The following is a 57,671-nucleotide window of genomic DNA, read 5'->3' as shown; positions in this document are numbered from 1 at the left end:
AACTTCATAATCTTAGCGACTTTAAAGATACCAAATAAAATTTGAATAATCCCTGTTAGAATTGTTGCAGCTAATAAATACTCCACTCCATGATCTCTTACTAGTGGCACCATTAATAATGCCATAGCACCGGTAGCAGCTGAGATCATACCTGGACGACCACCTACAAAGGCAATAATAACTGCTACACAAAATGAAGCATATAACCCAACCATTGGGTCAACACCTGCAATAATGGAAAAGGCAATTGCTTCAGGAATTAACGCTAATGCTACTACGATTCCAGATAGAATATCCCCACGCACATTACCGAACCATTGTTGTTTTAAACTTTGCATGATAATCTCCTTTTCTTTTAAAATTCTTAGATTATCATAACACTTTTATTCCCAAAAAGTAACCCTTTTGAGACATTTGAGGAGAGATAAGAATGATTTATGGTTACAAACGCCCAATTTATAACGACAAACAATGTGAAAATCAATTAATAACTGATTCTATAATTTTTGATAAAATCTTTGAAGAATCTCACGGATTTTCGAGAAAACGCTTGCAACTTGAGGAATTATTCATGTATTTACAACAAGGAGATAAAATCTTTGTACAAAGGTTCTTTGTGCTTGCTGATTCTATTCGGCATCTAATGGAAGTTTTAAATATGTGTGAAAAAAAAGGAGTCATTATTTATTTTATAAAAGAAAAGGTGAATAGTTGTGACCTATTATCATGTTCGTTACAAGAATTACTTCATCGGATAATTGAGTTTCAACAGGATGTAGCGCGACATTCTACATTAATTGGAATGAGACGTGCAATAGAGAATGGAAAAACCATAGGAAGACCTAAAAAAAAAGATGAGAATTAAGAGAAGCTATTTCCATGGAACAGTAAATGCACTGGATTATTAAATTGATTAAAAAAAGAATTATGAATTATGAATTATCAAAGGTTATAAAATAAATTAATACTATAACCATCATAGCTATATCTAGTAAAAGGTAAGCTATAATCCTTTATCCTAGATGTTTTTCCATAATGGTGTCCAATTGTTGAATAGTATTACTCATACTTTTATTAACTTATTTAAGTTTTAATCGACTCTATTGTAAAAGAACAACTTTATTTCTATATACTTTTATAAAAATAAAAAAGAAGAACGATTACCTAAATTTTGTAATCGCCCGTTAAAATTTATAGTTGTTCAATTTTTAATGCAATTTAAAATATCACTAGCTAGCATATTAGCCCCAGGTAAACCTTTCAAATATTTTAAATCTCCATTAGAGGACCAATCTATCACTTTTAGATTCACTAATATACTTGCAATTTTTGCTGAGTCTGGTTGTTGGGATTTAACTAAATAGTTATCATTAATTATTTTGTTACCAGCAATTGCTAATCCGTATAAGCATGTAATATGAGTTAGTTTGAATAATTTATAATCGTCCCATTCTTCAGGGAAAATCTCTTTAATTAGATTGAAATAAAAAAGTGCTAAGTTAAGTTTCTTTTCCTTAGATAAACTATCAAGTTCGGACTTCTTTGTTAGATACTTTACGATGTTATATAAATTTTGGAGAGTTATATTTTTTTCTTTTGTTCTTTTTCCAATTAAAGTTCCTTTACTGAAAAACGGACTTTCCGGTTTTAGTATTAAATTAGTTGCAATCCAACTAATTTCATCATTATCTCTATTAAGATAGCGACTTAAAGATGTTCCTATTCCTTTTGCCTTTGTATTTATTACATCAAATAATTTAATCTCTTCATCCTCATCCAAATAGTGGAATGCTAAAAATGGTACATTTAATGTGCTTTCTGTCTCTTTTATATATTCCTTTATACCAGCTAACCTATGTTGTCCATCCATTAAAGTTGCTTTTCTCTTACAAATTAGTCTTCCGTAATTTGGACGGTTATTATCATATGCATGAAATTCCCACTGTCCTGCAGCATTCAATAGGATCGGGGTATAAAGTGCATCTTCTCCTTGAGATAAATAATTAGCAAAATCTTTACATCTTTTTTTATCGATAGGTCGTTGATAACCTTTCCCTGAAGGATCATTAAATTGTTTTGAATATGAAAAATTAACTGCTACTTGTGATGAAACAAACCCTTGATAGGATACTCTTCCTCTCATTTTCGATTGTATTACATTTTCTATTGCTATATTTGAAGTTAAGACATTACTCATAGTAAATAATTTCTCCTTATTAATAATTTGATACACGAAAATTATATAACTTATAAGTACATAAATCAATAAAAGTTATAATATATGTATCTGTAATGATTTGGAAACCTCACATAGGCTTAAAGTGAGGTGATATAATGGATAATCTAGTAAAGTTAGTTGGATTAAATATTAAAGAGATTAGAAAAATTAAGAAAATGACTCAAGAAGAATTGGCGGAAAAGAGTGGCCTTCAAACTTCATACTTAGCAGGTGTTGAAAGAGGAGACAGGAATATTACTCTACAAACGCTAGAAAAGATTGTATTAGGTCTTGAAGTGTCTCCATCATATATTTTTAATTTTGAACGATTAGATACTAACGAAAGACATTTTGAGAAAGAGGAATTGTCCTTATTATTATTTAATTTAATTGAAAATAAAAATGAAGGTGAAATTCGTTTATTACTGAACATAGGAAAGGAGATATTTAGTACTTATGGACATAAATAAGAAACAAGTTGTTTCTTATTTTCTTTTTATTATATATATAGGATATAAAAGAAAAAATGTACGGATTTTTCAATGATTATCTTGACCTTTTACTCACAGATACTCAACATAAAGAAAATTCAAACTTAATACTTGAGTTAATTAAAAAAGTAATTGTACAATTAATAAACAATAATAAATGCCCAATTTGGGCATTTTTTTTATAATAATGTATAAATTGGTTTATATAATTTTATTATTTTACCCAAGAAAAATGGGCGAAATGTAAATAATGTTATAAGGATAGGGTTTTTTGAATTTTACCCATTATTAAATGGATATATAACTTAGGATACCATCAAGACAGAATATTGAAAAATGGATTAATGGAACACCTGATTCCTTTCAATTTATCGTGAAGGCCTATCAAGGGATGACGGGGCATTTAAGAGATGATAATCCTTATGAAACACGCAGTGAGATGTTTGAGGCATTTAAGCAAAGTGTGAGTGGTTTTCAAGATGGAAATAAATTGGCGATGATTTTAGTACAATTTCCACCTTGGTTTGATTGCTCGGTGAAAAATGTAAACTATATCCGTTATGTCAAACAACAGCTTGAAGAATTCCCGATTGCCATCGAGTTTCGTAATAGTACCTGGTATAGCGAGGATCGAAAGGCAGAGACTATCCGCTTTTTGAAAGAGCAGGGATTCATACACACGGTTTGTGATGAGCCTCAAGCTGGAGTAGGATCAGTACCCTTTGTGGTAGAAGCCACTCATGAAAAAGCCCTTGTACGAATACATGGGCGTAATGTATATGGATGGCGGAATTCAGGCTCGACGGAAAATTGGCGTGAGGTTCGGTTTTTGTATGATTATAATGAAGAAGAATTAACCGATATGGCAAATAAAATAAGAAATCTAGAGAAGCTTTGCAAGGAGGTTTTCGTCCTTTTCAATAATAATTCAGGCCACCATGCTGCAGATAATGCAAAGACTTTACAAAAAATGTTGGAGCTTGAATTTGATGGACTTTCACCAAAGCAGCTCGATTTCTTTGAAGGAGAGTTTTGATGGAGTATTTCCTACTAGCAATCATTGCTCTAAGCTCAGGAATAGTAGGCTCCCTGGTAGGTCTGGGTGGGGGCGTAATCTTAATTCCTGCAACATTATTCATAGGCATCAATCTTGGATTTTTCCCGGAAATTACGCCACAGAAGGTTGTTGGACTGTCTGTAGTGATGATGATTTTCACAGGACTTTCTTCAACACTATCCTATATGAAGAATAAGCAGGTTGATTTTAAAAGCGGGTTTATCTTTTTTATTGGCAGTATACCCGGAACGATGTTTGGTGCATGGTTAAATAAAGGCTTAGATTTACCCTCTTTTAATTTGTTTTTCGGGTTATTTTTAGTGTTTTTATCAATATTATTGTTTGTCCGTGATAAATTAAAGCCGATACAATGGTTTGTTCAACATGGAAAACAGACAAACTTTACGGATAAAGAGGGTAAGGAATTTGTTTATGGCTATCCTATTTGGTTTGCTATTTTGTTTACCTTTGTAGTTGGTACAGTGTCTGGATTATTTGGGATTGGAGGCGGCTCCTTACTTGTACCCGCAATGGTATTATTATTCCTATTCCCGCCACATGTAGCAGTAGCAACATCAATGTTTATGGTGTTTTTATCATCTATCGTCAACTCGGCCAGTCATATTTATTTAGGGAATGTGCCTTGGATTTATACAATCCCGGTTATAATTGGAGCGTATGTTGGAGCTAAGGTCGGTGCAGGTCTCAATAAAAGAATGCAGTCGAAAACCATTGTCTTCGTGCTACAAATCGTCATGCTCTTAATAGGTATCAGGTCAATTATTGACGGATTATTTAACTAGATAGTTAGCAATTATTAAAATCATAAGGAGGTGATCCATTTGCTTGAGACGATTCATATATTTCATACCAATGATATACATAGCCACTTTGAATATTGGCAAAGAATGCACAACTATATTAAAACCCAGCGCCAAGAATTTTCTAAGCTCGGGGAAACGAGCTTTTTATTTGATATTGGAGATCATATTGACCGTTCTAATATTTATACTGAAGCCACTCTAGGTAAGGGTAATGTCCAATTATTAAATGAAGCGCAATATGATGCTGTCACAATTGGGAATAACGAGGGAATTACTTTAGCTTTTGAAGAATTACACGAGCTCTATAATGAAGCGAATTTTGACGTAATCGTAGGGAATATTGAGCCAATGAGCGGTCCTAATCCGAAATGGCTAAAGCCATATACCATCTTACAAACTAAATATGGTACAAAGATTGGGGTCATTGGAGCAACTGCTATTTTTGAAGTGTTTTATAAGGAATTAAATTGGCATATTACTGAGCCTCGAGAGGTTTTAATATACTTCGCAAATCAGCTGAGAGATCAGGTAGATATTCTTGTATGCTTATCCCATCTTGGAATCACGGAGGATGAGCTTTTAGCAAATGAGTGTCCAAGTATTGATGTTATTTTTGGATCACATACACATCATCTATTTGAAGAAGGAAAGGTAGTAAACAACGTATTGCTAACGGGCTGTGGCAAATTTGGGATGTATACTGGTCATTTAACTCTCCAATTTGACCATACTACTAGAAATTTAGTGAAGAAAAAAGAAATGGTAATTGAAAATGCCATCCTGCCTGAAGCAGATGGTGAAGCATTATTTTTAGCGAATCTGACCGAGCAAGGGAAGAAGCTATTACAAACACCAATTTTCCAAACAAGTAAAAACTATAATAAGGAATGGTTTCACTATTCACAGCTATCCGAGCTGTTTGCAAAGGCTGTCCTTGATTTTACTGATGCTGATTGTACAATGTTTAATGCCGGAATTTTACTGGATAGCTTAAAAAAAGGAATTATTACCAATTATGATATTCACAAAATTTTACCTCATCCGATAAATATATGTGTCATTGAATTGTCTGGAGTAGAACTGAAAGAAGTATACTTACAAGCTCAAAATGAACAATGGCCGCTTTTAGAACTAAAAGGTCTTGGCTTTAGAGGTTCTATATTTGGGAAAATGCTTACTTATGAATTTACTATGAATAAGCAAAGAGAGCTGCTAGTGAATGGTAAGGTTGTTGATTTAAATCAATATTATAAGCTTGCAACTTTAGATATGTTTACTTTTGGGTATTTCTTTCCAAGCTTTAAATATGCTAAGAAAAAGTACTATTTGCCATTATTTTTAAGAGATATTTTAATTGAATATGGTAAAAAGATAGTTTAATTCATTATAATTATCGTAAGGATGTATTTCTAACACAGGAATTGAGGTAAAATTGAATGCGTTTAATATCAATCAATGTGCTTAAAACAGGAATGATGATCGGTAGGCCGATTTGGAATGAGGCTGGGCTTCCTTTAATAAGAAAGGATGTTGTAGTTACAGATAGCCTCATTAGTAGATTAAAACAATTAGGCATTCAATATGTATATATTGACGATAAAATTTCAGAAGGCATTGAAATCGAAGAAACAGTCCCTTTAGCTGTTAGAAAAAAAGCGGTCAAACAAATCACGGCCGCTTTCCAGAAAATAAAGGGTTTAGATAATAAATCTGCAACACTTGTTATAGATAAACAAACAAAAGAAATTGGTAATCTGGTAGACGATATACTCAGCTCTATTTTAAATGCTGAAGAGATTTTAATGATTCTATCGGATACTATGCTATATGACGAGTATATTTTCCAGCATTCGTTTCAGGTGACTCTCTATTCACTTGCAATAGCAAAGGAAATGGGCTATTCACAAAGCGACTTAAGAACAATCGGGATAGGCGCCATCTTGCATGATGTAGGTAAAATGGTGACACCATCAGACATTTTGTTCAAACCAGGACGTTTAACAGACGAAGAATTTGAAACAATGAAACAGCATGCTCGTTCAGGATTTGATATTTTAAGGAATTTACATACTGTATCCCTACTTGTCGCTCATTGTGCCTTCCAGCATCATGAACGAATCGATGGTAGTGGATACCCACGCGCTTTAGTCGACTATGAAATACATCCATTTGCAAAAATTATTGCAGTGGCTGATGTATTTGATGCAGTTACATCGAACCGTGTTTATCGGGAGAAAATGGTGCCATCTCAGGGGATTGCCATTATCGAGGCTGGTAGAGGAACAATGTTTGATGCAAAAGTTGTGGATGCTTTGAAGAAAAGTGTTGTTCACTATCCAAATGGAACAATTTTACTCTTGTCAGATGGCAGACGCGGCGTTGTGGCCAAGCAAAACGACCAAAATGCAGCATTACCTTGCTTACGTATTTTTGAGGAAAATAATCAATTATTAAAAACAACGTATCAACTGGATTTGACACAAGAGACGAATGTGAAAATTGAAAAAGTTGATACAGAATATATTTTTGAAACTGAATAGTTATCTTCTCCTGTTCATAAATTGAAGCAGGAGGAGATTTTTTTGTTTTCTCGAAAACCAAATAGAATGATGTTTGCTAAAAAGAAGTCAGGGAAAATACTTAAACTGTCTAATAGAATTACCTTATTCATTATAGTTTTTGTAATCGGGATTACGGCATTCTTATACATATTAAATGCTCGCTTAATGCCTACATATGTTGATTATGCGCAAGTGCAAACGACTAAAATTGCTGCACATGTAGTTAGTAAAGCGATTAATTCGAGAACATCCAGCGTACTAGATGTAAATGAAATTATAGAAGATTTACCCTCAGAATCGGATTATATGGTTACAACAAAATTTAACACAGAGATTATTAACCAGGTTCGAGCTGAAACAACTGCTTTAGTTAAAGAGCATTTGGAGCTAGCTGAACAAGGAGATCTGTCGAAATTACCTGATTTAGAAAATGTCGAATATGATGTAAGGGAAATTCAAAAAGGGGATGGGATTGTCTTTTTCGTTCCAATTGCCCAAGCCCTTAACCTCCCTTTACTAGGAAATTTAGGTCCGAGAGTTCCAATTCGCTTTCACATCATTGGAAATGTTGCAAGTGACGTGGCAACATCCATTACAGAATTTGGTATCAACAATGCAAAGGTCGAGGTTAACATTCATTTGCAGGTAAATGTTCAAATTATTATCCCATTTGCGAGTCAGAAGTCGACAGTGGAGCAAACAATTCCAGTTGCAATTGGTCTAGTGCGTGGTCAAGTCCCACATATTTATACGAATGGTGGAGATGGAGCACAGCCTTCGATTGAGGTTCCAATCCCATCGAATTAGAATTTTGAATAATTTAAAAGGCATTTATATCTAAACTTGACGAAAGTTAGTTGTTATAACTTGTAATAATATGTTACATTGACATCAGTATGTTTAATTTTTTATAGAGTAGATAAGAAAGTGTAGAACTTTCCTAACTGCAAAAGTTCAACTAAGGCTTATTGTTCTAGATGGTCTTTTCGATAAGCTAAGTTATTGATAGGGGCGAAAATAGTAATGACAAGTAAACCTGTTAACGAGAAAGAGCAAATCTTACGAAAACCCGAATGGTTAAAAATAAAATTAAATACGAACGATGAATATAAAGGCTTAAAGAAGTTGATGCGTGAGAAAAACCTGCACACAGTTTGTGAGGAAGCACGTTGTCCGAATATCCATGAGTGCTGGGGTGAACGCAGAACGGCTACAATGATGATTTTAGGTGATGTATGTACACGTGCATGTCGTTTTTGTGCTGTTAAAACAGGTCTACCAAACGAATTGGATCTAGCAGAGCCAGAACGTGTTGCTGATTCTGTTGAAATTATGAATTTAAAACACGTTGTAATTACAATGGTTGCTCGTGATGATTTAAAGGATGGCGGAGCAGGCGTACTAGCTGAAACAGTTCGTGCAATTCGCCGTAAAACACCACAAACATCTGTAGAAGTATTACCTTCTGATTTAGGTGGGCTAGAAGAAAACCTAAAATTATTAATGGATGCAAAACCAGATATTTTAAACCATAATATCGAAACAGTAAGACGACTAACGCCAAGAGTTCGTGCCCGTGCAAAATACGATCGTTCACTTGAATTCTTAAGAAAAGCTAAAGAAATGCAGCCTGACATTCCAACAAAATCTTCTCTAATGATTGGCTTAGGAGAAGAATGGGATGAAATCTTAGAGGTAATGGACGACCTAAGAGCTAACGATGTAGATATTATGACAATCGGTCAATACCTACAGCCTTCGAAAAAGCATTTACCGGTTAAAAAATACTATACACCGATTGAATTTGGAAAACTTCGTAAAATTGCGATGGAGAAAGGCTTCAAGCATTGTCAAGCTGGGCCATTAGTGCGTAGTAGCTATCATGCAGATGAGCAGGTAAACGAAGCAACAAAAGCTAGACAATTACAAGCTGAAGAAATATAAAAAATACTGCCAACTTTTTGTGGATTTAAAGATAGGGGGAGTTTCGATGATTATTGCAGAAGGATACACTTATGAAATTATCGAAAATGTCCGAGAGGGTTTCAAAGAGGATGCTTTCTTAGCTAGATATTCAGATATCCTAACGAAGTACGATTATATCGTGGGAGATTGGGGATACGGTCAGCTCCGTTTGAAGGGTTTCTTTGAAGACAAAAATCAAAAAGCAACCTTTGATACGAGAATCAGTACTTTCGAAGATTACTTATATGAGTATTGTAATTTTGGCTGTGCCTACTTTATTTTAAGAAAAACAGGAAAAGCCCCAAGGCAATTAGAATCGACATCTAATGCTGCTACTGAAGCAGCTCAAGAAGTTCCCGAGGAAGTTGAAAGCTGATTTTAGTAATCTAAGCTTCAAGCTAAAATGTACCACCGTGAGTGAAATTGACTCGCGGTGGTTTTCTTGTGCGCCCGGCATGCGCATGAACTATAGGGTGTAAGTCCCGAACCCCGAAGACAGAAGTAGAGGTTAGCCAAGAGCAAGGGTGTCCGTGGCGACGCGGAATCTGAAGGAAGCTGGAGGCAAAACACCGGTCCGAGGAACACGAATCTCATACAAGGCTAGTTACGACTGGATGAGTTTGCAAGACAAAACAAAGTCCTTTCTGTCGAAGGTCATACCTAGTAAATGAGGCGGATAGATGGTGTGAAAGTGCATGTGCTTACCCGGGGAGGTCTGATGGAAACATGAAGTACCCTTCATAACCTACTTGGTGACAAGTAGCTGAATCATCAGAAGTCAGCAGAGGTCATAGTACGATTGGGTCTAGAACCAGTCGGAAGGACTGAACAATTAAGAGAGATTAGCCCTTGGCTTTCCATCTAGAATGAATGAGCACAGAAAACAGAGAAACCTCACGCTTAGAAAGTAGTGGTGAATCCCACGAGGGTATTTGCGGAGGGTGGAGTTCAGATGGGCATAAGAAGATAAGCTAATCACGGAAAGGAACGAAATGGTGATGTTGAATCAAATTCTTGAACGGCAAAATATGATACAAGCGCTAAAGCGAGTTGAAGCGAATAAAGGAAGCCATGGAGTAGACATGATGCCCGTACAAACCTTACGACAGCACATGCTCGAAAATTGGGAAACCATTAAATCGCAGATTTTGAATGGAACCTATGAACCGCAACCAGTACGTCGAGTCGAAATCCCGAAACCAGATGGTGGTGTGCGTTTACTAGGTATCCCAACCGTGACAGACCGTTTGATTCAACAAGCTATCTCGCAGATTTTATCGAAGGAATATGACGAAACATTTTCGGACCACAGTTATGGATTCCGTCCAAATCGGAGCGCCCATGACGCCGTTCGGAAAGCAAAGGGTTATTTAAAGGAAGGTTATCGATGGGTAATTGACATGGATTTAGAGAAATTCTTCGATAAGGTTAATCATGACCGACTAATGGCAACATTAACGAAACGAATTTCAGATAAACCTTTATTAAAACTTATTCGTAAATACCTCCAAGCCGGTGTCATGATAAATGGAGTGGTTTCAAGTACAGAAGAAGGAACACCACAAGGTGGACCTTTAAGTCCTCTACTTTCAAACGTAGTTCTAGATGAACTTGATAAAGAGTTGGAGGAACGTGGACATAAATTCGTTCGATACGCAGATGATTGCAATATTTATGTGAAAACGGAACGTGCGGGGTTAAGAGTAATGGCGAGTGTACAAAGATTTATTGAGGGAAAACTTCGTTTAAAAGTAAACCAAAAGAAATCAGCAGTAGATCGTCCTTGGAACCGAAAGTTCTTAGGTTTTAGTTTCACGAATCACAAAGAACCAAAAGTTCGTCTTGCGAAAACAAGTCTAGTCCGAATGAAGATGAAAATACGAGAGATTACCTCAAGAAAGATGCCATATTCCATGGAATACAGAATCGAGAAGTTAAACCAGTATCTAATGGGGTGGTGTGGTTATTTTGCATTAGCAGATACAAGTTCCACATTCAAATCACTAGATAGCTGGATTAAAAGAAGATTAAGGATGTGTCTATGGAAGAATTGGAAGAAACCTCGAACAAGAGTCAGAAATCTTACTCGATTGAAAGTTCCTTTTGGAAAAGCATACGAGTGGGGAAACACCCGGAAAGGGTACTGGCGCATTTCTAATAGCCCCATATTACACAGAACCCTCGGCAATTCCTATTGGGAAAGCCAAGGGCTGAAAAGTCTGCAAGTTCGTTACGAAACTTTGCGTTATTCATCTTAATTGAACCGCCGTATACGGAACCGTACGTACGGTGGTGTGAGAGGTCGGGAGTTAATCACTCCCTCCTACTCGATTTTGAAGTCAATCATATTATTTCCTAAGTAGCCAAACGGACATTTGCTCTGCGATATATTCGGAGCTATGGTTTTTACCATCTCGAATCCACCACATTAAAATGCCAAGAATTGAGGCTGCAATAATATCTCTAGAAACAAGTTCTTCCTCATTATTTATATCGAGTGCGTCACGTCTTGCTTGAATGAACTCTACTATAAAGTCATGCAGCTTTCTTTGGAACGCTTTTTCTTCAAATAACACAGCTAAGTACTTTCGATGCTCATAAAAATAATCGAGGAAAGTAAGTAAATGCTCCTGGCTCCCACGCTCTATACGAAGCAAAGGCGATAATTTCATAGACAGGTCATCGTAAATATCATATACCACGTTGCGCATTAAATCACGCATATCTATGAAATGTAAGTAGAAGGTAGCACGATTCAACTCAGCCCTTTCAGTAACTTTTCGTACAGTTAACTCATGTATACTCTGTGTTTCGATTAATAAAGATATAACCGCCTCCTTCAACAAACGCTTTGAGCGAATGGCACGAGGATCTTCCTTCTTTGATGACATTTTAACCCTTCCTTTATCTATTAAATAAATGGTTTATCAACACTTTAATTTGAAGTGTTGTATAGTTGACGATTTATGAAAAACTGTTGGTGGTTTCTTAATTTAAAAGTTGCTACAATTCATTTTATCGTCACTGTGTTGATAAAGTAAAGGGAGGCCTATTATAAGTTATGACTCAACAAATAAATAAGAAAATATTACTTTTTGTGCTATTACTTGGAGGGTTTATCTCCATTTTAAATCAAACGATTTTAAATGTTGCTCTAAGTAAGTTTATGGAAGTGTTCAGTGTAAATGGAACAACGGTGCAATGGTTGGCAACAGGCTTCATGCTGGTTAACGGTGTTTTAATTCCGATAACCGCTTTTTTAATGAAGCGTTTCTCAACACGTCAATTGTTTCTTAGCTCGATGCTATTATTATTAATCGGTTCAATTTTTTGTGCAGTTGCTCCGAATTTTGCGATATTACTTACAGGTCGTATGATTCAGGCAGCTGGAGCAGGAATTATTATGCCGTTGATGATGAGTATCGTTATGTTTATATTCCCGCCTGAAAAACGAGGGAGTGCGATGGGGCTTGTAGGGATTGCCCTAATCTTCGCGCCAGCAATTGCTCCTACTTTGTCGGGCTTTTTAATTGAATATGTATCATGGCGGTGGTTGTTCATTGGCATCATACCTTTTGTTACTCTTGTCATTCTACTTGCCCTAAAATATTTAGTTAATGTAAATGAAGGGTCTAAAGCTGAATTAGATATATTTAGTGTGATACTTTCAACTCTTGGCTTTGGACTAGTATTATATGGATTTAGTAATGCAGGAAGTCATGGATGGGATGATGTGTGGGTATTGACAGAAATTATCGGTGGATTGTTAGTGTTAACTTATTTTACCATTCACCAATTACGTTCCAACGATCCATTCTTAAATGTACGTGTATTTCAGAATAAAACATTTACTATGACCTCTCTTATTAACATTATCGTTACGATGATGTTATATGCGGATATGATTCTGTTACCAATCTATCTACAAGATGGTCGTGGTTTTACGGCATTTGATGCAGGTCTATTATTACTTCCAGGGGCAATTATTAATGCGTTATTATCGCCTGTTACTGGGAAATTATTTGACCGATTCGGTGCAAAGCCTTTATTTATAATCGGTTTACTATTCGTCATTCCGTCAATGTGGGTTGTAACTGACTTAAGTGAAACAACAACCTTTACATTCCTAATGATTCGTACGATTTTCTTACGTATTGGGTTAAGTTTTATAACAATGCCATTAAATACAGCAGCTTTAAATGCCTTACCGAAGGAGCTAGTAACACATGGTACTGCAGTAAATAATACAGTCCGTCAAATTGCTGGTGCGATTGGTACAGCAATAATTGTCACAATTTATACAGGAAAACAAACAAACTATGCAGTGGATTTAAGTGCTCAAGGTACAACAGAGGGCATTAAAGCATTGTCATCAATATTTGCTTCAGGAGACGCCTATTACTTTATGGCAATTTTAGCGGTTCTTGCTTTACTGATTACATTGTTCACACCGTTAAAAAGACCAGTAAAGACTGAAATGACAGTAGAAGAGGCATCATAGAAAGAAAAATGACACTCGATGGAAAACATCAAGTGTCATTTTTTAAGCCAATAATTCATTTAGATACTCACGTAAATCCTCAGCTTCTTCTTCAGTTTTGTTGAAGACGTGCTCCAGATATCCAGGTTCTTCTACATCATCTGGGCCGATAATCGCAAAGCGACCCATTTGCATATCTAAAACTAATACCTTCCCGAAAAAACGAGAGGATTGCATAATCGCTAAATCATAACGTAATTTTTTGCCAGTAAAGCTGACAAATCTTGTTTTTGACTCTTCTACATCATCATATAAGAAAAAACGCTCCATTTTGTATAGGACTCCTTCCAACTATAAAGAATATGTTACTATATAAGGGAAATAACTATCAACTTTAAATAATGGGGGAACCATTTATGTATTTTGTAGATCGTAATAAAATTTCAGTAACTTTAAAGCACCTAGACGAGCTAATTACTATTTTTGAAAAAGAACAGAATTGGTTACAGAATGATATTACAGCCCTAGCTTTACAACGTATTGGTCATAATACAATGGAAGCCTTAATGGATGTAGGGAACTTAATAATCGATGGATTCATCATGCGTGACCCAGGAAGCTATGAAGATATTATCGAAATCCTGTTAGATGAAAAAGTAATTACTTCTGAGATGGAAATGCCTTTTAAAGAGGTTGTGGGCTTGCGTAAAATGCTAGTGCGTGAATTTGTACAAGTAGATAACCAAATTGTTCTGAAAGTGCTTACAGACAATTTAGAGGCCATTAAACAGTTCACACCACTTGTAACTAACTATTTAGAAAACGAGCTTGGTCCGGTTTCAGCATTTTTACCGGAGAATGCTGAATGAAAAAATATAAAGCCTATTGTTTTGATTTAGACGGAACTGTTTATCGTGGGAAAAAGGGAATTGATTCTGCTGTTCGATTTATTCATCAGCTGCAAAAAGAACAGCTAGAGTATTTTTTCGTAACAAATAATTCCTCAAAAACACCAGGGCAATTACAAAAGGTTTTAGCCGATATTGGAATTGATACACCTACCCATAGAATATATAGCAGTGCTTTAACAACTGCAAAGTATGTTACACAGCATTATAAGGATGCAACTATTTTTATGATTGGATCTGATGGTATCAAATCGGCTTTGGAGGCAGAGGGATTAAATCTTGTGGATACTGATGAAGCACGACCAGATGTGGTTGTCATGGGAATAGATCGAACAGTAGACTACATGAAGTTAGTAAAGGCATCCCTTGCACTCCAGGCAGGGGCAAAATTAGTAGGAACAAATGAAGATATTCGTTTTCCTAGTGAGCTAGGATTTCTTCCGGGGAACGGCTCCTTTGTACGTCTGGTAGCAAATGTAGCGCAAGTGGAGCCAATCTTTGTAGGAAAGCCTTCGCCAGTTATGCTTGAAGTGATTCAGGAAGAGTATGGATTCAAAAAGGATGAAATGGTGATGATTGGAGACAATTATGATACCGATATATTATGTGGGATCCGATTTGGCTGCGATACGATTCATGTTAATACTGGGGTAGTGAGTACGGAGATTGTTTTACAAAAGGACAATAAGCCTACTTATTGTATAGAAGAGCTAGAAATCGTATAAAATAAAATTCCGCGTACAATTGTGCGCGGAATTTTTCAATATGAATGATCCTCCTTAGAAAAGAGGATTTTCTTCAATGTATTGATAGATTTTTTTAGTCAATTCTTCAGGTGTATCAGCTTCTACGATATCACCATTTACAAGTGCGTATAAATTTTGGTCGCATAATGAACAGTAGCTTAAGCACCCATATTCGAGAACATCGATCTCTGGATCATTTTCTAGAACATCATAGGTTTCTTGAGCACCATTTGCTAGATTACTAATGCAAAACTCTACTAATGGATTCACGCCGTTGTCACCTCACTAGACACTCTACTCTGTTTTTTAGCTTTCGTCAATGAATGAGTTTTTGTGAAACTTTTCACAAAAAATTAGATAAAGATATTGTGAAACATCTCACAATAAGTTATACTCTTTATGGATAAATTGTGAACGATTTTTACTTAAACAATCGACATCAGATATAGGAGAGTATTTTATGAGAAAACTAGTTTTACTAGGTGGAGGTTACGGAAATATGCGTATTTTACTGCGCCTATTACCAAATAACTTTCCAGAAGATACAATGATAACTTTAGTTGATAGAACACCACACCATAGCTTAAAAACAGAGTTTTATGCATTAGCAGCAGGTACGACAACAGACAAAAATGTTCGTGTTAGTTTCCCAGAGCATGATCGCTTAAAACGAGTTTATGGTGAAATTACTAATATTGATCGCAAAGAAAAAGTTGTTTATCTAGAGGATGGCCAAACAATTTCTTATGATGACTTAGTAATTGGTCTTGGCTGTGAGGATGACTACCACAACGTACCAGGAGCACAAGAAAATAGCTATAGCATTCAAACAATCGCTAAATCACGCAAAACTTTTGAAAAGCTGTTAGGTCTGCCACCAGGCTCGGTTGTTGGTATCGTTGGAGCTGGATTAAGTGGAATTGAACTAGCAAGTGAATTACGTGAAAGTCGTTCAGATTTAAAAATTAAATTATTTGACCGTTCAGCACGTATTTTACGTGATTTCCCTGAGAAATTAAGTAACTATGTAAAAGATTGGTTTATCAAGCATGATGTTGAAGTAATTGCTGAGTCAAACATTACTAAAGTTGAACCAACGAAGCTCTACAATCATGAAGAAGTGATAGAAGTGGATGCTGTTGTTTGGACAGCTGGCGTTCAACCAGTTGAAATTGTACGCAATATGGATGCAGAAAAGGATCGCAAAGGTCGTCCAATCGTGAACCAATATTTCCACCTATTAGATGATGAGAATGTTTTCGTAGTTGGAGACTGTGCTTCATCGGACTTACCAGCAAGCGCCCAGCTAGCTGAAGAACAAGCGGAGCGTATTGTCAAAGTATTAAGTAAGCGTTGGAGAAACGAACCACTTCCTGAAAAAATGCCACCAATCAAGCTTAAAGGTTTCATGGGTTCTTTAGGGAAGAAACAAGGCTTTGTTCATTTAGCAGATACAACAGTAACAGGTCGTATTGCTCGTTTAATGAAATCAGGTCTACTTTGGATGTATAAACGCCAAAACGATTCTCAATAAGAACAAATAATTTTCAATTAACTGAAGCATAATAAAAAAATACAAAATCTCTATAAACTTGTTACATTAAAGCTTAACGAGCCTATAGAGATTTTGTTTAGTTAAGTAAGATTTTATTCAGTTGCTACAAATCCAAGTTTTTCTAATGTAGAGAAGATTGGTTGAATTTGAATATATCCTTCACCGATGACGTCACCGTTGATAAGAACCAGTGGATAAAAGAACTCATCATTTTGAATACGTTCTGCCCATTCCTTATCACGCTCGTTCTCTAAAGGCTGTTCAATATCGATATAGCGAATAGAAAACGAGTCCTTTGGGAATTTTCGACTGATTGCAGCCTGTAGCCATTCATATGTATCTTTTGAAGATGGAGCATTGACACAGCTAGCACAAATCACTTCGGCACCAAAAACTTCAATAATGGGATTATTTTCTTTCATAGAATCAACCTTTCATGAACTCAAATTATGGATTTTTTTCTTTCTTCACATTATAATTATTTTAATGAAAGGAGTCGAGGGAAATGACAGATTTAGAACAACAAAAAGAACAAGTACAAGAAGTTTTAGATAAATTACGTCCATTCTTACTACGCGATGGAGGAGACTGTGAATTAGTAGACGTTGAAGACGGTATCGTTCGTTTACGCCTATTAGGTGCATGCGGAAGCTGCCCAAGTTCTACAATCACTCTAAAAGCTGGTATCGAACGTGCACTATTAGAAGAAGTACCAGGAATCATCGAAGTAGAGCAAGTATTCTAATATAAAGAATATAATGAAACCCGATTCGGAAAACGGTGAAGTTTTCTGAATCGGGCTTTTTTTTTGTTGGTTTGACTGGTTGGGGAGGAGAGAGTAAATTTTAATGCGGTTGATGGGGGAGGAAGTGCAACGGAAGGGTAATCGAAGATCGAAACACCTTTCATGCAGGAGGTGAAACGTGAAGGGAGATTATGGTTAGTGTGAAATGCGTTTCATCGAAGGGATGAAGTGCATTGGAAGGGTAATCATAGCTTAGAACGCGTTCATGAAGGGAATGAAACGTGAAAGGAGACCTTGGTTAGTGAGTAATGAGTTCATAGAGGGGATGAAGTGTATCGGATGGATAATCGCAGCTCAAAACGCGTTTCATGAAGGGGACGAAACGCATCGGTAGTTTCAAATCAAAATAAAACAAACCCATCTCCAATCCATCATTAATTTCCTCCACAAAAAAATGCCTCAAAAGTTACTACTATAACTTTTAAGACATCTTATTTTAAACAGCCTCAGCTGCTCTAACTTTTTCACGCTCTTCTCGAACAAGCTGCCATTGTTCTTTAGCCATTTCGATTACTTTTGCTTCACCGCCAACACGTTGGTTCTCGATTATTTTAGAATAGTAGCGAGTTGCTAAATCCAAATCGCCAATTCTTCTGGAAAGCTCTGCGATCATATATATAACTCGCGTATCTGACATCTGGGTTGAGGCATAATCCTCAGTTGAGTAAGATTCAATATATTGATCGCGAGCGATTTTAAGGAATCGTTGTTCTTGGGTAACATTCTGAAGCTTGCGATAAATCCAGGCAATTCTTAATGTAAGTCCGGCAAGCGTGATGAATTTTTCTTTTTTGATTGACCCACAAACAAATGCTAATTTATAAGTTTCTAATGCCTCTGCAAGTGAGCGTTCATGGTTGTAGCTGCGTGGCACCCATTTTTTTGAAATCTGCTCTAGAATTTGTTCTTTAATACTAGGGCCAAAATATTTAGAAAAGTCTTCAGTAAAAGAAAAGCCACAATGCTCACAGACAAAAACATTGTAGTATAAAGCTGGCACAGATGTTTCAGAATAAGTTGGACAAAAATCAGTATCGGTACTTTCAACTTTAACTAGCTTAGAACGAATTTTCGTTGTAGTAAATGCTTTATTACAGCAGATACACTCAACTTTTTTCTCATAGAAAGGTGATAATTCCATATAGTTTGACCCCTCCCATTTATTTTATATTAAGACTATTATATCATCTGCATACTAGAAAGTAGTGAATAAATTGACCTATTTATGAGTTTGGTTAGTATTATTATAATGATAATGTATTGGGAATTATTGTGAATGCATATTGTAGCACTGAGTGCACATATCTTTATTTTTGTATTGCTCCTTGATATTATATAGGTAGAAGGAAGGTGAATGGGATGACAAGTGAAAAGAAGGTAATTAACTTATCTGAAGCTGCTTCAGTACGTGTGAAAGAAATGCAAAAGCATAATGAAGAAGAAGGCTCTTTTTTACGTGTAACAATCCATGGTGGAGGGTGTAGCGGTCTTTCATATGGCATGAATTTTGACCAGAGCCAAGGTGAAGATGATTATATAGATGAGCAACACGGTTTGAAAATTCTTGTTTCCCGTGAAGACGCACCAATCTTAATGGGTACGGAAATTGACTACAAACAATCGTTAATGGGTGGCGGTTTTACCATCAATAATCCAAATGCCATTGCTTCATGTGGCTGTGGTACTTCGTTTAGAACAGCTAAAGTTGAAGGTACGCCGGAGGTTTGTGAGTAATAATTTATCTTACTTTGAAATGTTCAATAGAATTATATCACCAAAAATTAGATAAATGAGATTTGAGTTAAGAGCCTCTTTGATTCGATGTTTTACGAAACGTTAGGAATTGAAAGGCTTTTTACTTTCTTGAAAGAAATAAATAGATTTAAAATGAAAATTTTATTATGAAAGTAGTAAAAAATAATGCCAATAAAAGTCGAAAGTATAGTCCTTGGTGGTCCGAATGCTGAATTATTCCCATCTTCAGTTAGTTCAAATTTGAATTTTGATGCACTCATTCTCAGTGGTAATAATGCTAAGGAGCTATCTGTAATAATTAAAAAGCATCTGGATACAACCTATGGCTTTATTAAACTCACTTATAATGAAGAAGAATTATTCAATGAGGATTTTCGGAATTACTTAGTTCTTAGATGGGTAATAACTATCGATTGGCTTGAGGAGTATATTAATAATGGTGAAGCAAAGATGATAGAGCCCGAGGGAATTTCGATTAAAAGAGCGTGTGGGAATTCAACTTTATTTATTAATAAAATTGATTCAAAAGAATTTATCTTACCAGAATTTGAATTTCTCGAAAGTACTTTAAAGTCAGGCAAATACTTCTTTGAATATTTTAAGAAGTTTACACAAACCTCAAACTATGAAAACTATTTATTAAAGATTAAAAAACTATTAAACTTAATCTAAATAAATTCAACCTTCTCAAAAGGCAATAACTCCCTTGCAGAAGGTTTTTTCATTTCTTAAACTCTCCTACTTAAGCGTATACTAACAATAACAGATAAATTAATAGAAACGAGGAGGAAGCAAATGAAAAAGGATCGTGGGAAGGTATGGCTTGGGGTTGCTGGAGTAGTCATTAATGGGGACGGCAAGTGGCTTGTGGTGAAGAAGACGTATAGTGGGCTTAAAGGCATATGGTCATTGCCTGCTGGTTTTGTACAGGTTGGGGAGACGGCAGATGAGGCAGTAGTGCGAGAGGTATTAGAAGAGACTGGGATACAATGTGAGGTGTCCGGCTTGATTGGTTTCCGTACGGGTGTTATTCGTGGGGAAATAAGTGATAATATGGCGATTTTCTATTGTATACCGACAGATGGAGAACAATTTATCAAAATACAAGAATCTGAAGTATCGGAAGCTTGCTGGCTATCTGTTGAAGAGCTTGTTGATAGTGGTGAGGCTTCTGTAATGCTGGAGGAAATGGCAAGCCATGAGTTGATTCATCATCAGCTCTTTAAAAAAGATGGCATCAATCCTGGCGATGTCTTTGAATATTCTTCTTATCGATTATTCTTTAATAAGTAGCAGCATTCACACCGATTCTGAGCATAGCAAAAGTTCAGAAGTTGTTCATATCTAGCTCTGTTGCAACTGTATTTATATTTGAAAGGAGGGCTTTTATCATGTAAACTAATGAGAGGAAAACGGAGGTTATACATAAAATGAGTGGTTCAGTATCGTTAGTCCAGTTAATCATCTCAGTCGTACTTTTCTTCGTCATGTTTTTTGGAATCGGTTTCTTATTAAACATGTTGCTACGTATGACTTGGTTAATGGCAATCGTTTACCCAATCGTGGTTATATTTATTATTGATGAAGTTAGCTTTTTAGATTATATTTTTAAAGCAAATACTGCTTTTCCAGCATTATTAGATAAGCTGCAAGCATTGCAGGTTGTAGATATCACAATTTTGATTGGTGGTTTTGCAGGGGCAATTGTTGCAGGTATTGTGATGATTTACCTTCGAAAAGCAGGATATCGTATGTTCTAACAAAAAAACTGACGCCAATTCGGGTCAGTTTTTTTTGTACATAAAATTATTAGAACAAATTATAAAATAGAACAGATACTAAGATTCCAGTTAAAGCGCCCATGAAAACTTCACTCGGCTTATGTCCTAATAATGTTTTTAACTCTTTTATTTTCTCATCTTCATTTTTTTCTGGCCAATGCTTTACTTCGTTGAAAAAGACTGTTAACTCATTTCGTATACGATTGATAATTACTGCATGCTGCCCAGCTTGCCAACGTACACCAGTGGCATCATACATAACTATCGCAGCAAACATTGCAGCTACTGCAAAGATTGGGGAGTCCATTCCAGTTTCAAAGCCTACTGCTGTAGCGAGACTTGTCACTGCTGCCGAATGAGAACTTGGCATTCCACCAGTTGAGGTCATTAAAGACCAATCTAACTTTTTTGTCGCAATTAAATGAATAGGGACTTTTATAAATTGCGCAAATAGTATTGAAAAAATGGATAAAAGTATTGGTGTATTTTGAAGGAGTGCCAAAACTAACAATCCCTACCTTTCTTATCTTTGTCTAAAGTATAGCATATCCGAACGATGTAATTTCAACATATACCAATTCGTAATTTGAAATATTCGAAAATTAGGTATATCTTTACTATAATGAATATAGATACATTCATACCCAATTTGGGAAAGTAGTACATATAAAGTAGCGGTAAAAATGGAGGAATTTTAAAAATGAAAATTGTAAAAGAAGCAAAAACCTTTAATCAGGTAAATACCGAAGTACTTATCGTAGGGGTACAGAAAAATTGTGATCACATTGAAGGGTGGAAGGATTTCGTTTCGTTCTACGGTGAAAGTGTTGAAGACTGGATTCGTACATGTGATATCGACACAGATCGAAAGAAATTAACGAAGCTTCCTTATACAGGTCAAAATGGTCAGCTGAAGCGTGTTTTATTCGTTGGATTAGGTGATACAAAAACATTAACTGAAAATGAACTAAGAGAGACTTTTGGGATTGTTGGGAAGCAACTACGAGCTTTAAAAGTAAATGAAGTTTCTATTTGGTTAGAATCCTTCACAGCAAACCCAATTGATGAGGAGACGATTGCCTTTTTATTTGCTGAAGGAGCTGGTCTAGGATTCTATCAAACACCTAACTATAAAACAACATCCAATGAAGTTGATGTATATATGGATACAGTACATTTTGTAACAAATGGAGATATTGATGAGATTGCGGCAGCTTATGAGGTTGGTAAAATCTATGCAGAATCTGTAAACGAAGCACGTAACTTAGTAAATTTACCTCCAAACTTATTAACAGCAACTGAGCTTGGCAATTATGCTGAAAAATTAGCAAAACAATATGATTTTGAGATTGAAATCCTAACAAAAACTGAACTAGAAGAGCTTGGTATGGGCGGGATCTTAAGCGTCAATAAAGGGTCTGTTGAAGAGCCTCGTCTAATCACGATTAAATACCAAGCAACTGAAAAATGGGAAGATGTTATTGGTCTAGTTGGGAAGGGTGTAACCTACGATACAGGTGGTTATTCTATTAAAACGAAAACTGGTATGGTTGGTATGAAAGGCGATATGGGGGGAGCAGCAGCTGTCCTGGGAGCTATGAAAATTATTGGGGAAGTACGACCAAATAAAAACGTTGTAGCCGTTATCGGATCAACTGATAACATGATTTCTGGTGAAGCCTTTAAACCAGATGATGTCATTACAATGTATAGTGGCAAAACAGTGGAAGTATTAAATACTGATGCAGAAGGGCGCCTTGTACTGGCAGATGCTGTGACATATGCAAAGCAGCAGGGAGCTAACTACTTAATAGATGTAGCTACTTTGACAGGTGGGGTTATCACAGCGCTAGGATTCGATAAAACAGGATCTCTAACAAATAATGAAGAGTTCTTCGATGCATTCATCGAATCTAGCATTGAGACTGGTGAATTTGTTTGGGGAATGCCTTTAACAGAAAAAGATAAAAAGCGCATTCGCAAATCAGATGTAGCTGATTTAAATAACTCACCGGGCAGTGATGGTCATATGATTTTTGGTGGTGGCTTTGTCGGTGAATTCGTAGAGGAAACACCATGGATTCATCTAGATATTGCTGGAACTTCAAATGCTTCAAATGCGCATGATTTAGGGCCAAAGGGAGCGACAGGTGTGATGGTAAGAACTCTCGCAACGTTTGTAGAACGATTAGGCGAACAAAACAATTAAATATCTTACTTTTTGAGAACTTTAAGTCTAGTGGGCATATAGCATACCTTACTTTTCATTTCTAACATAAGTTATTAATGAAAAGGAGGTAGATGTTATTGGTAAATTATTATGGTGGTTATGGTGGATATGGCGGTGGATTTTCTGAGTTTGGATATCCATTTCTAGGCGGATTCTTAGGTGGTTTACTTGGTAACGTAATCGTTCCTGATAATAGAGGCTTCGGTAGACCTTATCCTTATCAGCCGTATCCATACTATGGATACCCAAGATTCCCACAAAGACGCGGTCCTTACAGAAGACACTGGTAAATAAAAAGAAGTGCGAACCTAAAAATTCGCACTTCTTTTTCATTCTATTTAATATTCTGTTCTTTTTTCATACGTTCAATTTCAGGCTTCAAGTCGTCTCGTACTGTTCCAGCCCACGGTTTAACTCCAGCTATATAAGAGGAGCGGCTCATAATATGTCCACCTACAGGACCTGTTATAAACAGGAATAATACCCCTAATAGAATCGTCGGGTTAAAATGATTTTCCATTAACCAGAAGTGGAAGAAAACACCGAGCAATATAGACATAACACCTAATGTAGCACTTTTAGAGGCTGCATGCGCGCGCGTATAAAGATCTGGTAAGCGAAACAAGCCAATAGCAGCTACAACGAGGAATAGTACCCCTAAACTGATAAAGAAAATAATTAAGATATTAGCGAGAATTGTCACGGGTAATAATATCTCCTTTCTCTATATATTTAGAGAAGGCAATTGTACCGATGAAAGATAGGATCGCCAACAGTAAAATTATGTCTAAAAAGAAACTTGTATCAACGATGATTGAAAACAAACCAACTAAACAGATTAGAGCAACACCAATTGCATCTAATGCCACAACGCGATCAGAAGGGGTCGGGCCCTTCACAAGACGATACACCAGGCCAACGATGGATAAGACAATAATAATAATTGCTACCCAAATAAAAGTTGTCATGAACGGCTCACCTCCAATATCGCTTTTTCGAATGTATTTTTAATAGAATCAATTGTTTCATCAATATCATTACTATCAAGTACATGGATATATAATGATTTTGAATCATCTGAAACATGGACAACTACAGTACCAGGAGTAAGGGTAATCAAGCTTGAAAGCAAAGTAATCTCCCAATCCTCTGTTAACTTTGTATCGTATTTAAAGAAAGCTGGCTGTAATTCTAGTCTTGGTCTCAGTACTAAAACTAAAACAGAAACATTTGCTAAGATTAACTCCTTTATAAAGAGGAAGGATAGCTTAATAACAGACCAAACTCGGTCAATATAGAGTCTAGATTTAAAGAATTTGCGGAAAGCGATAATGAGCGCTAGTCCTAACAAGAAACCAATTATAAAGCGAGACAAGGAATAATTAGAGGATAAAAACATCCATAAAAAAGCTAAAAATAGATTTAGTAAGATTTGAAAGGACATTTATTCTCCTCCTTTCATAACTGCATCAGTATAAATAGATGGATCCATTAAAATTTTAGCTGCATCACTCATAAATGGATTTAGCCATTCTGCACCGATACCATAGAAAATCGAAAGAATTACTAAAAGCATTGTTGGAATAAACATACGATTATACTTTCTTTTTTGTACGTCAGTAGAAAGCTGTCCTTGCTCTCCCCAGAAAGCATAGATAAAGATACGCATAACAGATAGAAGTACAATAATACTGGATGCTAATACTACTAAGGTAGACCATGTGTTACCAGCTATAAACCCACCTTGAATAATAAGTAGTTTTCCTACAAATCCACTTAAGGGAGGTACCCCTACTAAACCAAAGCCAGCTATTAAGAAGAACCAGCCTAGTGTAGGATAAGTTTGAATTAGACCACCCATTTTTCGTAAATTAGACGTACCGGTTACATAAATCACAATGCCTATTAACATAAATAATGCAGCTTTAATAATCATGTCATGGATTAGATAAACAAATGCTCCTTGTAAAGCTACTTCGTTCATCTGAGCTACACCGAATAGAATAACACCAACTGCAATGATGATATTGTAAATAATAATTTGTTTCACATCGAAGTGAGCAAGTGCTCCAATACATCCAGCTATTATAGTAACAACAGCTAAGATGAGTAGTAACTCATGTGTATAGGATAAGTCATGTGTAAAGAATAACGTGTATGTACGTGTAATAGCATAAACACCGACTTTAGTTAGTAAAGCACCAAATAACGCAAGAACCGGAATAGGTGGTGCAGAGTAAGCGCTTGGTAACCAGAAGTATAACGGGAAAATCGCAGCCTTCATACCGAACACTAACAAGAATAAAACAGCAATCACAGTAATAATCCCTGGTTGGTTTATTTCAGCAATCTTAAGTGAAATATCTGCCATACTTAGCGTACCTACAACTGAGTAGAGGTAAGCAACTGCTACTACAAATAGTGCAGACGAGATCACATTCACTAAAATATATTTAATGGATTCACGAAGCTGTGCTTTCTCTCCACCAAGTACAATCAATAAATAAGAAGCCATTAATAATACTTCAAAGAATACGAATAAGTTGAATATATCCCCCGTAGTAAAGGCTCCGTTTACCCCTGTGATAATAAACATAATCCCAGGATAATAGAAGAATTGCTCACGTTCTTTTCCGATAGAGCCAAATCCATACCATACTATGAAGAGAGAAATTACTAAGGTTGTTAGCATTAGAACTGAAGCAACCATATCTCCCATCATTGTAATACCAAAAGGTGCTGGCCAATTTCCGAGAGTGACGGTTTGAGGACCGTCCATATAAACATTTGATACAAGACCAATTGCACAAATGATAGAAATTACAAGCCCTAATAAAGTTGTAATACGTTGATAAGCAATATTCTTCTGCCCGAACAGCAATAGCATGGCGAAGAAAAAGGGAATAATTATAGGCAGTAAAAGAAAGTTACTCATTTTCTTCACTTCCTCTCATTAACGACATATCATCTGTTTTTAGTTCAGAATATGCACGGTAGGCAAGAACTAAGAAAAAGGCTGTAACACCGAAACTAATAACAATAGCTGTTAAGATTAACGCTTGTGGAAGCGGATCGGCGAAATCTGTTACACCATCACTTAAAACAGGTGGGACAGTACCTTTGAAGCTTCCCATTGTTAAAATCAGTAAATGTGCACCGTGACTCAATAATCCAGTTCCAATAATAATTCGGAGAAGACTACGAGAGAGTATTAAGTAAACAGCAGCCATAAATAGAAATCCACAAACAAATGCCATAACTATCTCCATTATTCATCCTCCCCAATCGTTTGAATAATGGTCATCGTCACACCAACAACAACCAAATATACACCTAAATCAAATAAAGCTGCGGTATGAAGAGATGTTTTTCCTAAAATAGGTAAATTGAAATAATCGTAGTAATGTGTGAAAAATGGTTTACCAGTAAACATGGAAAATGCAGCTGTACCTAATGCAAGAATTAAACCGATTGCAACCATATTAATATAATTGATCGGCAGAATCGTTTGAACCGTTTTTAAGTCAAATGCAATAATTAGTAGAACAATCGCACTTGCTGTTACTAAGCCCCCAACAAAACCTCCACCAGGCGTATAGTGACCAGCAAAGAATAAGTGAACGGCGAAGAAGAAAATTATGAAAAAGACAAGTTTAGCAGTAAACTGCATAATTACATCATTTGTTTTCATAGTTTATCTCCTTTCGTGCTCAAGCGAAGCTTAATCATTGCAAAGATACCAATACCGGCAATGGCTAAAACAGCAACCTCAAATAATGTATCGAATCCGCGGTAATCCACTAAAATTACATTTACAATATTTCCTCCACCTGCTAAGGAATACACTGTTTCTTTATAGTACTCAGAAATAGAACCGATAAATTTTTGAGAATGAGCTGAAAGAGCAACAAGCGTTACCATTACACCAACTGCTATAGATACAAACGCTCTACTAAATCTAAAACGAGTTCGTTCCTCCTCCTTCCTGTACTGAGGAAGGTGATAGAAAGCAAGTAAGAATAGTGCTACTGAAATCGTTTCAATTACTAATTGTGTAAGTGCTAAATCTGGTGCGTTAAACATTACGAAGAACAGCGAAACAGTGTATCCCACTAATCCTAATGCAACAATTGAAGTAATTCTCGATTTTGCAAACACAGTTGTAATTGTACCTACAACTAAAACAAGAATTACGATAATCTGATGTGGACGTATTGGTGAAGCATCTTCAAAGCTTACTCTAAATGCATCCTGAATAAATAAAGTTGCAATAACTATGATGGCAATTGACCCGAGCATATAGCTTAAATAACGTCGGATTGATCCAGTCATATATTGCCCAGATAAGCGTGCAACCCATTTGTCAAATAACTCATAGATAACAAAGTCATATAAATTGTTCAAGGTTAATTTTGAAGGGAATAGATTGTACATTTTTTGCCATTTAGCTAGCGTTAAGTATAATACCAGTCCTAAAGCAATGATACCAAATGTCATATATAATTCTGTTGTAATTTCTCCATGCCATGCAGCTACATGGATATTAATCTGTTCTGGACTACTGTATAGGAAAGGCTGAATAGCCATTACTGCTGGTTTAATGAAAGTATCTGCAAGGATGTTTGGGATAAAGAATAATACAACTACTAAACCAGCTAAAATAACTGGTGAAATTAACATCCCCACAGGTGCTTCATGTGGTTTATGTGGTAATTCCTCGATATTTCCTTTTCCAGTAAATGTTTTAAATACAAAGTAGAAGCTGTAAATAAATGTAAATACACTAGCGATCCAAGCTATAATAGGGAATAAAATACCCCATGTTGAGAAATTAAATAAATCAAATTGGGCGATTGAGATCATGGCAGTTAAGAACATTTCTTTACTTAAGAATCCATTAAATGGAGGCAAGCCCGCCATTGAGAAGCTTCCTATAATAGCAACAGTAAAGCTGACTGGCATGATACTCATTAATCCACCTAGCTTTCGGATATCACGAGTACCAGTTTCATGGTCCACAATCCCCGCAATCATAAACAAGCTTCCTTTAAAGGTAGCATGATTTATAAGGTGGAAAATTGCTGCAAAGGCTGCATATTTAAAAATTGACGATTCTGCACCTTCTACATGATAAGCAATTGCTCCTACGCCAAGTAAAGACATAATTAGACCAAGCTGACTGACAGTTGAGAAGGCAAGAATCCCTTTTAAGTCTCGTTGCTTCAGTGCAAAGAAGGAGCCCCAGAATAATGTCAGTAAACCAGTAGCGCTTACTAACCAAACCCAAACCTCTGATTGGGCGAAAATAGGTGTGAAACGGGCTACTAGATAAATTCCAGCTTTAACCATTGTTGCTGAGTGAAGGTAGGCACTAACTGGTGTTGGCGCTTCCATTGCATCTGGTAACCAAATATAGAATGGGAATTGGGCTGATTTTGTAAATGCCCCGAGTAATATTAAAACAAGTGCAACTACAAATAGATCATTTGTTACAAGCTCTGGTGCTTGGGCAATCAATTCGCGAATAGAGAATGTATCTCCCATAATGGAGAGTAATACGAATCCCCCTAGCATCATCATCCCACCGGCTACTGTTATCATGGTAGATTTAAGTGCACCGAATCGAGACTTGTCACGGTTGTTCCAATAGCCAATTAATAAGAATGAGGAAATCGAAGTCAATTCCCAGAATAGATATAGCGTCATCATGTTGTCTGATTGAACGACACCAAGCATCGCACACATGAACATTAATAAGTAGATATAAAAGTTATGCAACTTCTCTCTAGTACGATCTAAATAGTAAATTGAATAAAGAACAACCAGTGCTCCAATCCCAGAGATGAGTAAAGAGAACAATAAGCTCAACCCATCGAGATAGGAAACGAACGATATTCCAAGTGATGGTATCCATTCTAACTGTTCAATGATTGTATCTCCTTTAGAGATAGCCGGTACAAAGGTAGCATAGTAAATAACAAGAAAGACTGGTACGACTAAAACAAACCATCCCGTATGTATTGAACTGATTTTCTTAAAGAAGAAAGGCATGAAAATTGCAGCTAGTAATGGAATGAAAATACAAAATACTTGAAACAAAAATAATCCCCCTTTCAAAAAAATAAAAAATATCAATGAATTATCTCGAATACTAAAGATTATAACATTTATTATCCCTGTTTTCACTTGGGTGAGAATAGTATGAACTTGATAACCTTATTATTTACCCGTTATTATAAATAGGTAGAAAAAATTTAGTTTAGAGGAAATTGTCATGAAAAATCCATATTTGTATGGTTATTTACCGTTATTTTCTGTAATTTTATTTAGTTTAACTTTCGGAATTTATTTGGTAGGAGAATCATTAGCATTTTTAACCTCTATCGGCGTATATGCGGGGATGCGGGAGTTTTTAACAGATTTAGAATTACGCCTTTTGTTATTAAGTGTATTTGCTCTTTGTTTTTTTATGCTATTTTCAGCATTGAAATTAATAGGAGAAACGATTCATGAAGTAGGAATGCTGTTTTTCTCAAAGCATAATAATGGGGAAATGATTAGTGCTGCTAGAGGAGGCTACCTCATCTTTTTCTTTGGGGCATTGCTTTCAGTATTTGGCATACAATCTATTCTTATCTTACTTAGTATTTTTGTAGTGACAATCTTTAGTTATTTTATTTATAACATATACAAGATGAGTCAGTTTTTATCATTAGGTGGAACTGTGGGTCTGATTTTTTTTGAAATTCTATTTTGGGCCATTTTTATCACATTCATTTGTTATGTTGTGTTGAAGCTTTATAATGGGGTATTAGCAAGCTTACCCTTTGGAAATTAAAAAAGAGGCACTGACTGTTAAAAGTCATGCCTCTTAATTCATTATTGTATTAAAAATTTTAAAATGGATTTTGTCATTCTGGAGAGATTGCATGGACGAAGGATTATCAAATCCGATCCAAACAGCAGTTGTGTATTCGTTAGTTAACCCTGCAATCCAAAAGTCTTTGTAATCATTGGTTGTTCCTGTTTTAGCCCCAATATAGGCAGAATTAGAAATGATTCCTCGTCCAGTCCCGCTTGTCACTACATCATGTAGTAATGAACGAATATTGCCTATTGTTTTACCAGTCCAAACGATTTCTTTGTCTGTTGGCCAGCTATAAAGAACATGTCCACCTGCATCGGTAATACTTCGAATACTTCTGGCTTTCATATAACTTCCATCTATAAAGCTTGTATAGGCGTCAGCCAGCTCCAATGCAGTTACACCATAATTAAGACCCCCTAATCCTGCTGCAAAGGTCTTATCCTGTGGAACTAGTGATTGAAAATTAAATTTATCGACAAATTGAAAGGCATTATCCAAACCGATTTCATTTAACAGACGAACAGCTGAAGTATTATAGCTGTGCTTAAAGGCAGTCGAAATCGACACATTCCCATAAATACCACCACCATAATTTTGAGGGCAGAAATTGTCGACACAAAAACTACTGCCACTAACAATCGAGCTTGGTGAATAGTTGGTTGTTTCAAAAAGCGGTGCATAAACTATTATTGGTTTAAAGGCAGAGCCTGGTTGACGAACTGCCTGGTAAGCCCGATGGAAGTCGAATTTTTTATAGTTTTTTCCACCATAAACACTAACAATTTCCCTCGTTGAATTATCTATAACTACTGAGCTGCTTTGTAAATTACCATTCCCTAGAATCGCATCGATTTTTTGTTCATCCTGTCGCTGTTTTTCCGGGTCTAATGCAGTGTGTATCGAGATACCTGATTGTAGTAATTGCTGAACCTTTGCATCAATCTGTTCCTCGATTATTTTCTTTTCATCATCAGTTTGTGCAGCCTTAAGCTGGTCTGTATAGCCTTCAGCTGAAGCAACTAGATCCTCTAATTCTGCAAGTACAAATGTACTATAAGCAGGCTGCTGTTGTTTTTTTACCTTCAAATTCAAAATAATTTGCTCTTGTTTATATAAGGCAGCTTCTTCTACAGTAAGTATCTTATTTTCAGCTAAAATATCTAATAACCGTTCTTGTCTTGCTTTCGTATTATCAAATTTCTTTATAGGATCATATAGAGAAGGATTGTTTGGAATCGCTGCAATAAATGCCATTTGAGCAATTGTTAGCTCTTCTAACGGTTTTTGGAAATAATAGGTTGCAGCTGCACTGATTCCGTATACCTGATTGCTAAAATAGATTTCATTTAAATACATTTCTAGAATTTCTTCTTTATTGTATAGTTGTTCAAGCTCATAAGCATAAAATAACTCGGTTAATTTACGTTCATAGGTTTGTTCAACTGATAGATAGCGCATACGAACCAGCTGCTGTGTGATTGTACTGCCGCCTTGTTCGATGGAGCCTTGAGAATTTACTACGACTGCACGTGCGAGGGCACTTACATTAAAGCCGATATGTGTGTAAAACTCTTTATCTTCACTTAGTAGATAGATTTGTTTAATAATTTCTGGTACATCCTCTAATGGAACCTGCTGTCTCCATTCCACATATTCCTCACTAAATATATTTCCATTTCGATCTAACATCGTAACAGGAAGTGGATTTGCTTGTTCTGGCGGCTTGATATTATGTTGAATCGTATTCTCATATTCTTTCGCTGAGGTAAATTCATCTATAATTTTAGTACCAAGTAGTAATAGCAATGGAAAGCAGCAAAGGATTAGTAAGAAACCTACTATTTGTTTCATTTAATTCCTCCAAAAATGCGAGCATAACAAAAGATAGAATATCATAGTTTCAAATAAAAAAGGAGGAGGCTACTAGAATTAGTAGATCCCCTTCCTATTATATCGAGCTTAAATATGACTTTTTAAAACATCCTCAAAATATTTTTTTGGTAGTTTTTGAATAATGAAAATGACAATTGCTGCAATAAGAAATAGTAGTCCGGTCGAGTAAAACACAGCTGAAATACCGGCAAATCCACTTATAAAGCCACCTAGCACAGGACCTATAATATTCCCTAAAAAACGAAAAGATTGGTTATAGCCCATGACTTCACCTTGAATCGCTACAGGTGCTTCACGTCTTATAAGTGCTGTGACAATAGGAATTAATCCTCCAGAAAAGATACCGAGCAAGAATCTTAAGACAATAAGCTGCCAAAGGGAAGTTACAAAGGCTTGCGGTATTATGAAGAAAACACTGATAAATAACAGTGACATCAAGACTTTTTCGTAGCCAATATTATCAGCGAGCTTCCCAAAAAATCGTCCAATTAAGATATTTCCAACCCCAGCTGCACTAAAGGTAATACCAGCAAGCATTGCTACTTGCTCTGAGGTAGTTAAATGAGAAACATATAGAGATAATAGCGGCTGAATGCTGAAATTTCCAATTTGAATTAAAGAAGCAACAAGCATTGTGCTCAGAATTAGTGGGTGATGGAACAAAGCCCAAAGAATATTTTTTGTTGAATAGAGTACGCTTTTCTCTTTTTGAATAATTTCTGGCTCATGAATGCCAAAAATAATGATGATGGCTGCAATTGTAATTGCAATAGAGGTATAAATAAACGTAAAGTTAAATCCAATTGCATCTGCTAAGGATCCTCCGATGACAGGACCAAATAAAGAACCGCCAACACTACCAATTTGGAGTGTCCCAAGTGTTTTTCCCGCAATATTTTTAGGTGTATGCTTACTGATGAATGCCATAGATGTGGGTATAAAGCCTGTAACAATTCCCATAAATAGGCGCAGGATGAAAAACTGTATAACATTTTCTACATAACCCATCAAAAAGATGCTTAGAGCAATGCCGAAACAGTTAATGATCATAATTGGTTTGTAGCCGTATTTATCGGCAATTCGCCCCCAAATCGGCGACATGATAAACGCTGTAACAAATGTGGCTGCAAAGATTAAGCCAGCCCATTTTTGTACATAGCTCTCAGGAAAATCTCCGAAGGTTTCAATGTAAAGAGACAAAAAGGGCATAATCATCGTCATAGAGCTTGCTACGATGAAATTTGATACTAAAATAATAATAAAATTGTGCTTTCGGTTATTCACTTCAATCACATTCTTCCTAGCCGTTGTTTTCCAAATTTGAAATGAATTTCAAGATTGGTTTTTTTCTTGTTGGTAAGTATAACTTATTTCGTAACTCGAAGAAAGTCCTAAAAGTAAATTAGCGGCAAATTTAAAAGTTCTATGTTAAACTGTAACGAGGTGTCAAAAGGTAATCTTCTATTTAAAGATATACCCAAAACTAACATTTTTAATAAGGAGCGAATTATAATGTTTCCACAATTAACTAAAGAATTAAATCCAGGTGAAGTATTAGTAGAAATGAATACAACTTTAGGTGCAGTTAAAATCAAGTTATTCCCTGAGCATGCACCAAAAACTGTTGAAAACTTTTTAGGACATGCTAAATCAGGTTATTATAACGGTATTATTTTCCACCGTGTTATTACTGATTTCATGATTCAAGGTGGAGATCCAACTGGTACTGGTATGGGTGGACAATCAATTTGGGGCGACTCTTTTGAAGATGAATTTAACGAGAACTTATTTAACCTTCGTGGGGCTCTTTCAATGGCAAACGCTGGTCCAAATACAAACGGCTCTCAATTCTTCATCGTTCAAATGGAACATACGCCAAATAATATGATTGCACAATTAGAGCAAGCAAAATATCCAGCAGAAATTATCGAAGCTTATGCTAAAAACGGTGGTACACCATGGTTAGACTTCAAACATACAGTATTTGGACATGTTGTTGAAGGCATGGACATTGTTGACAATATTGCGAACGTTGAAAAGGATATGCGCGATAAGCCATTAGAAGATGTTAAAATAGAGTCGATTACTATTATCGAATAACTATTAGAAAGAAGAGTGAAAAATGAGTATCCTTTACGCAGGATTTCTATATTTTCCAGAGGATAAATCATCATATATTCCAGCTGCATTAGAGTTTTTAGCAATCTTTATTTTGTGTGTGTTCGTATTTAGATTAGTGAAGCGTTTATCTAAAAAAGAAGAGCAAAAAACAAAAGCTCTAGAAGAATATGTTTTAACTAAACAACAAGGCACCCAGGATAAAGATACTCAATTACGAAAATAAGGCTGTTTATTTTCTAACTAAATAAAGAGAAGACAAATCCGTCATAAAAAAACCAAAATTTCGCATTTTGGTTTTTTTTATTTTTTATTTTATTAATAAAGTAATGTGATTGTTAAAGTAAATCCAGCACAGCAAAGTAGGATACCTTCCATACAATTATTGCTATATGATTTTATTTATTCCTGAATTTTACATTATCGCACTATATGATTGTATACCATTTATTCAAAAAATGTAAAAAAAAGTTTGACTATTGCGACTTATTGTAATAATCTTTAGTCAAATGGTATACCATCATTACTAGGGGGGAATAAAATGAAAAAGTTCAGTTTGTTATTAATGTTTATTTTACTTTGCATTTTATCGGCTTGTTCTAATGGAAATGAAAACGCTTTATCGGGGGGTAAAGGGGAAGCGGCTACAATTGATACTACTTTAGATTTTGAAAAACAATTTACCATTTTAGTGCATACCACTGCGGGAGGACCAACAGACTTAATGGCTCGTGAATTAGCAAAAGCTGCTGAAGAAGTTACGGGAGGCACATTTATTGTTGAAAACCGCCCAGGGGGAAGTGGTGCAGTACAAATGGCAGAAATAGCTAACGCAAAAGCAGATGGTTATACATTAGGTGCAATGACACCTAGTCAAATCGGGCTAATAGAAGGCACTTTAAAGAATCAATACGATTTAGAGGATTTTTCTTGGATATCACAAGGTCAAATAGATCCTTATGTAATTGCGGTTCATAAGGATAGTCCATTTAATACGCTAGAAGAATTAGTGAATTATGCAAAAGAGAATCCAGGGAAATTAACAGTAGGTGGTTATGGTGCAATTGGCTCCGGTCATAATGTTGCATGGAATATTTTTAGTGAATCAGCTCAAGTAGAAACTGTATGGACTGCCTATGAAAGTACAGGAGATGCAGTAACAGCTATTTTAGGAAAACATATTGATGTAGCAAATTCAAATCCGGGGCAAGTTTCTCAATACTATGAATCTGGGGATTTGAAAATATTAGGAGTAATGAGTGAAGAAAGATTAGAAGACTTACCAGATGTGCCAACATATAAGGAAGCAGGATTTGATGTAGATACGAGCTGGGCGCAATTTAGAGGAGTTTATGGACCTTCGGGGATTGATGAAGCTATTTTACAAGAGCTAAGCTCGATATTTGAAAAAGCAATTGCTACTGAGGGCTATCAAACATATCTGAAAAACTCACAAATGCTAACAGGTGATATGGATTATAAGGAGTTCACTGATTATGTTAATAATCAATCAAAGATAATGGTAAATTGGTATGAAAAATTAGGAGTTGAATAGGGAGGCTACGCTATGACCTTTAAATTAGGAAATATTATATTTAGTGTTGCTTTCTTATCAATTGGATTCTATTTTCTTATCGACACATTCCAAATTCAAAATTTAGTTTCAGGTAATGATGTGGGACCAAGAGCATTTCCTCTCTTGGTTGCCATAGGACTTATAATTTTTTCTGGAATCAACTTAATGACAAGCATTTTTGAAAAAAACATTGAAAAATTAAAGTTCCAAAACTTTACAAAAGTAGTTTTAACCATGGTAGGTCTAGTGATTTTCTTGATTTTAATAAGTGCTTTTAATTTTTATATAGCTTCTATTATAATGATTCCTATTTTGCTATGGATTAATGACGTTCGAAAAGTTACTAGATTAGGATTCTCTACCGTTATTACAATAGCTTTTATTTTTGTAGTGTTTGATTTTTTGTTAGGAATACCTATACCGTAAGGGGGGAAAAGGATGTTAGCTAACTTAATAGAAGGATTTTCTAATATATTTACATTTGAAATTTTGCTAATGATATTAGCAGGTTCGTTAATTGGATATTTTGTTGGTGCTCTTCCTGGTCTAACTCCTAGTATTGGTATTGCAATATTAGTACCCATAACTTTTGGAATGGATCCGATTGCAGCTCTTGTGTTACTTGTTTCTTTATACGGTGCAGCCGAATATGGTGGAGGAATTACTGCGATACTTTTAAATGCACCAGGTACTGCAGCGGCTGCTGCAACAGCTTGGGATGGGTACCCACTAGCGCAAAAAGGATTAGCCAATAAAGCGTTAACAGTTTCAATCTTATCGTCAGGTATAGGAGCATTTGTCAGTGCTATCTTATTAATTTTAACAGCAGTACCAATGGCAAAGTTCGCATTAAATTTTGGCCCGTTGGAATATTTTGCTCTAGCTATCTTTGGACTTAGTTTAATTAGTGTTCTAAGCGAAGGATCATTGGTTAAGAGTTTAATAGGTATGTTTTTTGGTCTTGTCATTATTTGTATCGGCATTGACCCAATTGTAGGGGTTACTCGTTTTGCTGAAAGTGGGAGCTTGTTAGGAGGCATTCCTTTTCTACCGGCCCTAATTGGATTATTCGCCTTATCAGAAGTGTTTTATATGCTAGAAAATACTAAAAACGAGAAGGCAGTAGTGGAGAAAGTAAAGGGACTGGGTTTTACAAAGGAAGATTTTAAAAAAATTTGGAAGACCATGATCATTAAGGCACCAATTATTGGTTATGTAATTGGCGTGATACCAGGTGCTGGTGCAACGGTTGCTTCTTTAGTTGCTTATAGTGAGGCTAAAAATTCATCAAAAGAAAAAGAAAGCTTTGGTAAAGGAAATATTCAAGGAGTGGCTGCGGCTGAAGGGGCTAATAACTCAGCGGTTCCAGGAGCATTAGCACCGATGTTAGCCTTAGGAATCCCGGGATCTGCAAGTGCAGCAATTTTAATAGGTGCTTTAACCATTCAAGGATTACAAGCTGGTCCCAAATTATTTCATGAAACTCCAGAGATTCCGTATACATTGTTTGCATCTTTGTTAATTTCTGTACCAATCATGACTTTAATAGGCCTATTAGGTGTTAACTTATGGGTAAAAGTTATTAAGATTCCGAAGAATATATTAGCAATAATTGTATCTACCATTTGTATTGTAGGCGCCTATGCATATAACAATTCAATGTATCCGGTTTGGATTATGCTTATTTTCGGTATATTAGGTTACTTCATTAGAAAATTACATGTTCCTACCACACCAATTGTTCTTGCTATGGTTTTAGGATTTATGATTGAAACAAACTTTAGAAGAGCCATGATTGTATCGACAGAGGGAGTTTCGTTCTTCTTCACACGTCCAATAGCGTTAGTTTTGATAATCTTGGCTATTTTAATGTTTTTCCTTCCATTAGTGAAGAAAATCCGTCAAAAGCATAAGGAGCAAAAAGATTCGAAAGAAATTCAAGTATAAATGAGGTAATGAAATGTCAGTCAAAGGTAACTCGGTTTATGATTTTATCATTCAACAAATTAAAATGGGGGATATTGTCCCAGGTCAAACGTTAACAGAACGTGCGATTGCAAATGAAATTGGTGTAAGTAGAACGCCGATTCGAGAGGCGTTTAAAAAGCTAATAGAGCAGGGGTTAATGGAATACGAGCCGCACAAGGGTGTGAAGGTAACTCTATATTCTAAAGAAAAAATTGAAGATTTATATGAAATAAGAGAACTATTAGAGGGGCTTTCAGTTGGAAGGATTGCTGAATCACACAGTGCTGAAGATATTAAGCTTCTTGAGAATTATATTGAGCTAGCTGAAAAAGAAGCAGAGCAGGGGAGTCTTATACGTCTGTCAGAAATAAATTCTGAGTTTCATAACACTCTCGCCAGATTGTCCGGGAATCATTATTTGTTAGAAATCATGAGTGACCTGCAAATGCAGATTTCATTGTTAATGTCTCAATCATTATCGAACAAAGGAAGACCCTATGAGAATATTCAAGAGCATAGGATGATTATTAACGCTATTAAAACTGGGGATAAGAGTTTAGCTGAAGAAACTGCAAAATTCCACGTGCGGAAATCAAGAGACAATATTTTGTTAAAAATTAAGGGGGATTAATTTTATGGTGACAAAAGAATTGGTAAAAAATATTTTAAATACTAAGTATGAAGATATTCCGGCTGAAGTAATTGAGCATGCCAAAAAGAGTTTTTATAACTGGATGGGTGTAGCAATCGGAGCATCTAGGCATGAATCTGTAGACATGGTATTAGCTGTGGCTAATGAAGTTAATAAGGAAGCAGATGTCAATATTTTAGGTAGAGAAGAAAAGGTAGATATCTTAATGGCAGCACTTATTAATGGTATGTCATCCCATATCTTTGATTACGATGACACACATTTAGATACAATCCATCACCCAAGTGGTCCTGTGGCACCAGTGGTATTAGCATTAGGGCAGAAATACAATTTAACAGGCGAGCAAATCATACATGCTTTTACACTGGGATGTGAGGTTGAATTACGAATTGCTAATGCTGTTTATCCAAGTCATTACCAACTTGGTTATCATATCACAAGTTCGACTGGGGTATTTGGAGCAGCGGTTGCTGCAGGGATACTGTTAGATTTAAATGAAACAGAGCTTACCTATGCATTAGGAATTGCGGGTACACAATCTTTTGGTTTAAGAGAAATGTTTGGTACTATGACAAAACCGTTCCATCCAGGTAAGGCTGCTCAAAACGGTCTATTAGCAGCTTTAATGGCAAAGCAAGGCTTTACAAGTTCAGAACAGGTTATTGAGGCGAAAAGAGGATTTGCAAATGTATATGCCCCAGAAAGCAATCTTGAAGAAGTAAATACTAACTGGGGGAAAACATGGGAAATTTATAAGAATAGCTTTAAGCCTTATGCTTGTGGAATTGTATTACATCCAGCTATTGATGCATGTATTCATTTTGGGAAGAAGTATAAGGTTGAAGAGGTAGAGAAAATCAACCTCTATGTTAACCAATATGTATTGGAGCTTACAGGTAAGCCTACTCCTAAAACAGGCTTAGAAGGGAAATTTAGTATTTACCATACAGGTTCGGTTGCATTCTTGTATGGGGATGCGGGTGAAAGTGAATATAAGGATGAAATTGTAAATTCGGCAGAAGTGGTAGCATTTAGAGAAAAAATTAACCCAGTAATTGATGAAAACATACCAGAAGAATCAGTTAAAGGGGTAATCACTCTAAAAAATGGTGAGACGGAAGAGATTTATATTGAACGAGCAACGGGTAGCGTTGAAAACCCTATGACGTTAGAGGCATTAACAGCAAAGTTTAATAAATTAGTAGAACCAATTTTAGGTACTGAAAAATCTGCAACCATTAAATCCGTTATTTTAACTATTGAAAATGAAAATAACCTAAATCAATTATTAAATCAAACTGTATAGTGTAGTGCGATTATGATTATCTTCGAAATTATAGTAACAATTATTTTACCGATGTTTGTTCTTATAATTTCAGGGACTGCTTTGAATTATAAGTTTAACTTGAATCTAAATACGCTTAGTAATATATTGATTTATTTCTTTTTACCAATCGTTTGTTTCTTTAATATTTATAATACTTCCTTTGAGAAAGCGATTATTATCAATATAATTCTGTACGTAGTTTTGTATAATGTCAGTTTAATTGTACTAACAATTCTCTATGGGAAACGTTTAAACTTAACCTTTGAAGAATCTGCAACCTTTAAGAACGGGGCAGTTTTAAGTAATTCAGCAAATTATGGTATCCCAGTAAGTAACTTAGTGTTTAAAACAGATCCAGTAGGGACATCTGTTCAGGTTATTATCGCCGTAATCCAAAATGTCCTGACCTACACATGGGGATTTTTAAATGCATCTTCCGTAAATGGGAAAATTTCAAAAGAGCAGATAAAAAAGATGCTCAAAATACCTATTATTTATGGTTTGTTATTAGCGGTTATTATGAAGCTATTCAATTTACCGATACCTTCAGTATTAGAGATTCCTTTAAAACAAATTGATGATGGTTTTATAGCAATTGCTTTATTGACATTAGGGGCTCAAATTTCCTTTAAAGGAATGAAGCAGGTAGACAAGGTTGTTGTAAATGCCATCATTATTCGAGTATTGTTTTCTCAGGTAATTAGCTTATTGATTTTATTTAGTTTAGGAATTACTGGTCTATTAGCTAAAGCCTTATTCTTATCAAGCTCTTTTCCTTCAAATCGCAGTGCGGCTTTAATAGCCTTAGAGTATAATAATGTTCCTGATAAGGCAGCAGCTATTGTTGTATATACAACGATTTTAAGTCCTTTCACAGTTGCGATTAACATCATTTTAGGGAATCTTATATTTGGAGCTTAAAGTGTTTAGCTGTAATGTGTAGAACAAAAAAGTCGCGGCCTTTGTAAAGGTCGTGACTTTTCGTAATGGATATTATTAATCTATTATTTATAATAATGCTGTCTTAAATCGTTCAACACCGTCTTTTACAATTTCTAAAGGACAGGCAACATTCATGCGTAAGAAGCCTCGTCCGGCTTCACTGTACTTTGTACCAGGCTCGATTGCGAGCCTCCCTTTTTCTAAGAGACGATGCATCATATCACTTTCAGATAGTCCCGTTTCACGGTAATCAATCCAAATTAAGTAGGTAGACTGTGGCTTGGTTGCCTGGATGCCATCTAGTTTGTTTAATTCTTCTACAACATAATCTAGATTATTAGAAACATAGGCAATCATTGAATCTACCCAATCATCGCCTTTTTCGTATGCAGCTTGAACCCCAGCAGCGGCTAAGACGTTTAAGTCGTCGCGACCATGTGCTAGTTTATCTGCATTTAACTTTGCACGAAGCTCTTTATCTGGAACTACCATAATAGCTGCATGAACCCCAGCAATATTAAACGTTTTTGTTGGAGCGATACAAGTGATAATTTTAGCTTTGTCAGCATCCTTAACCGTTAATGTAGGGATGTGTTTGTAGCCATCAAAAACGATATCGGCATGGATTTCATCTGAAACTAGCAATACATCATATTGAATACATAGTTGAACAAGCTGTTCTAGGTCTTCTCTTGTCCAAACAACACCACCAGGATTATGTGGACTGCAAAGAACATAAACCTTTACGCCTGATTTGAATTTCTCTTCAAGCTCAGTAAAGTCAAATTTCATCGTGTCGTCTGCTAGTACTAAATCACATTCGACAACCTCGCGTTTCTGTGCATTTGGAATACTAAAGAATGCTGGGTAAACAGGTGTAGAAATACAAATTTTATCGCCAGGCTCAGTAAATGTTTCGAGGATAGTTCCTAATGCTGGAACGACTCCTTGATGGAACATTAATGTATGAGGTTCAATTTGCCAATTATGGCGACGGTCGAACCAACCAATAATTGCATTTTTACATTCATCACTAACATATGAATAACCGAAAATTGGGTGATCAAGACGTTCTTTGATAGCATCTGAAACAACTTGTGGTATTGCAAAATCCATATCCGCTACCCACATTGGAAGAATGTCAGAAGCATCCTCTACATTATATTGCAGCTTGAGACGTTCTTTGAATTGGTCCCATTTTAAACTACTCGTATTTTTACGATCAAAAAGCTCATCAAAATTAAACAATCGTATCCCTCATTTCTTTTTTCAATTCTGTATTATATAATAGCATACATAATAGTAAAAATAGGGTGAAAACTTTGGACAATATACTAATGAACAAAGCCGCAATAAAGATTTTAGAAGAATGGGATCCTTTTAATATTGGGGAAGATGGCTACGATACTGAGACAGCTGACGTAGTTGCGGCACTCCAGGGAATAGACGATCCTAGTAAGCTTGCAAAAGTAATTCAACAAGTTTACGAGCATTCATTTTTACAATGGATTCCTTTCGAAAAATGTGTTGAGATTTCATATAAATTAATTGCAATTAAATTTGAAGCAAAATGTATCGTATAAAGATGGCAGAAGCTTCAATTATTGCTGAATAAGAAAAAAGGATTTCCTACTGTGGACGATCTGACCTAACCGTAGATTACTTAATCTAATGTTTGGGCCACACATCACTTTTTAGGAAGTCCTTTTTTGTTTGTTTTAAATCGTTTTGAGTTTTTTATCATAAGTTCACTCTATGCTTGAATACCATCCATTAAATTAGAAGCAGGTACCTCTAAAACTGTTGATAGCTTCAAAACTGTTTGTACAGAAGGAGTTAGATCGCCATTTTCATACTGAGCTAACTTTTCTACACCAACTTGTACCTTTTTCGATAACTCCTCAAGGGACCAATTTTTTTCTTCTCTTAAAAATCTAAGTTGCTCATTGAATTTCTGTTTCAACCTAAACACGCCCTTTCTTTCTTATACCTTACTCTTATACATTATATTTTAATATATAACTTATGCTAATAATTTGTCTGAAATATGAATTTTTTAGTCGGAAAGTCAAATATTTTGTGAAAGTGGATTTTTCGGATAGTTTTGAAATTATTTTCTGAATCGTTAAGGTGAATCTTTGTTCGTCTAGTACACATATGTTATAATTTAACATGACATTTACGTAGATACAGAAAGTAGGAACCGTTTTATGACAAAAAAATACGAAGTAGGTGAAGTTGTAACCGGTAAGGTAACTGGCATACAGCCTTATGGGGCATTCGTTGCTTTAGATGACGAATCGCAGGGTCTAGTTCATATTTCAGAAATTACGTATGGATATGTGAAGGATGTTGCTGATTTTTTAAAAGTGGGCGAAGAGATTCAAGTTAAAATTTTAGATATCGATGAGAAATCAGACAAAATTAGCTTATCTACTCGTGCATTGCAGGAAGCCCCGCCACTTAAGAAAAAAGATCAGCCAAGAAAAACCTTACAAGATCGGGTTGATGAAAGTGATGCAGATGGTTTTAAATCTTTAAAAGACAAACTACAGCATTGGATTGAACAATCTGGGCATTAAAAAACAGAGGGCAGGAGAGCTGCTCTCTGTTTTTTCCCCTATAGATAGAGAATTCTCTGTTAAAAAAAATCTTAACTCAAATCCTTAGGGTCATCTATTTTCTTAAATTTCCTCAGGCGATACTGCAGATTTTGTCTACTCATTCCAAGGGCATTTGCTGTCTTAGTAATATTCCCCTCGTACATGTTAAGTACATTATGTACATAATACTTCTCAGCCTCTCGCAGGTAATCATCTAATGGTAACAATTCCTTACTTGATTGAACGATGAAAAAATCAGGTTTATGTGTTATATCATCCAACTGCTGCACTTTAAAACGGAAGTGTAGCGGGAGCATTTCGTAGGTTACAAGCTTTTCGTTTGTAATCATTGATGCGATTTCATCTAATAATATTTCGAGTTCCTTTAAATTCCCCGGCCAATCATATTGTAGGAAGATTTGTATTACATCTTCTGCTAATCCTTTTATATCTGATGCAAACCGTTCTCGATGCCGACTAAAATAATCATGCACAAAGGGCATTATATCCTCTTTGCGAGCCTTTAGCGGGGGTATATTAATGGTCATTGATGCAAAATAATAATATAAATCCTTAAGTAGCTGTCCATTACTTATTAAATCAATCGGGTCATCTCCAATGCTTCCGATAAACATATGCCTTTCTAGAGATAGCTCATTAAATATCTCAAGCAATTGCTGTTGCATAGGAATGGATAAGAATTCTATTCGCTCAAAAAAGAAGGTGTAATTTTTATTCGTTTTTAAAAAATTATTAAGTTTTTCGAGTATGGATTGCTTTGTTCTTCTACTAAATAAGGTTACAAATTTATCATTTGCAGGTAGTAGCTCATGATGGATGCTTTCGGCAATTAAATCTTTCCCTGTTCCTGATTCACCAACTAGTAATACGGGTACTCTAGCATGAGCAGCTTTTTTTGAGTTGTCTATGACAGATTGCATTTGTTCTGAAACTGCGGTGATTATGTCAAAAGTCAAGGGTTCACCGTAGCGACGTAGAGGCTGGTAAACGAGCTTTTCTAATGAGGTAATATCTCGAGCAAACTCTATGGCACCAATAATGGTTTCATTATCAAAAATAGGGTAGGTATCATTAATAGTTGTAATTTCATGACCATCCTTATTCCAATAAGTTTGCTTTACATTCATTTCTTTTAAACCTGTTTGAAGTACACGTAATAATGTACTGTCGTTTTGTCTAAAGGCAAATAATTCTAAAATTGAACGATCTGATACATCTTCAATATTAAATCCTTCAATTTCTTTCATTTTATTATTGTAGAGGATTGTATGCCCTTTATGGTCTATAGCGTGTATACCAACTGATACGTGTTCTATAGCGAATTCAAGAAATTTTATAATTTGGTTTAGTTTCACATCCAAAGTGATTCACCTCGAAAAATTTTGACTTTTATAACAATTATCGCTTGAAAAACGCAATAATCTTTTGCATTATTATATATAGAAATGTGAAATAAGTGCAAATATTTTTTGCACTTATGAATTTCTAGCTAATCACGCACTATAAGCGTAATTATTTTAAGGAGGATTATTTATGATTCCGTACAAAAGTGAGCCACTAACTGATTTTACAGTTGAAGAAAATCGCCAAGCATATTTAGAAGCCTTAAAAAAAGTTGAAGGTGAGCTTGGTAAAGAGTATCCATTAATTATCGGTGGAGAACGAGTTACAACTGAAGAAAAGATCGTTTCTTATAACCCGTCTAATACAGCAGAAGTAGTTGGTACGGTTTCAAAAGCAAATCAAGAATTAGCTGAAAAGGCAATGCAAATTGCGGATTCAACATTTAATACATGGAAAAAAGTTGACCCTGTTGTACGTGCTGAAGTTCTATTTAAAGCTGCTGCAATTTCTCGTCGTCGTAAATTTGAGCTTTGTGCATGGTTAACAAAAGAAGCTGGTAAACCATGGGCTCAAGCAGATGGTGATATAGCTGAAGGAATTGACTTCTTAGAGTACTATGGTCGTCAAATGTTAGAGCTTGCAAAGGGTAAACCTTTAGCTCAAAATCAAAATCAAATTAATAAATATTCTTACGTATCACTAGGTGTAGGCGTAGTGATCTCTCCATGGAATTTCCCATTTGCGATTATGCTTGGAACTACTGTAGCTGCTGTTGTTACTGGTAACACAGTATTATTAAAACCAGCTTCAACAACTCCAGTTATCGCATATAAATTTATGGAAATCATGGAAGAAGCAGGTCTACCAGCTGGTGTTGTTAACTATATTCCTGGTTCTGGTGCTGAAGTTGGAGATTACTTAGTTGATCATCCGCGTACTCGCTTCATCAGCTTCACAGGTTCTCGTGATGTAGGCTTACGCATTAACCAACGCGCTTCAGTATTAAATGATGGACAAATTTGGATTAAACGTGTAATTGCTGAAATGGGCGGTAAAGATACTATCGTAGTTGATGACAATGCTGATCTTGAATTAGCTGCTCAATCAATCGTAACAAGTGCATTTGGATTCAGTGGTCAAAAATGTTCTGCGTGTTCTCGTGCAGTAATTGTTGGAGAAGAAGCTTACCAAACTGTATTAAACCGTGTAGTTGAGTTAACTAATGAATTAATAATTGGGGATCCAACAAACGAAGATACATTCGTAGGTCCAGTTAATGATGCCGGTGCATTTAAGAAAATTACTGAGTACATTGAAATTGGTAAAGGTGAAGGTCGCCTAGTCGCTGGTGGTAATGCCGACGATTCTAAAGGTTACTTCATTAACCCAACAATCTTTGCTGATGTTGATCCACAAGCTCGCGTAATGCAAGAAGAAATCTTCGGACCAGTTCTTGCATTTGCTAAAGCAAAAGATTTTGATGAAGCAATCGACATTGCAAATAATACTGTTTATGGATTAACAGGAGCAGTATTATCGAATAATCGTTTCCACTTAGAAAAAGCTCGTGAAGACTTCCATGTAGGTAACTTATACTTTAACCGAGGATGTACAGCAGCAACAGTTGGTTACCAACCATTTGGTGGATTCAATATGTCAGGTACAGATTCAAAAGCCGGTGGTCCAGATTATTTAGTGCTTCATATGCAAGCGAAATCAGTTTCTGAAGCTCTATAATTTGTGTTATTAACTAGAAGCAGGCGTTCGTATGCGTCTGCTTTTTTTACAAAGTCTATAATTCGAGCTTTTTGGCACATATTTTTATAATAAATGATATTTTTTTAATAATATTTTCCATTTATCTAATTAAATGTAATCATTCTAAATTGTGGCAATATTATTAACCAAATAAGATTTAAAGTATGTTACAATGTTTGCGATATAACTAATTATTACTATTTCTAAAGAGGCGAAAATAATGGCTGAAAATTTAAATCTTTTTACGTCAACCCAAGATGTAATTAAAGACGCGTTAAATAAACTTGGTTATGATGAAGCGATGTATGAATTATTAAAGGAACCACTTCGTATGTTACATGTACGAATTCCAGTAAAAATGGATGATGGTACAACAAAAGTATTCACTGCTTACCGTGCTCAGCATAATGATGCGGTTGGTCCAACAAAAGGTGGAGTACGTTTCCATCCGATGGTAAGTGAAGATGAAGTTAAAGCGCTTTCAATGTGGATGACATTAAAATGTGGAATTGTGGATCTACCTTATGGTGGTGGTAAAGGCGGTATTATTTGTGACCCTCGTCAAATGTCGATGGGTGAGCTTGAACGTTTAAGCCGTGGCTATGTTCGTGCTATTTCACAAATCGTTGGACCTACAAAAGATATTCCAGCACCAGATGTTTTCACGAATGCTCAAATCATGGCATGGATGATGGATGAATATAGTCGTATGGATGAATTTAATTCACCTGGCTTCATTACAGGTAAACCAATTGTGCTTGGTGGTTCTCAAGGTCGAGACCGTGCTACGGCAGAGGGTGTTACAATTGTTATCCAAGAGGCAGCAAAAAAACGCAACATCGATATTAAAGACGCACGTGTTGTTATTCAAGGCTTTGGGAATGCGGGTAGCTTCTTAGCTAAATTCATGAGTGATTTAGGTGCCAAGGTTATTGGTATTTCTGATGCTTATGGGGCTTTAACAGATCCAAACGGTTTAGATATTGACTATCTACTTGATCGTCGTGACAGCTTTGGAACAGTAACAACTCTTTTTGAAAATACAATTACAAACCAAGAATTACTTGAGCTTGATTGTGATATTTTAGTTCCAGCAGCAATTGAAAACCAAATTACTGCAGAAAATGCTTATGATATTAAAGCAAGTATTGTAGTGGAAGCAGCAAACGGTCCTACAACTTCTGAAGCGACTAAAATATTAACTGATCGTGGTATTCTACTTGTTCCTGACGTATTAGCTTCTGCTGGTGGGGTAACAGTTTCTTACTTCGAATGGGTACAAAACAACCAAGGCTATTATTGGACTGCCGAAGAAGTACGTGAAAAATTATATAGAAAAATGGTAGATGCATTCGAAAATGTATATACTACTGCCACAACTCGTAACATTAATATGCGTTTAGCTGCATATATGGTCGGTGTTCGACGTACTGCTGAAGCATCACGCTTCCGCGGGTGGGTATAATTTGTTTATAAAAATGGCTTAATCACTGGCCGGGCAGATTGCGGGAATTCTGTTTTCCATTCTGCTAAAATGAGCTATGTAAAGATCAATTCTTTGCATAGCTTTTTTATTTCTTTCTAATAAAGGGGAGTCATCTTTTTGAATAATTTTACGTTTCACAATCCGGTTCGTTTGCACTTTGGAAAAGGTCAAATTGAACAGTTAAAGCAAGAGTTGCCTCAATATGGACGTAATATTTTAATCGTTTATGGTGGAGGAAGTATTAAAAAAAGTGGCCTTTATGATGAGGCTATGTCGCTTTTAAAAGAGTTAAATATGAATGTATTTGAAATTGGTGGTGTAGAACCTAATCCACGAGTAGAGACTGCTCGTAAGGGAATTGAAATTTGTAAAAAAGAATCGATTGATTTTGTATTAGCAATTGGTGGAGGTTCTGTAATTGACTGCTCTAAGCTTATAGCAGCTGGTGCGAAAGTCGATGAGGATGCTTGGAATATTGTTATTAAAAAGACGAATGTTGTTGATGCACTACCATTAGGAACGATCCTAACACTTGCAGCAACAGGCTCTGAAATGAACTCAGGCTCTGTAATCTCAAATGAAGAAACTCAAGAAAAGTATGGTTGGGGACACCCATTAGTATTCCCTAAATTTTCTATATTGGATCCAACTTACACATTTACTGTTCCAAAAAACCATACTGTTTATGGAATGGTGGATATCATGTCACACGTATTTGAACAATATTTCCATGATGCTACGAACACACCTATCACAGATGAGATGTGTGAGGGTGTATTACGTACAGTGATTGATACAGCTCCTAAGTTAATAAATGATTTAGAAAATTATGAGCTACGTGAAACGATTTTACTTGCAGGGACAGTTGGTTTGAATGGGTTCCTTTCTATAGGGTCACGTGGAGATTGGGCTACTCATAACATCGAGCACTCGGTTTCAGCAGTCTATGATATCCCGCATGGTGGTGGGTTAGCTATTATCTTCCCGCACTGGATGAAGCATAACTTATCAGTGAACCCTGAGCGATTTGCAGGACTTGCTACGCGAGTGTTCAATGTAAATCCAGAAGGGAAAACAACAGAAGAGGTCGCTATAGAAGGAATTGATCGATTAAGCAAGTTTTGGACTTCCATTGGAGCACCTAGTCGCTTAGCTGACTATGATATCGATAATTCAAAATTAGACGTCCTTGTTGAAAAATCAATGGTAAATGGTCCGTTTGGAAGATTTAAAAAATTACAGGCTGAGGATGTAAGAACTATCTTAGAGATGTCCCTATAAAATAAGAAACAAACCCTTGTGATATAATTTCACAAGGGTTTGTAGCGTTTATGAATTATTTGGTTTGTTTACTTCATCATTAAGTATTTTTTTATCTTTTGTAGAATGCTTCCACTCAGTCTTTCCGTCTTCTTCATCGAAGGAAAGCGTAACCTTTGTTACATTCTTTTGACTCATAATTAGTTCTATTAAGTGATCGCGCACATCATCTAAATAGGCAAGGGATTGATTAGGGTCTGTTTCAGCAACAAGCTCAACGTGTAAAAACTCGCCTTCTTTAACTACCTCTAATCTTCTGATATCTGTTACATGTGGATCCTCCATAACTAAATTTCCGATATGAACATGCATTTCTTCATCTGTCTCACCGATTGCCCCTCGAGCGTTATCAAGGAATACTCGACCAACTACATAGAACATCATAAACCCGATAATCATTGATACTAAGCCTTCAAGAGCATAGAAACCTGTAAAGTATGCTACAACAATAGCTAATAATGCAAGAATATTACCGCTTGTTGCAACTAAATCCTCCATCCAAACTAATTTTGTTGCGGGTTTAGCACGTTTTAAATAGGCAACTGATTTTGGGATTGACATAATACCTGCTTTTTCTTTACCTGCCTCATGTAGAACTTCTTTTGCTGCTTTATGGAGCACAAAGGATTCTAGAAGAAAGCCGATAAGTAAAACACCTATTGCAATTAAAATACCTTCAGAATGTTCAACTGGATGACGAAAATGGTGCCAGCCTTCTTTTACTGTTTCATAAGATAGAATCCCTACTATTAATACTGCACCTAAGCAAACTAGGTTGACTACTCGACCAAAACCGTTTGGAAATCGTTTAGTCGGTGTTTTTTTTGATAGAGCTGAACCTATAAATACAAAGAATTGGTTAGCAGAATCTCCGAGTGAGTGCATCATTTCAGCAAACATGGCTACATTTCCAGTAAAGAAAAAGGCTGCCCCTTTGAGGAGACCCAAAAATAAGTTTACACATGCAGCAATTAGTGATGGTTTATTTCCTTCTTTTAATAATTTGAATAGTCCTCCCATAATTACCTCCATTAACCTAAGCTTTCGAGCTCGATTTTTTGTACATACGGTAGTGTGTGCAATGTACGGTAAATTGATATAGTATCTTTCTTAAATAATGCAGAAAACCTTATATCAACTTCAAATAATGCATTGTCAGCTGTAACGTGAACGTCTCTTATGCGAATATTATCAATATGCATTTCATTTTCTCGCATAAATGTAAGCAGATTTTGAATGTTTTCTTCATCCTTTAAAAGTGCTTTTAGGACAAGCTCCTTCATGCGAATTCTTTTTGGACCGATTTTCAATAAGAAAGGAGCAATTAATTCAATCCCCACTACAACAATAACAACAGTGATAAAAGCTTCAATATAAAAACCTGCACCAACAGCTATCCCTATTCCAGCAGCACCCCAAATCATGGCTGCAGTGGTTAAACCCGTTATACTATCATTACCTTTTCTTAAAATGACACCAGCACCTAAAAAACCGATCCCACTGACAATTTGAGCAGCTAGACGAAGGGGATCCATTGTAATATTAATATCATCCCTTGAAGGTGTAGTATACGCAGCTTCAATTGAAATAATTGTTAACAAACAGCTAAAGGTTGCGATAACTAAACTTGTCTTTAACCCAACTGGTTTCTTTTTTAATTCCCTTTCAATACCGATTATTAAACTTAAAGTGGCTGCAATCACTAGTTTAACTATAATTTCATACGAAAGAGTTTCGTTTAATATTGTGATGTCCATTTTTTCTCCCCCTTTTTTCTTGTTGATTAAAATGGTTATAAATGAAAGAATATGAAGTGGATTCCTATTTTATTAATATAAGATTTGAGGTTTAAAATATGTTGAAGCCAAAAATACATCCATTCATACCTATTATTATTGGTGTTATTTCTATTTCGTTATCAGCTATTTTTGTTAAGCTAGCACAGGCAGATTCAGGTGTTATTGCATTCTATCGATTATTATTCTCGGTATTAATCATGAGTCCTTTATTCTTTTATAAGCACACTCAAGAATTAAAAGATTTAACAAAGAGGGATTGGATTTTTTCATCTATAGCAGGAATTTTCCTAGCATTTCACTTTATACTATGGTTCGAATCTTTAAGATACACTTCGGTGGCTAGCTCTACAGTACTAGTTACCCTACAACCGCTCTTTGCATTCATCGGAACCTACTTTTTCTTTAAAGAAAAATTCTCGGTGAAGACTATTCTTTCTGGAGTCATTGCGATAATGGGGAGTGTTTTAATAAGCTGGGGAGACTTCAAAGTGAGCGGAAGTGCGTTATATGGTGATTTACTCGCATTAATTGCCTGTGCTTTAATTACAGCATATTTATTATTTGGGCAAGATGTTCGAAAACGTGTATCCTTAATTACCTATACTATGGTTGTTTATTCGAGCAGTACGATTTGTTTATTCTTTTATGTGCTTATTAAAGGGGAATCATTTGGGCCATACTCATCAATGACGTGGTTATGGTTTTTATTGCTAGCGATAATTCCTAATCTATTAGGACATACCTTATTTAATTGGGCTGTGAAATGGGTAAGTACTAATGTTATTTCAATAGCAGTTTTATTTGAACCAATAGGAGCAGCGATTCTAGCTTATTTTGTTTTTGCAGAGAAATTAGTTGCTACTCAGATTATTGGAGGTATTATTGTTATAGTTGGTATTTTACTCTTTGTAGTTGATATTAGAGTTATTAAAAAGTTTTTTAGAAAAATACTTGATTAGTAAAAATAGATGTAGTATATTATTACTTGTCCTTAACGACAGATACTTTTTAAATAGTATTTTAAAATAGTGTTTGACTTCAAGTTGAGGATGAGTTATGATATTAAAGTCGCTGTTAAAACATGATGATTAATACTTGACGCAACTTAGTTGTGGTGTTAGGATATAAAGGTCGCTGTAAAACAACTGTGATTATGAACCTTGAAAACTGAACAACAAAACGTTAATGAACATAGTTTCTTCTATTAATTTAGAGAAACAAAAATTTTGGACATCAAAATTGATGCCAGCACAAAATTTGAGCTTTATCAAATTTTCTCTTTTATGGAGAGTTTGATCCTGGCTCAGGACGAACGCTGGCGGCGTGCCTAATACATGCAAGTCGAGCGGACTTTAGAAAAGCTTGCTTTTCTAAAGTTAGCGGCGGACGGGTGAGTAACACGTGGGCAACCTGCCCTATAGTTGGGGATAACTCCGGGAAACCGGGGCTAATACCGAATAATACATTCCTTCTCCTGTTGGAATGTTGAAAGATGGTTTACGCTATCGCTATAGGATGGGCCCGCGGCGCATTAGCTAGTTGGTGAGGTAACGGCTCACCAAGGCGACGATGCGTAGCCGACCTGAGAGGGTGATCGGCCACACTGGGACTGAGACACGGCCCAGACTCCTACGGGAGGCAGCAGTAGGGAATCTTCCACAATGGGCGAAAGCCTGATGGAGCAACGCCGCGTGAGTGAAGAAGGTTTTCGGATCGTAAAACTCTGTTGTAAGGGAAGAACAAGTACAGTAGTAACTGGCTGTACCTTGACGGTACCTTATTAGAAAGCCACGGCTAACTACGTGCCAGCAGCCGCGGTAATACGTAGGTGGCAAGCGTTGTCCGGAATTATTGGGCGTAAAGCGCGCGCAGGTGGTCCTTTAAGTCTGATGTGAAAGCCCACGGCTCAACCGTGGAGGGTCATTGGAAACTGGGGGACTTGAGTGCAGAAGAGGAAAGTGGAATTCCAAGTGTAGCGGTGAAATGCGTAGAGATTTGGAGGAACACCAGTGGCGAAGGCGACTTTCTGGTCTGTAACTGACACTGAGGCGCGAAAGCGTGGGGAGCAAACAGGATTAGATACCCTGGTAGTCCACGCCGTAAACGATGAGTGCTAAGTGTTAGGGGGTTTCCGCCCCTTAGTGCTGCAGCTAACGCATTAAGCACTCCGCCTGGGGAGTACGGTCGCAAGACTGAAACTCAAAGGAATTGACGGGGGCCCGCACAAGCGGTGGAGCATGTGGTTTAATTCGAAGCAACGCGAAGAACCTTACCAGGTCTTGACATCCCATTGACCGCTATGGAGACATAGCTTTCCCTTCGGGGACAGTGGTGACAGGTGGTGCATGGTTGTCGTCAGCTCGTGTCGTGAGATGTTGGGTTAAGTCCCGCAACGAGCGCAACCCTTGTTCTTAGTTGCCATCATTTAGTTGGGCACTCTAAGGAGACTGCCGGTGACAAACCGGAGGAAGGTGGGGATGACGTCAAATCATCATGCCCCTTATGACCTGGGCTACACACGTGCTACAATGGACGGTACAAACGGTTGCCAACCCGCGAGGGGGAGCTAATCCGATAAAACCGTTCTCAGTTCGGATTGTAGGCTGCAACTCGCCTACATGAAGCCGGAATCGCTAGTAATCGCGGATCAGCATGCCGCGGTGAATACGTTCCCGGGCCTTGTACACACCGCCCGTCACACCACGAGAGTTTGTAACACCCGAAGCCGGTGGGGTAACCCTTTTGGGAGCCAGCCGTCGAAGGTGGGACAGATGATTGGGGTGAAGTCGTAACAAGGTAGCCGTATCGGAAGGTGCGGCTGGATCACCTCCTTTCTAAGGATTATTAACGGAATGGTTGACCTTCCGAGGTCAAACCAACATTAACGTTTTGTGTTCAGTTTTGAAGGTTCAGTAATGAAACTTCAAAATGTGCTCCTGCCGCGAAGAATAAGCAAAGAGGTAACTCAAAGCTATCGTCGCAAATCTGCACGGAGTAATATCACTGATGTTTAATCACGATGTGATTGAAGTCAGCTGATTTGTTCTTTGAAAACTGGATAAAACGACATTGAAAGCAACAAAATTCAAGTAATTGATTGTGTAGTTCTTAAGTCTTTTCTTTTTAAGAAAAGCAGTAACTTTTAATCGAGGGTTTCAAGACACGAGTTAGACAAGGAAACAAGCGAGCGAACACCGCAGTGTACTTTAGTACATGAGGATGTGAGTGAGTGCAGTTGACACAGTATAACGATGTGGATTGGAAGCCGAACTAGGTTAAGTTATTAAGGGCGCACGGTGGATGCCTTGGCACTAGGAGCCGAAGAAGGACGGCACTAACACCGATATGCTTCGGGGAGCTGTAAGTGAGCTTTGATCCGGAGATTTCCGAATGGGGGAACCCACTGTTCGTAATGGAACAGTATCTTGACGTGAATACATAGCGTCTTGAAGGCAGACCCAGGGAACTGAAACATCTAAGTACCTGGAGGAAGAGAAAGAAATTATTCGATTCCCTGAGTAGCGGCGAGCGAAACGGGAAGAGCCCAAACCAAGAGGCTTGCCTCTTGGGGTTGTAGGACACTCAACATAAGAGTTACAAAGGAATGAGTTAGACGAAGCGACCTGGAAAGGTCCGCCGTAGCGGGTAAAAGCCCCGTAGTCGAAAGTTCATTCTCTCTTGAGTGTATCCTGAGTACGGCGGAACACGTGAAATTCCGTCGGAATCCGGGAGGACCATCTCCCAAGGCTAAATACTACCTAGTGACCGATAGTGAACCAGTACCGTGAGGGAAAGGTGAAAAGCACCCCGGAAGGGGAGTGAAATAGATCCTGAAACCGTGTGCCTACAAGTAGTTAGAGCCCGTTAATGGGTGATAGCGTGCCTTTTGTAGAATGAACCGGCGAGTTACGATTACGTGCAAGGTTAAGCTGAGAAGGCGGAGCCGTAGCGAAAGCGAGTCTGAATAGGGCGAATGAGTACGTGGTCGTAGACCCGAAACCAGGTGATCTACCCATGTCCAGGGTGAAGGTGAGGTAACACTCACTGGAGGCCCGAACCCACGCACGTTGAAAAGTGCGGGGATGAGGTGTGGGTAGCGGAGAAATTCCAATCGAACCTGGAGATAGCTGGTTCTCTCCGAAATAGCTTTAGGGCTAGCCTCGTGATTGAGAATACTGGAGGTAGAGCACTGTTTGGACTAGGGGGGCATCTCGCTTTACCGAATTCAGACAAACTCCGAATGCCAGATATTTATACACGGGAGTCAGACTGCGAGTGATAAGATCCGTAGTCAAAAGGGAAACAGCCCAGACCACCAGCTAAGGTCCCAAAGTAATCGTTAAGTGGAAAAGGATGTGGCGTTGCTTAGACAACCAGGATGTTGGCTTAGAAGCAGCCATCATTTAAAGAGTGCGTAATAGCTCACTGGTCGAGTGACGCTGCGCCGAAAATGTATCGGGGCTAAACGATTCACCGAAGCTGTGGATGGAACATCTTAGATGTTCCGTGGTAGGAGAGCGTTCTAAGTGCGTTGAAGTCAGACCGGAAGGACTGGTGGAGCGCTTAGAAGTGAGAATGCCGGTATGAGTAGCGAAAGATGGGTGAGAATCCCATCCACCGTATGACTAAGGTTTCCTGAGGAAGGCTCGTCCGCTCAGGGTTAGTCGGGACCTAAGTCGAGGCCGATAGGCGTAGACGATGGACAACAGGTTGATATTCCTGTACCACCTCCCCGCCGTTTGAGTAATGGGGGGACGCAGTAGGATAAGATAAGCGTACCGTTGGTTGAGTACGCCCAAGCAGTAAGGCGTGGAAGTAGGCAAATCCGCTTCCTGTAACGTTGAGCTGTGATGGGGAGCTCTTATGAGCGAAGTATCTGATTTCACGCTGCCAAGAAAAGCCTCTAGCGAGGCGGGAGGTGCCCGTACCGCAAACCGACACAGGTAGTCGAGGAGAGAATCCTAAGGTGTGCGAGAGAACTCTCGTTAAGGAACTCGGCAAAATGACCCCGTAACTTCGGGAGAAGGGGTGCTCTCAGCAATGAGAGCCGCAGTGAATAGGCCCAGGCGACTGTTTAGCAAAAACACAGGTCTCTGCAAAACCGTAAGGTGACGTATAGGGGCTGACGCCTGCCCGGTGCTGGAAGGTTAAGAGGAGGGGTTAGCGCAAGCGAAGCTCTGAATTGAAGCCCCAGTAAACGGCGGCCGTAACTATAACGGTCCTAAGGTAGCGAAATTCCTTGTCGGGTAAGTTCCGACCCGCACGAAAGGCGTAACGATCTGGGCACTGTCTCAACGAGAGACTCGGTGAAATTATAGTACCTGTGAAGATGCAGGTTACCCGCGACAGGACGGAAAGACCCCGTGGAGCTTTACTGTAGCCTGATATTGAATTTTGGTACAACTTGTACAGGATAGGTAGGAGCCAGAGAACTCGGAGCGCCAGCTTCGAGGGAGGCGTCGGTGGGATACTACCCTGGTTGTATTGAAATTCTAACCCATGCCCCTTAGCGGGGCAGGAGACAGTGTCAGGTGGACAGTTTGACTGGGGCGGTCGCCTCCTAAAAGGTAACGGAGGCGCCCAAAGGTTCCCTCAGAATGGTTGGAAATCATTCGTAGAGTGTAAAGGCACAAGGGAGCTTGACTGCGAGACCTACAAGTCGAGCAGGGTCGAAAGACGGGCTTAGTGATCCGGTGGTTCCGCATGGAAGGGCCATCGCTCAACGGATAAAAGCTACCCCGGGGATAACAGGCTTATCTCCCCCAAGAGTCCACATCGACGGGGAGGTTTGGCACCTCGATGTCGGCTCATCGCATCCTGGGGCTGTAGTCGGTCCCAAGGGTTGGGCTGTTCGCCCATTAAAGCGGTACGCGAGCTGGGTTCAGAACGTCGTGAGACAGTTCGGTCCCTATCCGTCGTGGGCGTAGGAAATTTGAGAGGAGCTGTCCTTAGTACGAGAGGACCGGGATGGACACACCGCTGGTGTACCAGTTGTCTTGCCAAAGGCATCGCTGGGTAGCTATGTGTGGACGGGATAAGTGCTGAAAGCATCTAAGCATGAAGCCCCCCTCAAGATGAGATTTCCCATTACGCAAGTAAGTAAGATCCCTCAAAGACGATGAGGTAGATAGGTTCGAGGTGGAAGTGTGGTGACACATGGAGCTGACGAATACTAATCGATCGAGGACTTAACCAAAATCTTGAATGCAATCAATGTCTTTATCCAGTTTTGAGAGAACAATGTTCTTTATTTATTATTACCCAGGAGGATTAGCTCAGCTGGGAGAGCACCTGCCTTACAAGCAGGGGGTCGGCGGTTCGAGCCCGTCATCCTCCACCATAAATGCCGGTGTAGCTCAGTTGGTAGAGCAACTGACTTGTAATCAGTAGGTCGAGGGTTCGACTCCTTTCGCCGGCACCATTTTTTAGAGCCATTAGCTCAGTGGTAGAGCATCTGACTTTTAATCAGAGGGTCGAAGGTTCAAGTCCTTCATGGCTCACCAGTTTTATTTATACTTAAATGCGGGTGTGGCGGAATTGGCAGACGCACTAGACTTAGGATCTAGCGCCGCAAGGCGTGGGGGTTCGACTCCCTTCACCCGCACCATTTAAGTTTTAAA

At 37.2% G+C, this 57,671-nt stretch carries 58 protein-coding genes, 4 tRNA genes and 2 rRNA genes (1 of these 64 cut by a window edge); 42 read left to right on the top strand and 22 right to left on the bottom strand.

The genetic code is table 11. From position 1 onward, the window contains the following. On the bottom strand, window positions 1–338 hold the start of the coding sequence (locus tag LG296_RS14460) for a SulP family inorganic anion transporter (protein WP_285842490.1). 1,096 nt of this gene lie to the left of the window's left edge; the window shows 338 of its 1,434 coding nt (coding positions 1–338); its start codon is at window positions 336–338; its stop codon lies beyond the left edge, outside the window. Between the two features lie 92 nt (window positions 339–430). Here LG296_RS14460 and LG296_RS14455 point away from each other — a divergent pair, with 92 nt between their 5' ends. Further along, window positions 431–865, top strand: a complete 435-nt coding sequence (locus LG296_RS14455; RefSeq protein WP_107935035.1) for a recombinase family protein — start codon at window positions 431–433, stop codon at window positions 863–865. Window positions 866–1,201: 336 nt separating this feature from the next. On the opposite strand, the gene LG296_RS14450 is transcribed toward LG296_RS14455, so the two are convergent. Next, on the bottom strand, window positions 1,202–2,197 hold the full coding sequence (locus LG296_RS14450; protein WP_107937838.1) for a DGQHR domain-containing protein: 996 nt from the start codon (window positions 2,195–2,197) through the stop codon (window positions 1,202–1,204). Window positions 2,198–2,334: 137 nt separating this feature from the next. Between LG296_RS14450 and LG296_RS14445 the strand changes: the two genes are divergently transcribed. The 9 genes from LG296_RS14445 (at window position 2,335) to ltrA (ending at window position 11,374) form a co-directional block, all read left to right on the top strand. Further along, entirely contained in the window at window positions 2,335–2,688 is a 354-nt protein-coding gene (locus LG296_RS14445; RefSeq protein WP_107937837.1) for a helix-turn-helix domain-containing protein, read from the top strand. A 331-nt stretch (window positions 2,689–3,019) separates the two neighbouring features. Then, window positions 3,020–3,745, top strand: coding sequence for a DUF72 domain-containing protein (locus tag LG296_RS14440; RefSeq protein WP_107937836.1), 726 nt, complete (start codon window positions 3,020–3,022; stop codon window positions 3,743–3,745). Beyond that, entirely contained in the window at window positions 3,745–4,569 is an 825-nt protein-coding gene (locus LG296_RS14435; RefSeq protein WP_107937835.1) for a sulfite exporter TauE/SafE family protein, read from the top strand. Before LG296_RS14440 ends, LG296_RS14435 begins: the two co-directional genes overlap by 1 nt. A gap of 39 nt (window positions 4,570–4,608) precedes the next feature. Continuing rightward, window positions 4,609–5,970, top strand: a complete 1,362-nt coding sequence (locus tag LG296_RS14430; RefSeq protein ID WP_107937834.1) for a bifunctional UDP-sugar hydrolase/5'-nucleotidase — start codon at window positions 4,609–4,611, stop codon at window positions 5,968–5,970. Window positions 5,971–6,026: 56 nt separating this feature from the next. Continuing rightward, window positions 6,027–7,130 carry an HD-GYP domain-containing protein gene (locus LG296_RS14425; protein WP_107937833.1) on the top strand — a complete coding sequence of 368 codons (1,104 nt, stop codon included), beginning with the start codon at window positions 6,027–6,029 and terminating at the stop codon, window positions 7,128–7,130. A gap of 66 nt (window positions 7,131–7,196) precedes the next feature. Then, complete coding sequence (yunB, locus tag LG296_RS14420) at window positions 7,197–7,958, top strand: sporulation protein YunB (protein WP_107937839.1); 762 nt, start codon at window positions 7,197–7,199, stop codon at window positions 7,956–7,958. A gap of 216 nt (window positions 7,959–8,174) precedes the next feature. Then, on the top strand, window positions 8,175–9,095 hold the full coding sequence (lipA, locus tag LG296_RS14415; RefSeq protein WP_107937832.1) for a lipoyl synthase: 921 nt from the start codon (window positions 8,175–8,177) through the stop codon (window positions 9,093–9,095). Between the two features lie 46 nt (window positions 9,096–9,141). Then, window positions 9,142–9,492, top strand: coding sequence for a YutD family protein (locus LG296_RS14410; RefSeq protein ID WP_107937831.1), 351 nt, complete (start codon window positions 9,142–9,144; stop codon window positions 9,490–9,492). A gap of 619 nt (window positions 9,493–10,111) precedes the next feature. Beyond that, window positions 10,112–11,374 (top strand): group II intron reverse transcriptase/maturase, encoded by a 1,263-nt coding sequence (gene ltrA, locus LG296_RS14405; RefSeq protein WP_107937924.1) that lies wholly within the window; start codon window positions 10,112–10,114, stop codon window positions 11,372–11,374. A gap of 90 nt (window positions 11,375–11,464) precedes the next feature. Here the strand turns inward: ltrA and LG296_RS14400 are convergent, their stop codons facing one another. Further along, window positions 11,465–12,007: a TetR/AcrR family transcriptional regulator gene (locus LG296_RS14400; RefSeq protein WP_107936892.1), complete on the bottom strand. Its 543-nt coding sequence runs from the start codon at window positions 12,005–12,007 to the stop codon at window positions 11,465–11,467. Between the two features lie 170 nt (window positions 12,008–12,177). Between LG296_RS14400 and LG296_RS14395 the strand changes: the two genes are divergently transcribed. Next, window positions 12,178–13,617 carry a DHA2 family efflux MFS transporter permease subunit gene (locus tag LG296_RS14395; RefSeq protein ID WP_107936890.1) on the top strand — a complete coding sequence of 480 codons (1,440 nt, stop codon included), beginning with the start codon at window positions 12,178–12,180 and terminating at the stop codon, window positions 13,615–13,617. A 42-nt stretch (window positions 13,618–13,659) separates the two neighbouring features. On the opposite strand, the gene LG296_RS14390 is transcribed toward LG296_RS14395, so the two are convergent. Further along, entirely contained in the window at window positions 13,660–13,926 is a 267-nt protein-coding gene (locus LG296_RS14390) for a DUF3055 domain-containing protein (protein ID WP_107936889.1), read from the bottom strand. A gap of 86 nt (window positions 13,927–14,012) precedes the next feature. On the opposite strand from LG296_RS14390, the gene LG296_RS14385 reads away from it, so the two are divergent. Together LG296_RS14385 and LG296_RS14380 are read left to right on the top strand one after the other, a co-directional pair. Next, complete coding sequence (locus LG296_RS14385; protein WP_107936887.1) at window positions 14,013–14,465, top strand: DUF86 domain-containing protein; 453 nt, start codon at window positions 14,013–14,015, stop codon at window positions 14,463–14,465. Next, the gene (locus LG296_RS14380) at window positions 14,462–15,229 is read left to right on the top strand and encodes a TIGR01457 family HAD-type hydrolase (protein ID WP_107936885.1); all 768 of its coding nucleotides are present in this window, start codon (window positions 14,462–14,464) and stop codon (window positions 15,227–15,229) included. The genes LG296_RS14385 and LG296_RS14380 overlap by 4 nt, the downstream gene beginning before the upstream one ends. A gap of 54 nt (window positions 15,230–15,283) precedes the next feature. Here LG296_RS14380 and LG296_RS14375 read toward each other — a convergent pair whose 3' ends face one another. After that, complete coding sequence (locus tag LG296_RS14375; protein ID WP_107936883.1) at window positions 15,284–15,520, bottom strand: YuzB family protein; 237 nt, start codon at window positions 15,518–15,520, stop codon at window positions 15,284–15,286. A gap of 190 nt (window positions 15,521–15,710) precedes the next feature. Here LG296_RS14375 and LG296_RS14370 point away from each other — a divergent pair, with 190 nt between their 5' ends. Continuing rightward, window positions 15,711–16,784, top strand: coding sequence for an NAD(P)/FAD-dependent oxidoreductase (locus LG296_RS14370; protein ID WP_107936881.1), 1,074 nt, complete (start codon window positions 15,711–15,713; stop codon window positions 16,782–16,784). 113 nt (window positions 16,785–16,897) lie between these two features. Here LG296_RS14370 and LG296_RS14365 read toward each other — a convergent pair whose 3' ends face one another. After that, window positions 16,898–17,227, bottom strand: a complete 330-nt coding sequence (locus LG296_RS14365; protein WP_107936879.1) for a YuzD family protein — start codon at window positions 17,225–17,227, stop codon at window positions 16,898–16,900. Between the two features lie 83 nt (window positions 17,228–17,310). Here LG296_RS14365 and LG296_RS14360 point away from each other — a divergent pair, with 83 nt between their 5' ends. Next, window positions 17,311–17,550 (top strand): NifU family protein, encoded by a 240-nt coding sequence (locus LG296_RS14360; RefSeq protein ID WP_107936877.1) that lies wholly within the window; start codon window positions 17,311–17,313, stop codon window positions 17,548–17,550. Window positions 17,551–18,046: 496 nt separating this feature from the next. Here LG296_RS14360 and LG296_RS14355 read toward each other — a convergent pair whose 3' ends face one another. Then, a complete protein-coding gene (locus LG296_RS14355) occupies window positions 18,047–18,751 on the bottom strand; it encodes a DUF2225 domain-containing protein (protein ID WP_107936875.1) in 705 nt (234 codons plus the stop codon). A gap of 218 nt (window positions 18,752–18,969) precedes the next feature. Here LG296_RS14355 and LG296_RS14350 point away from each other — a divergent pair, with 218 nt between their 5' ends. The 4 genes from LG296_RS14350 (at window position 18,970) to LG296_RS14335 (ending at window position 21,125) form a co-directional block, all read left to right on the top strand. Beyond that, a complete protein-coding gene (locus LG296_RS14350; RefSeq protein ID WP_107936873.1) occupies window positions 18,970–19,344 on the top strand; it encodes an iron-sulfur cluster assembly accessory protein in 375 nt (124 codons plus the stop codon). A 186-nt stretch (window positions 19,345–19,530) separates the two neighbouring features. Next, complete coding sequence (locus LG296_RS14345; protein WP_107936871.1) at window positions 19,531–20,037, top strand: hypothetical protein; 507 nt, start codon at window positions 19,531–19,533, stop codon at window positions 20,035–20,037. 123 nt (window positions 20,038–20,160) lie between these two features. Beyond that, window positions 20,161–20,658, top strand: coding sequence for an NUDIX domain-containing protein (locus LG296_RS14340; RefSeq protein ID WP_107936869.1), 498 nt, complete (start codon window positions 20,161–20,163; stop codon window positions 20,656–20,658). A gap of 137 nt (window positions 20,659–20,795) precedes the next feature. Further along, window positions 20,796–21,125 (top strand): YuiB family protein, encoded by a 330-nt coding sequence (locus LG296_RS14335; RefSeq protein WP_107936867.1) that lies wholly within the window; start codon window positions 20,796–20,798, stop codon window positions 21,123–21,125. 49 nt (window positions 21,126–21,174) lie between these two features. On the opposite strand, the gene LG296_RS14330 is transcribed toward LG296_RS14335, so the two are convergent. Then, window positions 21,175–21,648: a divergent PAP2 family protein gene (locus tag LG296_RS14330; protein WP_107936865.1), complete on the bottom strand. Its 474-nt coding sequence runs from the start codon at window positions 21,646–21,648 to the stop codon at window positions 21,175–21,177. A 198-nt stretch (window positions 21,649–21,846) separates the two neighbouring features. On the opposite strand from LG296_RS14330, the gene LG296_RS14325 reads away from it, so the two are divergent. Together LG296_RS14325 and LG296_RS14320 are read left to right on the top strand one after the other, a co-directional pair. Next, on the top strand, window positions 21,847–23,355 hold the full coding sequence (locus LG296_RS14325) for a leucyl aminopeptidase (protein WP_107936863.1): 1,509 nt from the start codon (window positions 21,847–21,849) through the stop codon (window positions 23,353–23,355). A 98-nt stretch (window positions 23,356–23,453) separates the two neighbouring features. Beyond that, window positions 23,454–23,666 (top strand): hypothetical protein, encoded by a 213-nt coding sequence (locus LG296_RS14320; RefSeq protein ID WP_235867683.1) that lies wholly within the window; start codon window positions 23,454–23,456, stop codon window positions 23,664–23,666. Window positions 23,667–23,710: 44 nt separating this feature from the next. Here LG296_RS14320 and mnhG read toward each other — a convergent pair whose 3' ends face one another. From mnhG to LG296_RS14285, 7 genes are read right to left on the bottom strand one after another with little or no spacing between them, the layout of a single operon-like run. Further along, complete coding sequence (mnhG, locus tag LG296_RS14315; RefSeq protein ID WP_107936859.1) at window positions 23,711–24,079, bottom strand: monovalent cation/H(+) antiporter subunit G; 369 nt, start codon at window positions 24,077–24,079, stop codon at window positions 23,711–23,713. Next, entirely contained in the window at window positions 24,063–24,344 is a 282-nt protein-coding gene (locus LG296_RS14310; RefSeq protein WP_107936857.1) for a Na(+)/H(+) antiporter subunit F1, read from the bottom strand. Before LG296_RS14310 ends, mnhG begins: the two co-directional genes overlap by 17 nt. Beyond that, on the bottom strand, window positions 24,341–24,820 hold the full coding sequence (locus tag LG296_RS14305) for a Na+/H+ antiporter subunit E (protein ID WP_107936855.1): 480 nt from the start codon (window positions 24,818–24,820) through the stop codon (window positions 24,341–24,343). The genes LG296_RS14310 and LG296_RS14305 overlap by 4 nt, the downstream gene beginning before the upstream one ends. Next, entirely contained in the window at window positions 24,821–26,311 is a 1,491-nt protein-coding gene (locus LG296_RS14300) for a Na+/H+ antiporter subunit D (protein ID WP_107936852.1), read from the bottom strand. Beyond that, the gene (locus tag LG296_RS14295) at window positions 26,304–26,645 is read right to left on the bottom strand and encodes a Na(+)/H(+) antiporter subunit C (RefSeq protein ID WP_107936850.1); all 342 of its coding nucleotides are present in this window, start codon (window positions 26,643–26,645) and stop codon (window positions 26,304–26,306) included. Before LG296_RS14295 ends, LG296_RS14300 begins: the two co-directional genes overlap by 8 nt. Beyond that, entirely contained in the window at window positions 26,645–27,067 is a 423-nt protein-coding gene (locus tag LG296_RS14290) for a Na(+)/H(+) antiporter subunit B (protein WP_107936848.1), read from the bottom strand. Before LG296_RS14290 ends, LG296_RS14295 begins: the two co-directional genes overlap by 1 nt. Beyond that, window positions 27,064–29,427 (bottom strand): Na+/H+ antiporter subunit A, encoded by a 2,364-nt coding sequence (locus LG296_RS14285; RefSeq protein ID WP_235867685.1) that lies wholly within the window; start codon window positions 29,425–29,427, stop codon window positions 27,064–27,066. Before LG296_RS14285 ends, LG296_RS14290 begins: the two co-directional genes overlap by 4 nt. A 223-nt stretch (window positions 29,428–29,650) precedes the next feature. Between LG296_RS14285 and LG296_RS14280 the strand changes: the two genes are divergently transcribed. Beyond that, window positions 29,651–30,214 carry a DUF5366 family protein gene (locus LG296_RS14280; RefSeq protein ID WP_107936844.1) on the top strand — a complete coding sequence of 188 codons (564 nt, stop codon included), beginning with the start codon at window positions 29,651–29,653 and terminating at the stop codon, window positions 30,212–30,214. Between the two features lie 33 nt (window positions 30,215–30,247). Here the strand turns inward: LG296_RS14280 and LG296_RS14275 are convergent, their stop codons facing one another. Together LG296_RS14275 and LG296_RS14270 are read right to left on the bottom strand one after the other, a co-directional pair. After that, entirely contained in the window at window positions 30,248–32,095 is a 1,848-nt protein-coding gene (locus LG296_RS14275; RefSeq protein ID WP_107936842.1) for a transglycosylase domain-containing protein, read from the bottom strand. A 108-nt stretch (window positions 32,096–32,203) separates the two neighbouring features. Next, complete coding sequence (locus LG296_RS14270) at window positions 32,204–33,421, bottom strand: MFS transporter (RefSeq protein WP_107936896.1); 1,218 nt, start codon at window positions 33,419–33,421, stop codon at window positions 32,204–32,206. A gap of 228 nt (window positions 33,422–33,649) precedes the next feature. On the opposite strand from LG296_RS14270, the gene LG296_RS14265 reads away from it, so the two are divergent. From LG296_RS14265 to LG296_RS14230, 8 genes are all read left to right on the top strand, one after another. Then, window positions 33,650–34,237 (top strand): peptidylprolyl isomerase, encoded by a 588-nt coding sequence (locus LG296_RS14265; protein WP_107936840.1) that lies wholly within the window; start codon window positions 33,650–33,652, stop codon window positions 34,235–34,237. Window positions 34,238–34,259: 22 nt separating this feature from the next. After that, window positions 34,260–34,481, top strand: coding sequence for a hypothetical protein (locus tag LG296_RS14260; RefSeq protein WP_107936838.1), 222 nt, complete (start codon window positions 34,260–34,262; stop codon window positions 34,479–34,481). Between the two features lie 315 nt (window positions 34,482–34,796). Continuing rightward, window positions 34,797–35,810, top strand: coding sequence for a tripartite tricarboxylate transporter substrate binding protein (locus LG296_RS14255; RefSeq protein ID WP_107936837.1), 1,014 nt, complete (start codon window positions 34,797–34,799; stop codon window positions 35,808–35,810). A 12-nt stretch (window positions 35,811–35,822) separates the two neighbouring features. Then, window positions 35,823–36,257, top strand: a complete 435-nt coding sequence (locus LG296_RS14250; protein WP_107936834.1) for a tripartite tricarboxylate transporter TctB family protein — start codon at window positions 35,823–35,825, stop codon at window positions 36,255–36,257. 12 nt (window positions 36,258–36,269) lie between these two features. Then, window positions 36,270–37,778 (top strand): tripartite tricarboxylate transporter permease, encoded by a 1,509-nt coding sequence (locus LG296_RS14245; RefSeq protein ID WP_107936832.1) that lies wholly within the window; start codon window positions 36,270–36,272, stop codon window positions 37,776–37,778. Between the two features lie 13 nt (window positions 37,779–37,791). Next, the gene (locus tag LG296_RS14240; RefSeq protein WP_107936830.1) at window positions 37,792–38,430 is read left to right on the top strand and encodes a GntR family transcriptional regulator; all 639 of its coding nucleotides are present in this window, start codon (window positions 37,792–37,794) and stop codon (window positions 38,428–38,430) included. Window positions 38,431–38,434: 4 nt separating this feature from the next. Then, entirely contained in the window at window positions 38,435–39,757 is a 1,323-nt protein-coding gene (locus tag LG296_RS14235) for an MmgE/PrpD family protein (RefSeq protein ID WP_107936828.1), read from the top strand. Between the two features lie 12 nt (window positions 39,758–39,769). Beyond that, window positions 39,770–40,699 (top strand): AEC family transporter, encoded by a 930-nt coding sequence (locus LG296_RS14230; protein ID WP_107936826.1) that lies wholly within the window; start codon window positions 39,770–39,772, stop codon window positions 40,697–40,699. An 87-nt stretch (window positions 40,700–40,786) separates the two neighbouring features. On the opposite strand, the gene LG296_RS14225 is transcribed toward LG296_RS14230, so the two are convergent. Next, window positions 40,787–41,968, bottom strand: coding sequence for a MalY/PatB family protein (locus LG296_RS14225; protein ID WP_107936824.1), 1,182 nt, complete (start codon window positions 41,966–41,968; stop codon window positions 40,787–40,789). Between the two features lie 74 nt (window positions 41,969–42,042). Between LG296_RS14225 and LG296_RS14220 the strand changes: the two genes are divergently transcribed. Then, window positions 42,043–42,303 (top strand): DUF1871 family protein, encoded by a 261-nt coding sequence (locus tag LG296_RS14220; protein ID WP_181418095.1) that lies wholly within the window; start codon window positions 42,043–42,045, stop codon window positions 42,301–42,303. Between the two features lie 170 nt (window positions 42,304–42,473). Here the strand turns inward: LG296_RS14220 and LG296_RS14215 are convergent, their stop codons facing one another. Beyond that, the gene (locus LG296_RS14215; protein WP_107936820.1) at window positions 42,474–42,683 is read right to left on the bottom strand and encodes a helix-turn-helix domain-containing protein; all 210 of its coding nucleotides are present in this window, start codon (window positions 42,681–42,683) and stop codon (window positions 42,474–42,476) included. Window positions 42,684–42,930: 247 nt separating this feature from the next. Between LG296_RS14215 and yugI the strand changes: the two genes are divergently transcribed. Beyond that, the gene (yugI, locus tag LG296_RS14210) at window positions 42,931–43,302 is read left to right on the top strand and encodes a S1 domain-containing post-transcriptional regulator GSP13 (protein ID WP_107936818.1); all 372 of its coding nucleotides are present in this window, start codon (window positions 42,931–42,933) and stop codon (window positions 43,300–43,302) included. A gap of 71 nt (window positions 43,303–43,373) precedes the next feature. On the opposite strand, the gene LG296_RS14205 is transcribed toward yugI, so the two are convergent. Further along, window positions 43,374–44,705, bottom strand: a complete 1,332-nt coding sequence (locus LG296_RS14205) for a sigma 54-interacting transcriptional regulator (RefSeq protein WP_404427078.1) — start codon at window positions 44,703–44,705, stop codon at window positions 43,374–43,376. Between the two features lie 172 nt (window positions 44,706–44,877). Between LG296_RS14205 and pruA the strand changes: the two genes are divergently transcribed. The 3 genes from pruA (at window position 44,878) to LG296_RS14190 (ending at window position 49,213) form a co-directional block, all read left to right on the top strand. After that, window positions 44,878–46,425, top strand: coding sequence for an L-glutamate gamma-semialdehyde dehydrogenase (pruA, locus tag LG296_RS14200; RefSeq protein ID WP_107936816.1), 1,548 nt, complete (start codon window positions 44,878–44,880; stop codon window positions 46,423–46,425). Between the two features lie 241 nt (window positions 46,426–46,666). After that, a complete protein-coding gene (locus tag LG296_RS14195; RefSeq protein WP_107936814.1) occupies window positions 46,667–47,911 on the top strand; it encodes a Glu/Leu/Phe/Val dehydrogenase in 1,245 nt (414 codons plus the stop codon). A 138-nt stretch (window positions 47,912–48,049) separates the two neighbouring features. Beyond that, complete coding sequence (locus tag LG296_RS14190) at window positions 48,050–49,213, top strand: iron-containing alcohol dehydrogenase (protein ID WP_107936812.1); 1,164 nt, start codon at window positions 48,050–48,052, stop codon at window positions 49,211–49,213. A 48-nt stretch (window positions 49,214–49,261) separates the two neighbouring features. Here LG296_RS14190 and LG296_RS14185 read toward each other — a convergent pair whose 3' ends face one another. Together LG296_RS14185 and LG296_RS14180 are read right to left on the bottom strand one after the other, a co-directional pair. Continuing rightward, a complete protein-coding gene (locus tag LG296_RS14185) occupies window positions 49,262–50,272 on the bottom strand; it encodes a cation diffusion facilitator family transporter (RefSeq protein ID WP_107936810.1) in 1,011 nt (336 codons plus the stop codon). An 11-nt stretch (window positions 50,273–50,283) separates the two neighbouring features. Then, window positions 50,284–51,009, bottom strand: coding sequence for an MgtC/SapB family protein (locus LG296_RS14180; protein ID WP_107936808.1), 726 nt, complete (start codon window positions 51,007–51,009; stop codon window positions 50,284–50,286). Between the two features lie 98 nt (window positions 51,010–51,107). Between LG296_RS14180 and LG296_RS14175 the strand changes: the two genes are divergently transcribed. From LG296_RS14175 to LG296_RS14145, 7 genes are all read left to right on the top strand, one after another. Further along, window positions 51,108–52,010: a DMT family transporter gene (locus LG296_RS14175; RefSeq protein WP_107936806.1), complete on the top strand. Its 903-nt coding sequence runs from the start codon at window positions 51,108–51,110 to the stop codon at window positions 52,008–52,010. 321 nt (window positions 52,011–52,331) lie between these two features. After that, window positions 52,332–53,885 (top strand): 16S ribosomal RNA (locus tag LG296_RS14170). A gap of 439 nt (window positions 53,886–54,324) precedes the next feature. Continuing rightward, a 23S ribosomal RNA gene (locus LG296_RS14165) occupies window positions 54,325–57,247 on the top strand. The 16S and 23S rRNA genes sit together here with 4 tRNA genes alongside, the layout of an rRNA operon. A gap of 68 nt (window positions 57,248–57,315) precedes the next feature. Continuing rightward, a tRNA-Val gene (locus LG296_RS14160) sits at window positions 57,316–57,391 on the top strand. Between the two features lie 5 nt (window positions 57,392–57,396). Next, a tRNA-Thr gene (locus tag LG296_RS14155) sits at window positions 57,397–57,472 on the top strand. Between the two features lie 7 nt (window positions 57,473–57,479). Continuing rightward, window positions 57,480–57,554: transfer RNA gene (locus tag LG296_RS14150), tRNA-Lys, on the top strand. Window positions 57,555–57,573: 19 nt separating this feature from the next. Further along, window positions 57,574–57,658, top strand: a tRNA-Leu gene (locus tag LG296_RS14145). Window positions 57,659–57,671: the final 13 nt, after the last annotated feature.

The organism is Ureibacillus chungkukjangi (genome assembly GCF_044795995.1).
GTDB classification, from domain to species: Bacteria; Bacillota; Bacilli; order Bacillales_A; family Planococcaceae; genus Ureibacillus; species Ureibacillus chungkukjangi.
Note: the sequence above shows the minus strand (reverse complement) of the source record. Positions and strands in the feature narration are given on the sequence as shown.

Excerpts from the sequence above, each read along its gene's own strand:
- LG296_RS14325 (WP_107936863.1), top strand. The coding sequence starts at position 21,847 with ATGAAAATTGTAAAAGAAGCAAAAACCTTTAATCAGGTAAATACCGAA.
- LG296_RS14360 (WP_107936877.1), top strand. The coding sequence starts at position 17,311 with ATGACAGATTTAGAACAACAAAAAGAACAAGTACAAGAAGTTTTAGAT.
- LG296_RS14455 (WP_107935035.1), top strand. The coding sequence starts at position 431 with ATGATTTATGGTTACAAACGCCCAATTTATAACGACAAACAATGTGAA.
- LG296_RS14345 (WP_107936871.1), top strand. The coding sequence starts at position 19,531 with ATGCCAATAAAAGTCGAAAGTATAGTCCTTGGTGGTCCGAATGCTGAA.
- LG296_RS14335 (WP_107936867.1), top strand. The coding sequence starts at position 20,796 with ATGAGTGGTTCAGTATCGTTAGTCCAGTTAATCATCTCAGTCGTACTT.
- LG296_RS14435 (WP_107937835.1), top strand. The coding sequence starts at position 3,745 with ATGGAGTATTTCCTACTAGCAATCATTGCTCTAAGCTCAGGAATAGTA.
- LG296_RS14195 (WP_107936814.1), top strand. The coding sequence starts at position 46,667 with ATGGCTGAAAATTTAAATCTTTTTACGTCAACCCAAGATGTAATTAAA.
- LG296_RS14240 (WP_107936830.1), top strand. The coding sequence starts at position 37,792 with ATGTCAGTCAAAGGTAACTCGGTTTATGATTTTATCATTCAACAAATT.
- LG296_RS14250 (WP_107936834.1), top strand. The coding sequence starts at position 35,823 with ATGACCTTTAAATTAGGAAATATTATATTTAGTGTTGCTTTCTTATCA.
- LG296_RS14280 (WP_107936844.1), top strand. The coding sequence starts at position 29,651 with ATGAAAAATCCATATTTGTATGGTTATTTACCGTTATTTTCTGTAATT.
- LG296_RS14260 (WP_107936838.1), top strand. The coding sequence starts at position 34,260 with ATGAGTATCCTTTACGCAGGATTTCTATATTTTCCAGAGGATAAATCA.
- LG296_RS14410 (WP_107937831.1), top strand. The coding sequence starts at position 9,142 with ATGATTATTGCAGAAGGATACACTTATGAAATTATCGAAAATGTCCGA.
- LG296_RS14445 (WP_107937837.1), top strand. The coding sequence starts at position 2,335 with ATGGATAATCTAGTAAAGTTAGTTGGATTAAATATTAAAGAGATTAGA.
- LG296_RS14400 (WP_107936892.1), bottom strand. The coding sequence starts at position 12,007 with ATGTCATCAAAGAAGGAAGATCCTCGTGCCATTCGCTCAAAGCGTTTG.
- LG296_RS14350 (WP_107936873.1), top strand. The coding sequence starts at position 18,970 with ATGACAAGTGAAAAGAAGGTAATTAACTTATCTGAAGCTGCTTCAGTA.
- LG296_RS14395 (WP_107936890.1), top strand. The coding sequence starts at position 12,178 with ATGACTCAACAAATAAATAAGAAAATATTACTTTTTGTGCTATTACTT.
- LG296_RS14355 (WP_107936875.1), bottom strand. The coding sequence starts at position 18,751 with ATGGAATTATCACCTTTCTATGAGAAAAAAGTTGAGTGTATCTGCTGT.
- LG296_RS14255 (WP_107936837.1), top strand. The coding sequence starts at position 34,797 with ATGAAAAAGTTCAGTTTGTTATTAATGTTTATTTTACTTTGCATTTTA.
- LG296_RS14305 (WP_107936855.1), bottom strand. The coding sequence starts at position 24,820 with ATGTCCTTTCAAATCTTACTAAATCTATTTTTAGCTTTTTTATGGATG.
- LG296_RS14235 (WP_107936828.1), top strand. The coding sequence starts at position 38,435 with ATGGTGACAAAAGAATTGGTAAAAAATATTTTAAATACTAAGTATGAA.
- yunB (WP_107937839.1), top strand. The coding sequence starts at position 7,197 with ATGATGTTTGCTAAAAAGAAGTCAGGGAAAATACTTAAACTGTCTAAT.
- LG296_RS14185 (WP_107936810.1), bottom strand. The coding sequence starts at position 50,272 with ATGGGAGGACTATTCAAATTATTAAAAGAAGGAAATAAACCATCACTA.
- LG296_RS14275 (WP_107936842.1), bottom strand. The coding sequence starts at position 32,095 with ATGAAACAAATAGTAGGTTTCTTACTAATCCTTTGCTGCTTTCCATTG.
- LG296_RS14340 (WP_107936869.1), top strand. The coding sequence starts at position 20,161 with ATGAAAAAGGATCGTGGGAAGGTATGGCTTGGGGTTGCTGGAGTAGTC.
- LG296_RS14180 (WP_107936808.1), bottom strand. The coding sequence starts at position 51,009 with ATGGACATCACAATATTAAACGAAACTCTTTCGTATGAAATTATAGTT.
- lipA (WP_107937832.1), top strand. The coding sequence starts at position 8,175 with ATGACAAGTAAACCTGTTAACGAGAAAGAGCAAATCTTACGAAAACCC.
- LG296_RS14370 (WP_107936881.1), top strand. The coding sequence starts at position 15,711 with ATGAGAAAACTAGTTTTACTAGGTGGAGGTTACGGAAATATGCGTATT.
- LG296_RS14265 (WP_107936840.1), top strand. The coding sequence starts at position 33,650 with ATGTTTCCACAATTAACTAAAGAATTAAATCCAGGTGAAGTATTAGTA.
- LG296_RS14295 (WP_107936850.1), bottom strand. The coding sequence starts at position 26,645 with ATGGAGATAGTTATGGCATTTGTTTGTGGATTTCTATTTATGGCTGCT.
- LG296_RS14285 (WP_235867685.1), bottom strand. The coding sequence starts at position 29,427 with ATGCCTTTCTTCTTTAAGAAAATCAGTTCAATACATACGGGATGGTTT.
- LG296_RS14290 (WP_107936848.1), bottom strand. The coding sequence starts at position 27,067 with ATGAAAACAAATGATGTAATTATGCAGTTTACTGCTAAACTTGTCTTT.
- yugI (WP_107936818.1), top strand. The coding sequence starts at position 42,931 with ATGACAAAAAAATACGAAGTAGGTGAAGTTGTAACCGGTAAGGTAACT.
- LG296_RS14365 (WP_107936879.1), bottom strand. The coding sequence starts at position 17,227 with ATGAAAGAAAATAATCCCATTATTGAAGTTTTTGGTGCCGAAGTGATT.
- LG296_RS14300 (WP_107936852.1), bottom strand. The coding sequence starts at position 26,311 with ATGAGTAACTTTCTTTTACTGCCTATAATTATTCCCTTTTTCTTCGCC.
- LG296_RS14385 (WP_107936887.1), top strand. The coding sequence starts at position 14,013 with ATGTATTTTGTAGATCGTAATAAAATTTCAGTAACTTTAAAGCACCTA.
- LG296_RS14425 (WP_107937833.1), top strand. The coding sequence starts at position 6,027 with ATGCGTTTAATATCAATCAATGTGCTTAAAACAGGAATGATGATCGGT.
- LG296_RS14230 (WP_107936826.1), top strand. The coding sequence starts at position 39,770 with ATGATTATCTTCGAAATTATAGTAACAATTATTTTACCGATGTTTGTT.
- LG296_RS14390 (WP_107936889.1), bottom strand. The coding sequence starts at position 13,926 with ATGGAGCGTTTTTTCTTATATGATGATGTAGAAGAGTCAAAAACAAGA.
- LG296_RS14310 (WP_107936857.1), bottom strand. The coding sequence starts at position 24,344 with ATGACAACTTTTATTTGGGTAGCAATTATTATTATTGTCTTATCCATC.
- pruA (WP_107936816.1), top strand. The coding sequence starts at position 44,878 with ATGATTCCGTACAAAAGTGAGCCACTAACTGATTTTACAGTTGAAGAA.
- LG296_RS14245 (WP_107936832.1), top strand. The coding sequence starts at position 36,270 with ATGTTAGCTAACTTAATAGAAGGATTTTCTAATATATTTACATTTGAA.
- LG296_RS14450 (WP_107937838.1), bottom strand. The coding sequence starts at position 2,197 with ATGAGTAATGTCTTAACTTCAAATATAGCAATAGAAAATGTAATACAA.
- LG296_RS14175 (WP_107936806.1), top strand. The coding sequence starts at position 51,108 with ATGTTGAAGCCAAAAATACATCCATTCATACCTATTATTATTGGTGTT.
- LG296_RS14380 (WP_107936885.1), top strand. The coding sequence starts at position 14,462 with ATGAAAAAATATAAAGCCTATTGTTTTGATTTAGACGGAACTGTTTAT.